Raw genomic sequence first — 57,671 nt, 5'->3', positions numbered from 1 at the left:
ACATTTCTATTATATTCAATATAACGATTTATTTTTTAGTAATAAAACAAATCTTTTTTTAATTAACCTCAATGAAAATAAAAAAAAATTTTAATATGTATTTAAATATTTCTACGTAAAGTTGCTCTTTTTTGTAAAATAGCAACTTTTCTAGATAGTGCATTTTTATTTTTACTTATACTTGGTAAAATATGTTAGAATTTATATTTTCTACTGTAATAAAGTGAACTTTAGCAACAAAATGACTGCCAAAAAGGCAGTCATTTTCGACTAATTCTACATATACAGTATACTTAGGATTCTTTTTGGCAACTGGCTGACATAGTTCGTATATACAAACCTTAGCCCCTATAGCTTTGCGTCACTAGATTTATCTAGTTTTGCCTATTTAGTTTTAATTTAAGTATACAATAAATAACAATTTTTTTAAATATTTTTTTTATGTATACTTAAACATTTTATTTTAAAAACTTAGTTATTATTAATTATACAGATTATAAATACTATATTCTACAATTTTATAATAAATTATCTGAAAATATTTTTATTTTAGAAAAATATAAGACAAATCTCATCTTTATTGTATATTTTTCCATATATTTCAATTTTATTTATATAATATATCAATATCTAAAAATATTAATTAACGAATCTTAAATAAACTATACACAAAAAATTTATTTATGGTATTATTACAATTCATTTAATATTCATTTATAATTTTAATTACATAGCTAACTTCTTCATCTTTCATACCAACAAATAAAGGTATACTAACAACTTTATTCGAATAATTCTCAGCTATATTAAAACTTCCCTTTTTATATCCCAAATAAGAATATGCTTCAGATAAATGAGGTGGTATAGGATAATGTATTATAGACTCTATACCATTTTTATTTAAGTATTTCATAAATGTCTCTCGTTTTTCAACTTGTAAAACAAATAAATGCCATACATGTGTACAGTTCTTTTCTATTTTTGGAAGTATAACTTTTGAATTGTTAATTTCATTAAGATATCTATGTACGATTTTTGACTTTTCATTTTCAATTTCATTAAGATATTTAAGTTTTACTCTTAACAAACCTGCCTGAATTTCATCCAATCTTGAATTATATCCAACAAATTTATTATGATATCTCTTTTCTGAACCATAATTTCTAAACACTTTCACTTTATCAGCTATTTCTTTATTGCTCGTTACAATAGCACCTGCATCTCCAAATGCACCTAAATTTTTACTTGGATAAAAGCTAAAACATCCTACATCTCCAAATGTCCCTGTCATTTTTCCATCATATTTAGCTCCATGAGATTGAGCACAATCTTCAATTAAATACAAATTATATTTTTCACATAATTCTTGTATCTCTTTCATTTTACTTGCCTGACCATATAAATGTACTACTAATATAGCTTTTGTCTTACTATTTATCTTTTTTTCTATCTTAGATGAGTCTATATTATAATACTCGTTAGGTTCTACAAATACTGGTTTAGCTCCATTTATACTTATTCCCATGACACTAGCAATATATGTATTTGATTGCACTATTACTTCATCGCCTTTACCTATCCCTAATGCTCTAAATGCAATTATCAGTGAATCTAAACCACTAGCTAAACCTACACAATATTTGCTACCTACATATCTAGCAAATTCTTCTTCAAAGTACTTTACTTCTTTTCCAAGGATATAATATCCACTTTCCATTACATCCATAACCTTCTTTTCATATTCTTCTTTATGGATTTTAAATTGTTCTAATAAATTATTAAACTTAACTAACATAAAGTTACATCCTTATCTATCTATTATCTATGTGGCTATGCTAAATTCATTTAATTAATAAGATATCTGTATGCATAGTAACTAGATAATATCTATGTATTTTAAAAACTCTTCATAATCTCTGATATAATCATCTTCATTATAGTATTCAGAAGCTATTGAAATTAAAACAGTTTTCTCATCAAAATCAAACATTTCACGCCATACCCCTGGTCCTATATACAGTCCCACATCATTTCTATTTAGAACAATGGTTGTATCTCTCACACCATCAAAACATCTTATCTTAACACTTCCATTTAGGCAAACTAACACTTGCTCTAAGGTTTTATGAGCATGAAAACCTCTCCTTACACGATGTGGTACATCATATATGTAATACACTCTCTTTATATCAAAAGGTATAGCCTTATTTGATTCTAATGCAATTAAACTTCCTACGTCCTCACTTCCAATAGATTCAAACTTAATTAAATTGTACTTTTCCATAAATGTCCCTACCCTGTTTATAATAACTTTTTAATAAGATATTACTTCATATTTTAATTTACAATAAATTCTCGTTAATAAAAAATATACTACATCCAATATTTGTCCTTTGGCTCTTTTAAGTCTATCTCCTCACAATTTAGAGTTTCACATAATTCATAGATTTTACTTGCAAATAATATATCATGTATTGATAGGCCTATATTGTAAGACACTATTCTCTCGTCATCAAGTTCTCTTCCTTGTGCTTGTTTACTTAGAACATCATGAAATTCACATGAATACTTGTATTTATCTATATTTTCCAGATGTTTCAAATGATTATAATCGTCTAAATATACTTTATCAAATAAATAATCTACATTTCCAAAGCCCATAACATGTACAGGTAATAGTAAAGCACCTTTTTTAAACCATTCAAATTCTGAAAGGTATTCATCTGTATACGTAACAGTTGAAATTACCACATCTGAATCCATAACGAGTTCTTTATGTGTATCACATATCTTAAAACTAAACTGGTCATTATCCTTATATTTTTGTACAAACGACTGTGCTTGGTCTTTATATCTAAGCAACTTTATATTTATATTTCTATTTTTAAGGGTATACAAAAGCATATTCATTATAGAAGAAGCAGTTACTCCTAACCCCATAATAGCAATAGTATTAAAGTCTTTTTTAGCAAAAGTATCAATCGCTAGAGCAGCCACGGCAGCAGTTCTAAATGCTGTAATATAATTACCATCTAAAATAGCCTTTAGCTTAGCATTCTTCATATCATATAGAAATATATCTGAATTTAAACTTGGATTTCTTCCTGGCAATCTTGTAACCATTTTTATTCCACCAATCATATGATTATGATTTAAAGATGGCATTACATTGTAAAATACATGCCCTTGTTCTACCATACTTATTTTTGGTGGTAATTGACAATCTTTTTTTGTTAAAAATGATTCTTTTATCCACTCATATCCTTGCTTCTGAGATATATTCAATGACATAATTTGTTCATGAGTTATTAACTTCATATCTACCATGCTCCCTTATTTAAAAATTTTCTATCATATTCTCATTATTCTCATCAAGTATTTCTATCATTTCATGAATATATTTCTTCTTTATATTTGCATCAAATATATTATTTGCTATTCCATAAATCCTTCCACAATCCTGTCTCTCATCCTCATATAATCCTATTGTATCTCCGTCTTTTACTAGTAATAGAAATTGAGTTACATAATCTAATTTTTCTATTTTATCTATATTATTTATCGTCTTTATTGTTCCAGGCCTTATGTATATTGGTAATGCGTATGCACACTTTGATAAATGCATATTATATTTTTTTATTTCATTAAAATCGATGTCATTATTCACACTAAAATTTGCAAATAGCCTTCCTATATCTAAATCTGTTATCTGTGAAATTGCTAAATAATCACATCCTCCAGGTAATCTTGGCATAACTTCAGATACCTTTATTCCATCTTCCCCCACTAACATCTGAACATAAAGAGGTCCATTCTTTATATTAAAAGCCTCTGTTATCTTTTGATATATCGATTTTATTTCTTCTTCATACTGAAAACAATACTTTGATGGATATAGTAATCTGTCTGGCTTTCCAGCTCTCCCTACATGTATATTTACAAGTTCTCTATCTCCGATATAAAATACATGTGACTCTCCATTATGGATCCAAGCTAGTCCTTGTATTTCCTCACTTTCATAAAATTCCTCAATTATTACTTTTCCATCTTGTGAAATTTTCCTAGAATATTTAAATTTTTCTATTAATTCCTCTATATTTGATACAAAATATACACCTCTTGAACCATAACCATCAACAGGTTTTATTACAAGCGGAAAATTTAACCCTTGTATTTTTTCTAAATCTTTTAAACTTTCAAGAATACAATAATCAGTTGTAGGTATTCCATTGTTTTTAAAATATTTTTTCATAACAGCCTTATTAGTTACAGACCCAAGTTGATTGCAAGAAATCACACATGGTAAATTTAATTCATTTGCAATATAAACATATGGCTTCATTAAAGAATCTGTAAATCCAGTCAAAATTCCATCTATCTTTTTATCTATGGCTATATTTTTTATTTTATCAAAATCAAATACATCAACATCTATTGCTTCATCACAAACTTTTTTTGCAGGAGTATCAATTCTATTATCACAAACAATTGTGTATATTCCTTCTTTTTTAGCTGACATAACAATATTCTCAAAATACTTAATTGAGCCTAAAATCATTAATCTTTTCATATACAAACCTTCTTTATAAGTTAATTATTTTTCTGTAAAAGTTAAAATACTATAGATTTACTACAATCAAGAAATTCTATAAAGTATAAGTATTACTTATTTATATTTTTATAATATGTCCTATTGCAAACAGCACTTGAACCAAAACCTTCTTTAAATATAGCCAAACCTTCATCTAAATATTTTCCTCTATTTAGAGTACTAATTCCAAATGAAAAATATTTAAAGTTTCTATCTGAGGCATTTTTAATCAGATTATAGTTTAAAAATATCATTGGATAATATTTATTATATGCTGAATTTGATGCTAAGTATTGAGTATGGTAAACTCTTCCTTGAAAGTTAAATACCATACTCCCACAAATCATAATATCACCAATATATACTGCATAAAATTCTACAATGTCTTTTAATCTATTATTTTTAAAGTCCAATAGTTCTTCTATTGAATGTATCAATTTAGCCCCTTTTCTATCTAAACAGTTAGATAATAATTCAAAAAAAGAGATTACATCTTTATCATCATACACTCTCTTAAAAATAAGATTGTTCTTTAAAGAATATTTAAAATCTCTTCTTTTACTATAACTAAAGTTACTTAATATATCTTCTTTATACTTATTTACTTCTAAAAACATACTTAATTCATCATAAAACATATAACCATTCTTAAATAGAAAATACTCTAACAATGAAGCATCCTCTTTCCAAAATATTCTCGATGCATTTTTTAGAAATACTTTATTAAAATTTTCTTCTTCTAAATATAATTCTACTGTACTTGTAATAGCTTTTACATGCTTTATATCATTGAAATCATGACCTATTAAAATACCACCAAAGGTGCTACCTAAATGAGAAAAAAATATTTTTTCATCATTTTCATAAACTTCACATGCAGGTACAACTGCTATTATCTCTTTACCTTTATATATCATTAGTGAATGGTCAGAAAATTTGTCTTCTTTATGATAATTAATGAAATTTCGAGTTTGAAGGAATGTCCCATTTATAGATTTATTTTCTACAAAATAATCCCAATCCTCCTGAAAAAAATTTTCAAATTGTTTGATACAGATATTGTACATTTTATCACCTATAACTCGTTTTATTTTCTACTATATGACCATATAAGGCTACAAATAATTGATAGTTTTCAATTTCATAATTTTTATGTAAATTATACTTAACCTTATGATAATTAGCTTCATTATATATTTTGTCTATATAACTTTTTATTTCAACACAGTGTTTATCTACAACAAAATGTTTTATTTCTGATTGTTTTTCTTTTAGCTCATTCCTATCAAATTCATTAGTGTTATATCTTTTTATCATATCTATAACCTCTTTGATATTATTATAATCAAACTTATCTATAAAATCCCACATATTTGTAAAAATTGGTGAAACTTCGTTTTTGAATTTAACAGGAATTAAATCATATAAAATTGCATCTAATTTTGAAATATGACTTCCCACCATAAAAGATTCTAGATATATATCTGAGATTTTATAAAAATCATCTATCTCTTTCATAGTTCCAAAGCATAAAACTCTATGATTTGTAACACTATTTAATGTTTTCCAATAGATATTGTTTGTATCAACTCCTACAACAATAATAATCGTGTCATCCGTATTTTCGATTATCATTTTAGCAATTTTAAAATAATTAATATCATTTACACTATTATACTTTCTTTCACTAGCAATAGTTAAAATTATTGTTACATCATCATCCAAATCATACTGCTTTCTAATTTCAGATTTTGAAAACAATTCTTTTTCTTTTAGTGGAATTGGTAATATTTCAGACTTCTCTATGCCTCTTTTATTCAATGTAACTAATTGACTAACTTCACTAAAATCAATAACAACATCTGCAATACTTGCACCTAGCCAAAAAGCACTATCATAATGGTTAACATATAAAATAGGTATTTTCCCATCAATTCCAAAAGCTAGAACAGGTATTGTGTCCCACATATGAATATATAAAATAACTATATCAGCCCAATCGTAAGCTATTGTTCTTAAAGCCACAGCCCTTTCTAAATAGTCATCTGAAATTGAATCCAAAGATATAATTTCACCACCACTATCATTTACTGATTTTAATAACCAATCTGGCAATGTCTTTGATTGCCATGTAGTTACAATTGAATGAACAGAATCTTTATCACTATTGATCCAATTTTTAACTACTTTTGTATGACCACCTGTTGAGTATACTTCACTTAAAACATGTAATACTCTCTTTCTTTTGAAATCTTTTTTCTTAAATAATTTTATATTATTTACTTTTGGTAAATTATTGGCACATTCTAATAATGCCTTTTCACATTTTTCACAAGAATACAAACCAGTATGATTAAAAACAGAAAAACGAGCAACTTTAGAAACAATGTCTAAAACAGTTCTATAATTCTTTAATTTTAATTCTCTCTCAAGTTCATCTTTCATACAATCCACTACATACTTATTATTCTTAAGTATGGTACTTGCTTTATTCTTATCAAATTCATAAAAATTTTCTCTATGCAAATCAATTTCTATGTACTCTTTTACAAATTCTATCCTATATTCATCATAGCCATTACTTATATTTGCTATCCCAGAGTCATGCATGCACCAAGGTTTATCTTGTTTTGGTATAATAACCTTGTAGTTATTTTGATTGAATTCCATACTTTGTGACAAATCATAAAAATGCCATCCATCAAATTTATCTTCTCTCCATAATATATCATACTGAGTAATCATAATTAATCCATCTATAGCCATGACTGTATCAAAATCTCCTTCAAAGCTATTAAATTCATAAATATCCATTCTACCTGTATGACTATCATATACTTTCCCCACTTTATTATTAGAATCCCACCAAACTCCACTTACAGGTATGTCTTTCACTCCAGCTACACCAATCATTCCTACATCAATATTTTTATTAAATATATCTAAAATATCATATATAAAGTTTTTATTAATTATAAATGTATCTTGATGTAAATATACCTTATATTTAGCATCTACTTCTCTCATAGCTTTATTATAAGCAGATGAAATTGAATTAGCTCCTCTCAAAGCAATTGTTTCTATACTAAAATCTTTTGGAATATCTAGACTATTTATATATACAAGACATTCCTCATAAAGTCTTTCATCATTTACACAGGTTATAAAACATATCTTTTCATTATTCATATTTCTTTCTTCCTTCAATAAAATAAAGTATATCTTGTATATCACTTTCACTCTGTACTTTCTCACTACTATTCTTAATTAAGTCATAAGCAATTTCAAATTCTTTTAAATCACACAATACAGTAGTTATATTGTATATTGTGTCAATGTTATCTCTATCTATATTTAAAGCCATCATAAACATACTTATGCTAAAATCACCCAGACCTCTATTAAATGCCTCAGCACCCAATCTATTTAGTATAGTTGTCTTATTTATTGAAAACATATCAACTAAATATTCAATATCATCAATAAAACATTGTTCAGTTATATTATAATTATCAAATATATAACTTAAATTATCATCCACATCTAACTCATTATCAATTCTCATTAAAGCATATTTTAAATTAACCATACTAACGCTAGAATATCTTCTAGTATCTACACAGTTAGAAGCTTTTACTATATATTGATAACACTCATATTGTTCTCTCATATCTTTATGGCTTTCTTTACACATTGTATCGATGAATCTATTGTCATCCTCTGAAAGCCTCATTCTAGTAGCACTAATACTATCTATTATGTAATTACTATCATTAAACATTCTTATTATCTCATTTAATGTAAAAAATCTTAAGTGAGTCCTATCCAAAATTCCTGAATCAGTATATGTAAAATTACCTTGCACAAGGTTTCTTAAAACGGACACATGCATAATATTTGGTATACTTGATATCAAATGACCATCCTTCTTTAGATATCTCTTTAGGTCATTGACTATCTTCCATGGATTAACTAAATGTTCAAGTACATCTCCCAATATTATATAATCGAAGAAATTTTTATTATAATCTAATTGTACTTTTTCTATGTCTGCTATCAGTACCTCTCCAGTGTTTTTTGCTAATTTACCTGCTGATTCACTTATTTCTATTCCATATATGGATGAATTTTTATATATATTTTTTATTTCTAAAAGAGTAGCTCCTACACCACAACCTATTTCTAAAACATTGATATTTTTCTCTACATTACAATCTATTTCAGAAATTAAGTCAGTTCGTATCATTCCACTGTATTCTGGATTAAAGCCCCATTTAGTCTCAAATTTTCTTCTATTAATATCCATTATATCTGTGTATTTATTACGATTTTCTTTAAAAGATACACTTCCAAAATGGTGTATAAAAGTATCCTGGCATAATAATAATTTGTATCCTTCTTCTAACATTCTAAAAGATAAATCATCATCTTCAAAATTTCCAGGTGTAAATAGCTCATCTAAAACACCTACATTATCTACTACAGATTTCTTTATTAACATACAGAAACCAACTAATTTAACTCTATATTTCCATGAATTGATGTTAGATTTATTTATTTTTTGTGCAAATATAAACATATCCTCAATTGATTTGTAATCCACATCAATTTGTTGATAATATGAGCATGCATTTGTTATTGGACCCACAGCTCCTATATTATCTTGTGACCATAAAGCTTTATTCAAATTATAAAGCCAATTAGGAGTAACTATTACATCATTATTTAATAATAATATGTTTTCACCCTTAGCTAACTCAATACCTTGGTTGCACCCTTTTGGAAACCCTAAGTTTTTATTATTATATACAGATTTTATATCTGATTGTTCCTTTAGCCAATCCACTGTTTCATCTGAAGAGTTATTATCAATTATTATTATTTCATATTTATTTTTTGGCGTAAATTTTCTAATACTTTCAATGCATAATTTGGTATATTCTATTTGATTATATGTCAATATTATTATACTGGTAAATTTTATATCTTCATTTGCAAACGTATATTGCCAATCTTTTATTATATTTTTAGATTCTTCATTAACGGTTATTGGTATGCTCATTCTCTAAGTCTCCTATTTTTAAATTTATTTTAAACTTTTTAGGTATTCTATATTATATATAGTATCCTCATTTTCTACATCTAATGATAACGCCTTTTTTAACATAAAATCAGCTTTCTCAAGTTTATTTTCAAACATATATAAAATCCCTTTTATATTTAAAATTTTGACATCATCTACAAATGTTTTTGAATAGTCTTCTACCAATAATTTTGCATCATTTATTTTGCCATTTTCAATCATATTTTCTATACTAATAATAAATCTATCTTTTAATTCTTTAAATTCTTGACTTTCTTTTATATTTTCTTCTAATTCATTTATAAGTATTTTTATTATTTTGTTATAAAAAGGATATTCATTTAGTAATTTACTCATATTATTTATATATTCTAATTTTTCATTAGTATCATTTATTTTGTTCTTAGTATCAAGTAGATTCTTAAATTCTATAGTAAATTTATCTAAATCATTACACACAAACTTTATTAATTCAAAATCACTTAGATTACTATATATGTATTTTATATATTTATAAGAGTACATTATATAAATATAAAAAATATCCTTATACTTTTCATCACTTAAACTAATATTTTCTAAAACTACTTTCGATATAACTTTATATACTCTTATCTTTTCTATTTCTGATGTGTTTGGACGACTAATTATGTACTTATATAATTCTAAATTAAAACTTCTTTCCAATGCTAAAAGATATTTTAGATATTTCTCTATCCAAACATATTCCATATCATAAAAAATATCTAGTAAATCAATTTTTTCTTCAAAAGCTATTTTTATAATACATGCATAAATTATTTCTTTCTCTTCATTTAGTATTTCTTTGCATGTATCTACAGATACATGTTTATTTATTCTTATCTGATTTAAAAGTCCATAATTACCTTCAATATCACAAAAGCTTTTATATACAGCCTCTTTTTCATCATCTTTTATATTATTTATAAATTCTTCTATATTTCTATAAAAACTATTTCTTTCAACTTTAGAATTTGGAATTTCCTTATAATAGTTTTTTATATCTTCAAATCTATTCAATTTATATAAGGACATAAATAAGCTAAAATACACATTTTTCTTTTTTTCTATATCTTCAATATTATCATATTCTGAAATCACTAAATCATATTTTTCAAGCTTATAATAGACCTTTATCAATGTAATAATAGCCTCATCTCTAAGCCCTACAGTATCAGTATCTGAAAATAAGCTATTTGCTTGTGTACTTATTTCATAATTATCTAACAGATAAATATATCTCTTGTACGAATCTATACTATTCTCGTATTTACCTAAATCAACTTGTGCTCGTGCAACATAATAATATATATCAATATTATTCATATCTTTCTTGATATACTTTAAACATAATTTTTCACATTTCTTATGTTTTCCTAAGTATAAATATGTTTTTACAAGGCTTGTTATCAAGTAACCAGGTGCCGATTCTAGTTTAGAGTATAATTCATAAGACTTCTCAAGATAATCTAAAGCCTCTTGATATTTTCCTAATATAATAAAATTTTTCCCTAATTGGTAATTTATATATGGAGATCTCTCATCCTCTTTTAACTCTTCAAACAATAATTTTTCATTTCTTTTTACTTTATTTAACCTTATTTCTTCATCTTCAAACAAATATCCATAATGTTCAAAGTCAGCAATATTATTAAATATAGGATTTTTGTACATTGGTTGTTCATGAACTTTCCCATGGTATTTAAAATCAACATTCTTGAAAAGTCTAAGTACTGAACAATATCCATATGATTTTTTATCATATGAATAAAGATTTTTTAATTGTATAGATGCAGAATTAAATTTTTTATCAAGTCCATCTTTAAAAAATCTTACAATAGTTGAAGAATCAATTAGTATTTCATCTGCATCTAATATAAGTAGCCATTCACCCTTGGCATATGATATTGATATGTTTCTCATACTAGAAAAATCATTATTCCAATTATGAACATATACCTTCTCTGTGTATTTTCTAGATATTTTTATAGTGTCATCTGTAGAACCTGTATCGACTATTATAAGTTCACTGTCTATAGAGTTTCTTAATGTGGTTAATGATTTTAAAGTTTTTTCAAGTATCTTCTCTTCATTTTTGACAATCATGACTATACTAAGTAACATATATATTTTCCTTTCAAAGCTATATTTTCTAAAAAAGAAAAGAGTAAAGCAAAGCCCTACTCTTCTTCTCTATCCAATATACAAAATTATTTTATCCTAATAATTGTAAAACTCCTTGTGGCTGTTGATTAGCTTGAGCAAGCATTGATTGTGATGCTTGAACTAATATATTCATTTTAGATAAGTTAACCATTTCTGAAGCTACATCTGTATCTCTTATTCTTGATTCAGCAGCTGTAACATTTTCTAAAGTATTACTCAAGTTAGTTTGAGTTGACTCTAGTCTATTTTGTTGTGCCCCTAATTTTGCTCTTGATGTATTTAATTCTTTAAGAGCTGCATCTAAGCTAGATACCATTTGTTTAGCTGCCTCAGTTCCTGAAGTTCCATCTACATTCATACTTGCTATTGTAGAACTAGTTATTCCAGCTGAACTCATTATACTTGCAGTGTTTACTAGTGCAACTTTTATTTCATTGTTATTATAAGATGTACCTGCAACATTTGTTCCATAGTTAGCTCCAACTTGTAATCTTACCTCTGTAGAACTTCCATCAAGTAGTTTCTTACCATTAAACTCTGTTGAACTTGATATTCTTTCAACTTCATCTTTTAGTTGTGATAACTCATTAGCTATTTTTTCTCTTTCTTCAGCATTATTAGTTTCATTTGAAGATTGTACTGATAAAGTTCTCATTCTTTGTAGTATGTTTCCAGTCTCTTCTAATGCACCCTCTGCTGTTTGTACAACAGATATACCATCTTGAACGTTTCTTCCTGCTTGGTCTAAACCTTTTATTTGAGCTCTCATTTTCTCAGATATTGCAAGTCCAGCAGCATCATCAGCAGCTCTCTTTATTCTAACCCCAGAAGATAACTTCTCCATAGACTTACTTTGCGCATTTACGTTTCTTCCCATTTGATTATTTGCTACCAAAGCACTTACATTTGTATTAACTCTCATTATTTTACCCTCCTTAGTATAGTTGACATCCTTGTCATTTCTACTTTTAACCTTTATATTAATTCTTCAATTATATCATCGGACAAGTTAACCTATAACTTTATACTTTTTTATTAAAAATATTTACTTTTTCTCTATTTAAGCTATAATACATTGTGTTTACTTGTTTAGTAAGCTTGTACTCATGTAACTCTTTTTTTACTTCTGACAATTGTTCTTGTAAAGAATTTCTTATTCTATCATCAATTTCAATTAATTCCATATCATTATAAAACTGTATAAAGTCATTTTTATCCACTTCACTTATACTATTTATAATATTTTGTCTCTCATTTAATCTATTACTTATATTTTTATACTCCTCTTTTTCAATCAAGGTTATAATTTGTAAAGATATATCTTTATATAAGTTTATTTTTTCTTCTAATTTATCCATAACTAATTACCTTGTGCTTGTGAGAAATAGTTCATTTGGGAAGAATATTGATTTAATAAAGACTCCAAAGCTGAATATTTAGCATAAAGTCTTTTCTCTTTATCATTCATTTTTTCAACTAGTCTGTTTATATTTTTTTCTTGCTCTGCAATTTGTTTTGAATACACATTTTCACTGGCAGAAGAAGTCTTTTCTATACCTGATTTTTTAACAAATTTAGAAAATGAACTTCCTGAATAATCATATACGATATCTTTCAGTTTTTCAAACATTCCCTTATCATCATAATTTGAAGAATATCCAGCTAAAGTTTTGTACACCTTGTCACTATCATCTATAAGTGCTTTTGAAAAAGCATCTGCATTAAATGATATTTGACCTTTTTTATTATAATTCTCATGTTCATTGATACCTAATTTACTTAATACAGAAATATTTTTCCCATCTCCAAAAAATGCAGATTGAATCTCTTCAACAAAAGCTCTTAATTCATCATCGTTTCTAAGTATACCTTCTTTAGCCTTTTTTTCCCATTTTTCTATTTCTTCAGTTGTCATATCTTCTTTTTGGTCATCTGTAAGAGGTGGATAATCTTTTGGCTTTTTAGTAGTAACTAGTCCATAAACCTTATCCATCAACTTATTATAGTCATCTACAAATGCCTTCATATTTTTAGTAGCTTCTTCAGTATCAGTAACAGAAACTAGTTTAGCATTTCCTTTTGAATTTACATTGTAATCAATATTATCTATTTTAAATGAGTTCTGTTCTTTACTTATATGTGTTACTCTTCCTTGTTCATCAGTTACATCAGCTTCTAGATTTTTTCCATGTACCACTGCAAATTTACTTCCACTAGTATCAGTTCCAAATGTAATACCATTATCAGTAGCAATTTGCTGAGCTAAATTATCATTTCCAGTTACTTTTAAATCAAGATCTGATGACGAACCAGTCTGTTTTCTCGAAATAATCAATTCACCTGTCATCTCGCTATAAGAAGCCTTTATATCGCTATCTGCACAAAGTGAATTTATCTTACTTACAATAGTACTTGTAGTATCTTGTTCAGATATTGGTACATTTACACCACCTATAGTTAAAGAACTAGCTCCACTAGCATTTGGTGGGAATTGTTGAACAATAGGGTCACTTGAGTTTAACTTAATAGTCACTTTTGCTGGTTCAGCCATTTGAGAAACTGCAAATTGATAATTTATTTTCTCTGCACCAGCTGACCCTTTTGCTACTATAATGCTTTCATCAGAGCTAGTTATTCTTGTAGCAGAGTATGCATTTTTACTTACTATACTGTTAGGAGATTCTATACTTAAATACTTATCATAAAGATCCTTTGATTCCTGTATAATATTTCTATATATTTCTTGTTTCCATTTAACTATTTGTTGATCCTGTTTCGCTTTATCAACTTTTTCCTTATCTCTTGTCATACTAGCTTCTATTATACCTTCCATATCAAAATTTCCTGAAAGGCCTGTAACTCTTATAGGACTTATACTTGACATATATTTATCCCCCCATCCATAATTATACTTCTAATTTACTATAAACTTCATGCCATGTATCTCTAATCTGTTCTACTATTGGCAATATCTCATCAATTATTTTAATCTCCTTATTTACATCAGCTCTTATTAATTCAGCTTTTATAAACTCATAAACCTTATACATATCTTTTGCCCATTGTCCTGCATTTTGGTCTAATGTAGTCATTAATTCTGTAAATATATTTTGAACTCTCACAAGTTCACTATGTGCTTTCAAATAATCCTTATTTAAAAGTGCTACTCTTGATATATTAGTATATTCTACTGTAGCATCTACAAGCATTAATAGTAGTTCTTCTTTTGATAACTCATTTAGTTTATCTAAATTTAAATTCATTATTTATACCTACTTCTTTCTTCTTTGCTTTTTTTATCAGCTTCATGCCATGTATCTTTAATTTGCTCTATTACAGGTAACACATTATCTATTATCTGAATGTCTTTTCTAATATTGGCTCTTGAAAGTTCATATCTTACAAAATCATAAACTTTGTACATATCTTTTGCCCATTGTCCTGCATTTTGGTCCAATGTAACCATTAATTCTGTAAATATATCCTGTACTCTTATAAGCTCTCTATGTGCTCTTTGTGTATTTTTATCTACAATAGCTCCTCTGGCTATTTTTGTATATTTTACTGCCCCATCAACAAGCATAAGCAACAATTGTTCCTTTGATGCCATAAAAACAGCATTTTGCTTATAAGAACTATAAGGGTTTTCTCCATACATATATTACTTCCTCCAAGAATTTTATTTTAATGATTTTAAAATTTTTATATTTTTATTTGTAGCCTTTATATTTTCACTCTTTACTTTCTCATATATTTCTTTTCTTAGTATATTTATATTGTTAGGAGCTGATATGGCTAGTTTGACATTATTTCCATCTACTCCTACAACTTTGACCTCTATGTTCTCTCCTATAAGTACTGCTTCATCTTTTTTCCTTGAAATGACTAGCATCCACCATCACCTCTCAGTAATGGATGCCTTATTGAATATTTCTCATCCTGTAAAATTATTTGCATTCCAAAATTATTTCTTACATTTATTACTATAGGAGCTTTCATGTTCACAGTTGATTCTTCAAGCGTCTGTCCAAGAGTGATTATGTTCAATAACATAATATCATTTGGAGATTTCACTTCTAGTTTTTCAATTGTATCCTGATTTAGGACTATCTCATATTCTTTAATAATTTCAAATGGGGATACAACAATAAATCCGATACAATCTTCCTTGGTAGAATTAAACTCTTTTAAAATATCATTATCTTCTATATCTAAAAGCTTGTATTCTCTTAAATTTTCAAATCCTAGTATCCCTTTTTTTAATGTAACCTTCATCATATCTGCGTTATTTTACTATATGTAATCTAATATAGATACATTAAATAACTTTCCTCCTGTTTGTAGTGAAGCTTGATAAGTTAATTCTGCTGCCTTTAATTGAACAAGTTTTTCTCCATAATCTATTTCTTCATTTTGTGACAGAATATCCTTTAACTGTATCAAACTATCATTATTTTTTTCCTTCATAGCCTCTACTGTATTTGCTTTTGTACCATATATAGACCTAACATTCACTGTATTTTCTATTAGTTGTTCCATGTCACCTAAACAAGTTGTTGTCAGCTCTTTTATAGCATCCGCATCTGGATTTGCTAATTTTTTTGATATATTATTTAACTCTTTAAAGGGGTCAGCCTGTGTTGGGTCAAATCCAAGACTACTCAATTTAACGTTATAATCTACACTTATCCCTTGAGCTATATCCATACTCAAAGAGTCATTTAATTTATTAAGATTTAGACTAGAATTAAACTTTAAACTCACTGAACCGTCAGCATTATCTATACATTCAACAGGTGGTACACCTGTATTTGAGCCTGAAAATATGTACTTTCCTTCATGTGTTGCATTTAAAGCATTTGCAATTTCTTTCATTTTTTCATTAGTTTCATTACTAAGAGTCTTTAGTTCATCATCTGAATATGCACCATCACCACTTGCCACCAAAGTTTTCTTTATATCTGATAATAGTTTTCCAAGCTGATCTAATGCGGTATCAGTAGTTTCTAACCAATCTCCTGTATCTTTACAATTCTCAACATAAGTCTCCATAGTTTTTATTTCACTTTTTGAGTTCAATATTTTTATTGCTTTATATGGATTATCGGATAGTTTGTTTATTTCTTTTGTTGTATTAACTTGTCTATTAACCTTATCTAATCTTTGTAGATTATCTTGTAGCGAGTTTAGATAACTGCTAGACATCATACCTGTACTAACTCTCATTATAAATTCCCCCTTCTATTAAATTATTCCATTTATTACAACATCCAATAGTTGCACAGCCGTGGACATAACTTTTGCACTGGCTTGATATGAACGTTGTACTTTTATAAGCTCTGTCATTTCTTCATCTAAGGATACTCCTGAAACACTCATTCGAGAGCTATCAATATTATTTATAATTTTACGTTGATTCACTTCATCTTGATTTACTTTTTTAGAATCTAAACCTACTGATTCTGCAAAAGCTTTATAGTGGTCACTTATTGTACTTACTTTTCCACCAACTACCCCAATATCTATTTTTTCATCCTTTAATTTAGCAATCTTTGAAGCCTCATCAGCAGTAAGCTTTAATTCATTTGGATTACTCTTTATAGCTGGATTTACCTTTATGATATCTTCACCAGCTACATTTGAAGTTACAAAAAAATCTCTTACTGTTATTCCAGCAGATGTATTATAAACATCATTTATCTGTTTAGCTAATCCATCAGATACATCTTTTAAATCGCTTTTATATGTATCAATCTTACCATGCATTTCAAACAGCCCTTGTAAAGTTCCTGATACACCTGTTTTCCAAGTTCCATCTGGATTTTTTAATTCATTAAGTTCTAATTTACCATCTGCAAGCATATTTTTAACATCACCATTTTCAAGGTCTAATTTAAAACTTAAGTCATCTAATATTCTATCTCTTTCATCAAGTAAATCATTTGGAGTAGAACCTGAGCCAGATATAACATCAATAGATTTATTCAAATCTTCAAGACTTTTTAACATATCATTTATCTGTTTTATTTCAGAGTTTATATTATCATCTATATCTCCTTTTAACTTATCAAGCTTCTTATAACTTTCACTTATTAAAGTTGCTAAATTTGATGCATTTTCTACCACGAGACTTTTTTTACTGTCACTATTTATATCTTTTGCTAATGATTCCCATCCTTTAAAAAAGTCATCTATACCTGCAGATATTCCATAATCCGATGGTTCATTTATTATAGTTTCTATAGTATTATAATAGTCATACTTTGAAACTGTCTTACCATATTTATGGGCTTCTGCTCTAAATTGATAATCATAAAAACTATTTCTAGCTCTTGTTACATCTGTTACATGTACACCTGTACCTAATTGACCTCTCCCAATTGCATTGTTCAAGCTAGGCATATACATAGGGCTATTTGTGGCAAATTCTGTTCTTTGCCTAGAATAACCTTCCGTATCTAGATTACTTATATTATGAGAAATCGTCTGTATTGCTTTTTGATGTGCATTCATTCCTGAATTGGCTGTATTTAAAATGGAAAATAATCCTGCCATATTTTTCCTCCTAATATCTATTTTCTAATATTTCCATAAGAATTATAAGTTGTAGTTTGTTTGTCCATTGGTTTTATAAAATTAATCATCTTTTTTGTAAAGATAAGTTCTTTCTTTATTAGAGAATCATTTGACTCTTGTTGATTTTTAGCCAAAGCAATAATGTTCTTTAAATCTGTATATATTTCTTTTAGATATTCATCATTACTATTTTCAACAACTTCACTCATTGAAATATCTTCATTAAAAAGTTGTCTTCTCTTTATCTCTATAGATGCAAGTTCCCTACTAATATCTTCTAATTTAGGATTTAACCTATTTAAATTTTCTATATCTTTTGCAACTATATAGTCAAATTGCTCTTTTAATAATTCCATCATATTACTAAGTATCTTTTTTTCTTCATATATTATAACTTTTAAGTCTGTAATCATGACTTTATCCTCGCATATCCTCTATCATTTTTTTCGCAATTTCTTCTGGTTTTATTTTGTAAGTTCCATTTTCCAATGCATTTTTTATTTCATCGATTTTTTTATTTCTAATAGTCTCATCACTCATATTTGATACACTTGCCATTTCCTTTGCAAATTTAGATAGCTCTATCTTGTCTGTTTTACTAGTTTTTTGAACTTCTTCCACTTTTTTTACACCTGATGTATTCTTTAAATAATTATTTATTACAATATTTGAACTTACATTTTTAATATCCATATTTTCACCTCCAAAATTACATACTTATAATTTAGTTATCGCTCAAAAAATAAAAACATTTATATGATTCAAACATATTTTAAATTTTTTATAAAAATATCCCCTTAGCTAAACTCATACAGAACAGCTTAAAGGGATACTATTTAAAATGCTAATTTATATCTGAATCTTCTATTTTAGATAATCTTACAGATAATTTCTCATTTGTAATAATGCTTTCTCCATAAGCAAACAATCTATCATTTGCATATATATCTAATTTTTCATCCACATTCTTATTTAGTTTTATTATAGAACCTTCTTTTAATTCTAATATATTTTTTATTGTTTCTGTTGTATTTCCTATAGAAACAGCTACATTTACTTTTGCATTAAAAACATTTTGATTTTCTTCTATAACGCCAGTCTTTTCTTCTATTAGTTGCCCAAAATTCAATTCATATATATCCTCTTTTTTGCTATTCATAAAACTTTTCTCCTTGTATAACCTTATCTATACATATCTATCAACAAGCCTTGTATCATATCAACAGTAGAAACAATATCTATGTTTTCTTTTTCTTCACTAAGTAATTTACTAGTCATATCCTCAAGTTTATCATCAACAATCTTTACATTCTTATAGTATTGATGCTCCCAAAAACTGCTATTTTTATCAAGTGAATACATATTATCTACAACAGATTTTAGGTATTCTTTTACTGCATTTTTGTATATACTAATATCACCATAGTTTTGAGTAAGTACAAGCCTTTCCCCCGCCTTTTTTACACTTTCCAGATTTCGTTTTATATCTTCCATTGAAGAAGATTGTTTTACAGAGTTTAAGTTATCAGAAAATTTATTATTCTCTTTTAGTTTTTTAACCTCTATATTTCTACTTGGACTTATGTTTAGCTTATCTATATTTATACCCATAATAAAGCCTACCCTCTATAATATTTCATAACCTTAGGAATATAATTTTGTGTTTCTTTTGGCATTTTATACAGGTCAGAAATTGATTCTACCCCTCTGCTTTTCATCCTTCCAGGACCACCATTATATGCCATCAATCCCATTTCTATGCTCCCTCCAAACATATCAATGTATTCCTTAATGTGTCTAGTTCCAGCATCTATATTCTGTTCTATATTAAAAGGGTCTGTAACACCCAAATCTTTGCAATTTTCCGGCATAAGTTGCATAAGACCCTTCGCACCAGCAGAAGATACAGTATTTGGATTAAAATCTGATTCAACTTTAATTATTGCTTTTATAAGGTTCGCATCCACATTATATTTTTTTGATGCTTGCTCTACAGCACTTTCAATTCTTGACTTTAAATTTTTATCTTTTGTATCAACATCTATAAACCTACTAGATGTATTATTTACTGCATTATCAAGCTCGTTAAATAAATTTTCAGAATTAGACAATAAATTATATCCATTAGAAGTCTGTTGATTATTTTGTGACAATGCTTTTAACAATGTCATCATAACCATGTCAAATCCAGATGAATTATTATATGTACAGTTACACTGATTTGTAGTGTTGCTACCAGATAATTGAGTTAATGCCAATATATTAATTAATGAACTTATCTCATTCAATATAAAACTCCCCTTTCTAAATTTTATAAACTTCAAAATTAAACTGATAGAACAGATTTCCACCAATATTCATGCTCTATATACCATTTAACTGTTTCTTTTATACCTGAATCAAAATCATATTTTGCCTTCCAACCTAACTCATTCTCTATTTTAGATGGGTCGATAGCATATCTTAAGTCATGACCAGGTCTATCATTTACATAGGATATTAAATCCTCAGATTTACCTAAAATATTTAATATAGTTTTTACTACTTCTATATTACTTCTTTCATTATGACCACCTATATTATAAACCTCACCAATTTTTCCTTTATGTATTATTAAATCTACAGCAGTACAATGGTCGTATACATGTAACCAGTCTCTTATATTTTCTCCATTTCCATACACTGGCAATTGTTTGTCTTCAAAAGCATTTAAAATCATAAGCGGTATCAATTTTTCAGGAAAATGATATGGCCCATAATTATTTGAACATCTAGATATAGTTGTTGGAAGTCCATATGTCCTATAGTAAGAGTTAACCAATAAATCTGCTGCTGTTTTAGACGCTGAATAAGGGGAACTTGGATTAATAGCTGATTTCTCTGTAAAGAATAAATCCCTTCTATCAATTGGTAAATCACCATAGACTTCATCTGTAGAAACCTGATGATATCTTTTTATCCCATATTTTCTACATGCATCTAAAAGTACTTGTGTTCCTATAATATTTGTTTGTATAAATAATTGTGGATTTTCAACTGACCTATCTACATGAGATTCTGCCGCAAAGTTAACAACTATATCAAACTTTTCCTCTTCAAATAATTTATAGACATGCTCTCTATCTGAAATATCTCCTCTAACAAATTTATAATTGGGCTTATCTTGTACTTCTTTTAATGTTTCCAAATTACCAGCATAAGTCAATAAATCTAGATTAACAATAGAATAATTTAGATACTTATTAAGCATATAATGTACAAAATTACTTCCAATAAATCCTGCTCCTCCAGTTATCAGTATTTTTTTCATATTTTTCTCCTAAATATTAATTCTAATAAATTTTATTAACGTTCTATACAGATATCTTTAAAACTTTTTTGTTTTTTGTCCTTTACTGATAAGAATATTTCTTCAATTCCTTCTAAAGGCCAATCAATCGATACTTGCTTATCATTCCACATAAAACCACTCTCAAATTCTGGATAATAATAATTTGTACACTTATAACTAAATACAGCTTTTTCTGATAAAACTAAAAATCCATGTGCAAATCCTTCTGGAATATAAAATTGCTTTTTATTTTTATCAGACAGTATTACTCCTTCCCACTCTCCAAATGTTTGTGAATCTTTCCTTAAGTCAACTGCAACATCGAAAACTTCTCCCTCTGTAACTCTAACTAATTTTCCTTGAGGATATCTATTTTGAAAATGCATTCCCCTTAATACGCCTTTCCTTGAGCTAGATTCATTATCTTGAACAAAACACATATCAAGTCCAAACTCCATAAAATCTTTTTTATTATAACTCTCAAAAAAATATCCTCTATTATCATAAAACACATTTGGTTCGACTATATATAGCCCTTCTATTTTTGTCTTTATAAAATTGAATTTTACCATTACAATAAACTCCTTTATTGAAATAAAATTTATGATAAATTTTATTTCATATTACATATCTTCATTGGCTAGTTTTAATAGATACTGGCCATACTCAGTTTTTATCAGTGGTCTAGCTAGTTCAATTAACTTCTCTCTACTTATATATCCCTTTGTATATGCAATCTCTTCTAAACATGCTATATACAATCCCTGTCTTGTCTGAACTACTTCAACATAATTAGAAGCATCTAATAGCCCCTTATGTGTACCAGTATCCAACCAAGCCATACCTCTTCCTAAAAGTTCTACTTTTAGTTTTCCTCGTTTTAGATATTCATTATTTATTGAAGTTATTTCTAGTTCCCCTCTATCTGATGGTTCAACAATCTTTGCTATTTCTACAACATCATTGTCATAAAAGTATAACCCTGGTATAGCATAATTAGATTTAGGTATTTTAGGTTTTTCTTCTATTGATAAAACATTAAACTCTTCATCAAATTCCACAACACCAAAAGCATTTGGATTACTAACATGATATCCGAATATGGTTGCTCCAGTTCTTTTAACTGCATTCTCTAATCTTTCGCTAAATCCATACCCATAAAATATGTTATCACCTAATACAAGAGAAACACTATCACTTCCTATAAATTCTTCTCCTATTATAAATGCTTCTGCAATCCCATTTGGTTTTTCCTGAATTGCATATGCTATTTTAAGTCCCAATGAACTTCCATCTCCAAATAGTTCCTCAAAAGCTATTATATCTCTTGGTGTAGATATTATAAGTATTTCTTGTATCCCTGCCAACATAAGAACTGACATTGGATAATATATCATTGGCTTATCATATATTGGAAGTGTTTGTTTTGATATACATTTTGTTATAGGATATAGTCTTGTTCCAGACCCTCCTGCTAAAATAATTCCTTTCATATTTATTCCATCCTTAAATTTACTTTGTCATATAATGATTATCGGATAAATAAAAGAAATATTTATATTTTACGTAATATCTTATTTTATTTTTTATAAATAGAATATTTACCTTCTAATGATATCATATTCTTTTAAATACTCTTCTATAGACTCTTCCCATTTTCTAAATGAATTTAATCCAATTAATTTCAGCATAAAATTATCAAGTACAGAATATTGTGGTCTTTGAGTTTTACTCTTAAAATCTTTACTTTTAATTGGATTTACTTTTATATCTATATTTTTTAACTCAAATATCTTTTTAGCAAAATCATACCAACTACACTCACCTTCACATGTGGCATGATAAACTCCATAATTCTCTGTTTCCATAATATTTATTATAACCTTTGCTAAGTCTACTGTACTTGTTGGACTCCCAAACTGGTCATCAACGACATTAACTTCTTTATTTTGTTTAGAAAATTTTATCATAGTCTTTACAAAATTATTTCCATCACCATATAGCCATGCTGTTCTCAATATAAAGTACTTATGTGAGAATTGTTCCACAAATTTTTCTCCCATAAGTTTACTTTTTCCATAAATAGAATTAGGTTCAGTTTTATTATCTTCTTTATATGGATATTTAGAAATACCATTAAATACATAATCAGTTGATATGTGGACAAGTTTAGCATTCACTTTTTTTGATGCTATTGCTAAATTCCTAGCTCCTAAAGAATTTATTTTATATGAAGTTTCTATATTGTCTTCACATGCATCGACCTTTGTATATGCTGCACAGTTTATAATTACATCAGGTTTATTATATGTTATAAAGCTATCTACATTAGCTTGATTAGATATATCTAAATCATCTCTTGTTGTAGGTAATATATCATATTTTACTTGTTTTATACTTTGATTAATTGATTCTAATTGATTGACCAATTCTCTCCCTAATTGACCATTAGATCCTGTTATTAATATTTTCATTGATTGTTTTTACCCTCCAATAAATATTCAATTCCTCTTAATAATTAATTATAACATAGCTTATATTTTGACTTAGGTAGAATATATATTATTTTTATATAAATAAAAAAAGAGATGTAACATTAAATGATTATCATCACATTATTACATCCCTTTAAATCTAAATATATAAAATATATTGTAATTACCAATTAATTACCAGAATCCTATCTAAAATACTTAACTCCAGATTCAAATATCTTTTGATCTTTCTCACCTATGATATTCTTAAATACTTCCTCACCAATTCTCTCAGAATGTCCCATTTTACCAAACACTCTACCATCAGCACTAGTTATACCTTCAACAGCATAGAATGAACCATTTGGATTAAATTCAATATCATAAGTAGCTTCATTATTAAAATTAACATATTGAGTTGCTACTTGTCCATTAGCAATTAATTCTCTCATAACATCTTCACTAGCAACAAATTTACCTTCTCCATGAGAAATAGCTATATTGTGAATATCTTCAACATTAGTTTGAGCTAGCCAAGGAGATTTATTAGATGAAATTCTAGTTCTAGCAATCTTAGCTTGATGACGTCCAATATTATTGTAAGTAAGTGTTGGTGCACTTTCACTTGGAACTCTTATTTCTCCATATGGAACTAAACCTAACTTAATTAATACTTGGAATCCATTACAGATACCTAACATCAAACCATCTTTTTGAGTTAAAAACTCATTTATAGCTTCTTGAACTCTAGGGTTTCTAAATACAGTAGCTATAAATTTACCAGAACCATCTGGCTCATCACCAGCACTAAATCCTCCTGGTAACATTATTATTTGAGAAGATTTTATTTCATTCACTATTGTATCTATAGAATCTTCTATGTCTTTATAAGTTAAATTCTTAAATACTCTTATATTTGCATTAGCCCCTGCTCTTTCAAATGCTCTTGCAGAGTCATATTCACAGTTTGTTCCAGGGAATGCTGGTATAAATACTCTTGGAGTAGCTATACTTAATGATGATTTTTTAGCCTCTCCTTGTGATATATAGCTTATAGTCTCTATTTTTGACTTTACTTCTTCTGTTTTAGTTGGGAATATAGGCTCTAAAGTACTACAATGTGCTTTATATAATTCATCTAATGAAAGTTCTTCACCTTTAATGAATATACTAGCATCTTTAACTGTACTTCCAAGCACTATGTAATTATATCCATCTAACATGCTTAAATCATCATTTGCTAATTCAAGTACTATATCTCCATAACTAGCTTCAAATAATTTATCATCTGTATATACTTTTTCAGCTTCTTCATTAAACTTAAATCCTATTTTGTTACCAAAAGCCATTTTACTTATTGCTTCACCTACACCTGCAAATCCCAATGCATATGTTGATAAAACTTTATTTTCATGTATAAGTTCTCTTACTTTATCTAAGTTTTTCTTTAGTTCTTCAAAGTCTATAACATTATTTTCTGCTTTATTTACACATAACATTACTACTTTTGAATCTGCTTTTTTAAATTCTGGAGATACTACTTTTCTAGCATCTACTGTATCAACAGCAAATGAAACTAATGTTGGTGGAACTTCAATATCTTTAAATGTACCAGACATACTGTCTTTTCCACCTATAGCAGGTATTTCAAACTTACTTTGTGCATAAAATGCTCCTAAAAGTGCTGAGAATGGTTTGCCCCATTTTTCTGGATTGTTACCAAGTTTTTCAAAGTACTCTTGGAATGTAAGTCTTGTTGTACTGTAATTTCCTCCAATAGCAACTAATTTACATACAGATTCTACTACTGCATATAAAGCTCCATGGAATGGACTCCATTTCCCTACTTTTGGATTATATCCATAAGTCATTATTGTAGAAGTATTAGTTTCTCCACCAAGAACTGGTATCTTAGCAACCATACCTTGAGTTGGAGTAGCTTGATACTTTCCACCAAATGGCATAAGTACTGTATTTCCACCAATTGTATTATCAAACATCTCTACTAATCCTTTTTGAGAACAAACATTAAGGTCAGATAATACTTTTGTAAATTTGTCTTTCATACTTGCACACTTAACATCTTTTACTATTTCATTAGAGCTAAAGAATGTGTTTTCTTCATCTACTTTAGTAACATGGACATCAGTAGTTTGTTTCACTCCATTTGTATCTAAAAACTCTCTATTTATATCTACAATTGCTTTTCCATTCCAGAACATTCTTAAATATCCTGTGTCAGTTACTGTAGCTACATGTGTAGCTTCTAAGTTTTCTTCTACTGCTAATTGTATAAATTTATCTTTATTTTCTTTTTTTATAGCTACTGCCATACGCTCTTGTGATTCTGAAATTGAAAGTTCAGTTCCATCAAGCCCATCGTATTTTTTAGGCACTAAATCTAAGTTTATATCTAAACTATCAGCAATCTCACCTATAGCAACACAAACTCCTCCTGCTCCAAAGTCATTACATCTTTTTATCATTTGAGCAACTTCTTTATTTCTAAAGAATCTTTGTATTTTTCTTTCGTTAGGAGCATCACCTTTTTGGACTTCTGCACTACAAGTTAATATTGATTCTTCACTATGTTCTTTAGATGAACCAGTTGCACCTCCACAGCCATCTCTTCCTGTTTTTCCGCCAAGAAGAACTATTACATCTCCTGCTTCAGGTCTTTCTCTTACTACATTTTCTTTTGGTGCTGCTGCTATAACTGCACCTATTTCCATTCTTTTTGCAACAAAGTTTTCGTCATATACTTCTGCAACTTGTCCAGTTGTAAGACCTATTTGGTTCCCATATGAACTATATCCATGAGCTGCTTCTGTAGTTATTTTTCTTTGCATAAGCTTTCCAGGTAAAGTGTCCTCTAAAGTTGTTCTTGGGTCAGCACTTCCTGTAACACGCATTGCTTGATAAACATAACTTCTTCCTGATAATGGGTCTCTTATAGCTCCACCTAAACAAGTAGCTGCTCCACCAAACGGCTCTATTTCAGTTGGATGGTTATGAGTTTCATTTTTAAACATTACTAAATATTTTTCCATCTTTCCATCAACTTCAACATCCACATTTATACTACATGCATTTATTTCTTCACTTTCATCTAGGTCATTTAACTTACCATTTTTCTTTAATTCTTTTACTGCAACTGTAGCTATATCCATTAAGCATATATCTTTATGTCTATTAACATATACATTGTCTCTTGAGTTAAGATACATTTGATACGCTTCTTTTACTATATCATTAAATTTACCATCTTCTATTTTCACATTTTCTATTTCAGTCATAAAAGTAGTGTGTCTACAATGATCAGACCAATAAGTATCTAGAACTTTTATTTCTGTTATAGTTGGGTTTCTCTTTTCTGTATCTTTGAAATATTTTTGAACATGTTGTAAGTCTCCTAAAGTCATTGCTAATCCTTTGTCACTTACAAATGATTTTAATCCGTCTTCATTTAAATCTATAAATCCATCTAATATTTCAACTGCTGTTGGTATCTCAGTTTCCATTTTTAATGTTTCTGGTTTTTCTAAAGATGCTTCTCTACTATCCACTGGATTTATGCAGTAATCCTTTATTTTGCTAAATTCTTCATCAGTTATTTTACCTGATAATATATAAACCTTTGCTGTATTAATAGCAGGTCTTATACCTTGATTTACTATTTGGACACATTGAGCTGCCCAGTCACCCCTTTGGTCATATTGACCAGGTAGGAACTCTATTGCAAATACTCTTTCTCCATTTAATTCTGGTATTTCCTCATAGTATACTACATCTAGATTTGGCTCAGAAAAGATTGTCTTTGCTGCATTTTCATAAACATCTTCTGATATTCCTTCTACATCATATCTATTTAATATTCTTAAATCTTCTATACTACTTATGTGCAAGCTTTCCACTAAATCCTTTTTTAAAGCTTTAGCCTCAAGGTCAAAACCTTCTCTTTTTTCAACTAGTACTCTTCTAACCATTGAGTCTTTATTTCCAGTATTCAACATACCTTATCCTCCATTTTAGAAAAATTATCTACCTATGTCTGTTCTATAGTGCATTCCTTCAAAGTTTATTTTTTTTATATTTTCATAAACTTTTTCTGCTGCATCTTTAACTGTAGCTGATTTTGTAGTTATACCAATTACTCTTCCCCCATTAGTAACTAAATTGCCGTCAAGCATCTTAGTACCACTGTGGAATACTACTATATCATCATCTAAATTTTCAAGACCAGTTATAACTTTTCCTTTTTCATAACTGTCTGGATACCCACCTGATGTAAGCATAACACATACAGCTTCATCATCACTATAATTTATTTCTATGTCTTTTAACTTATTATCAAGTATAGCTTCCATTATTTCATGTAAATCTGTTTCTAATCTAAATAAAACAGATTGTGTTTCAGGGTCTCCAAATCTTACATTATATTCAAGTACTTTCTCTCCATCATCAGTTATCATAAGACCAACAAATAAAATACCTTTAAAGTTAAGTCCATCTTTTTTGAATCCTTCTAATGTTTTTTCTAGTACTGTTTCTTTTACTTTATTTGCTAATTCTTCTGTATAGATTTCACTAGGTGAAAAAGTTCCCATTCCACCTGTATTCGGTCCTTGTTCATAATTGTTTACCTTTTTATGGTCTTTTGCACTTGCCATAGGAACTATTGTATTATTGTCTACAAATGCCAAGATAGAAGTTTCTATACCTTTTAAAAATTCTTCAATTACTATTTTATCTCCAGCAGTTCCAAATTTCTTATCTGACATCATTTCTTTTAAAGTTGCTATAGCATCTTCTCTATTTTCAGGTATTACAACACCTTTTCCAGCAGCTAATCCGTCCGCTTTTATTACTACTGGATACCCAAAGCTATCTATTTCTGATATAGCTTCTTCTAAGTTTGTATATTCTTTATATTTTGCAGTAGGTATGTTATGCTTTATCATAAAATCTTTTGAAAAAGCTTTACTTCCTTCAAGTTGAGCACATTTTTTATTAGGTCCAAATACTCTTAAACCTTCTTTTTCAAATTCATCTACTATTCCCATAACTAGTGGTACTTCTGGACCTACTATTGTTAGACCTATTTTGTTATTCTTGGCAAATTTTAAAAGCCCTTCTACATCAGTATCACCTATATTTACACATTCTGCTACATTTGCGATTCCTGCATTACCTGGCGCACAATAAACTTTTTCTACATTTTTTTCATTGCTTAATTTCCAGCATATAGCATGTTCTCTTCCGCCACCGCCTACAACCAATATCTTCATAATATCCTCCTTAGTGTTTGAAGTGTCTTATTCCTGTAAATACCATAACCATATCATACTTATCACAAGCTTCTATTGAATCTTTATCTTTTATAGAACCACCTGGCTGAACTACTGCTGATATTCCATATTCATGAGCTAATGTTACACAATCATCAAATGGGAAAAATGCATCTGATGCTAAAACAGCTCCTGTAAAATCTTTATCTTTATTATTTTCAAGAGCATTTTTTAATGCCCAAATTCTTGATGTTTGTCCACAACCTAGAGCTAGAGTTTGACCATTTTTTACTATTGCAATTGCATTTGACTTCATATTTTTTACCACTCTCATACCAAATTCCATGTCTTTAAGTTGCTCATCTGTTGGTTTTGCTTTTGTTACATTTTCACTTTTTTCTGCTAATGTATTGTTTCTATCTTGTATCAATAATTTTCCATCTAAGTATTTCATTTCATATGGTTGTAAACTATTTTCTATCTTAGCTAATTTTAAGATTCTTAGATTTTTCTTTTGTTTAAGTATCTCTAATGCTTCTGGTTCAAAATCGTATGCTACTACTATTTCTAAGAATATTTCATTTAATTTCTCTGCTGTAGCTTTGTCTACAGTAGAAGTTATTCCTACTATTCCACCAAAGATTGATACTTTATCTGCTTCATAACATTTTGTATATGCTTCAAAAGCATCTTTTCCTAATCCTACACCACATGAATTAGCATGTTTTATAGCTACTGAAACTACTTCTTCACTGTCTTTAAATTCTCTCATAACTTCTAAGCAACCATGTAAATCATTTAAGTTGTTGAAAGAAAGTTCTTTACCACCTAGTTGTTCATAATTTAAGATTGGATTTTTTGCATTTGATTGTGAATATAAGAAACCATTTTGATGTGGATTTTCTCCATATCTTAAAGTTTGTTCTTTTTGGAAAGTTAAATTTAATATGTCAGGATATGTATCTCCTACTTCTCCAGCAAAATAGCTAGATATTAAAGCATCATATCTTCCTGTAGTTGAGAAAGCTTTATATGATAATTTTTTTCTATCTTCTAATGTCATTGTCTCTGTTTTTAATTTTTCTATTATAGAATCATAATCTTTTATATCTACTACTACTATTACATCTTTATAGTTTTTAGCAGCAGAACGTATCATAGATGGTCCACCGATATCTATATTTTCTATCATTTCATCGTGGCTTTTTCCAGCTTTTAAAGTTCCTTCAAAATCATATAGATTTACAGCTACTAAATCTATTGAATGTATTTTATGTTCATTCACAGTTTCTACATGAGATTCTTTGTCTCTTTTATAAAGTATTCCACCATGTATATATGGATTTAATGTTTTTACTCTTCCATCCAATATTTCTGGGAAGTTTGTAACATCTTCAACTTGCATTACATTAACTCCATTTTCTTTTAATGTCTTAAAAGTATTTCCTGTAGATATAATTTCATAGTCTAACTTATTTAATTCTTTAGCAAATTCAACTACACCTGTTTTGTCAGTTACACTTATTAAAGCTCTCTTACTCATTTATAAACACTCTCCTACCTTGAAGTTTTAATTTATTTTCACAAAAAAGACTTAAACTCTCTTCCAAAATCCTATGTTCAACTTCTAACACTCTTTTTGCAAGTGTTTTTGCATCATCATCTTGATTTACCTTAACTACATCTTGCATTATTATTGGTCCAGTATCAGCACCTTCATCCACAAAATGAACTGTAGCACCAGTTACTTTAGCCCCATAATCTATTACTCCCTGATGGACTCTTTCTCCATAGAATCCAGCCCCACAAAATGAAGGAATTAATGATGGATGTATGTTTATCATTTTGTTTCTAAACTCATTAACCAGCTTTGGGCTGATTATTTTTAAATAACCAGCCAAAACTACTAAATCTATTTTATTTTCTTTAAGAATTTCTATTATCTTGTCTTCATTAGTTTCACAAATTGCCTTTATGTTATGATTTTTAGCTCTCTCTAAACCATAAGCATCTTGCTTACTTGAGATAACTACTTTAACCTGACCTTTTATTTTTCCAGACTCAGTACCATCTATAACTGCTTGTAAATTTGTTCCTCCACCAGATATCAAAACTCCTATATTTAGCATAATTCTACACCTTCATGACTATCTACTACTTCACCAATTATATATGCTTTATCTTCTAATAATTCACTATACTTTTTATCTACATAAGCAGCATTGTCATTTTCTCTATTATTTATAAAGTTTACAACATCGTTGGCATTTTCTTTATCTACTATTAAAACTAGTCCAATACCCATATTAAAACTCTTATGAAGTTCTCTCTCATCTACAGCATTAAAACCTTCTATCATTTTGAATATAGGAGGTTTCTCCCAAGATTTCTTATTGATATCTAATCCTAATCCTTTAGGTATAACTCTTGTTATATTTTCTATAAGCCCTCCACCAGTTATGTGAGCTATAGCTTTTATATCATGTTTAGCTAATACATCTAAAGCTAACTTAACATATATTTTAGTTGGTGTTAAAAGTGCTTCCCCAACTGTCATTCCTAGTTCTTCTACATATTGTTCCATCTTATAATCATAAGTTTCTAAGAATATCTTTCTTATAAAAGAAAATCCATTACTGTGTACTCCACTTGAAGATATACCAACTAATACATCTCCTGATTTAACATCATTTCCAGAAACAATCTTTTCTTTGTCAGCTATACCTACAGAGAATCCTGCTAAATCATAATCATCATCTCCATACATTCCAGGCATTTCAGCAGTTTCTCCACCAATTAGTGCACAACCAGACATCTTACAGCCATCTGCTATTCCACCAACTACTTTTTCTATATGCTCAGGAACTAATTTTCCAAGAGCTATATAATCAAGGAAGAATAATGGCTTAGCACCTTGACATATTAAATCATTTACACACATTGCAACTAAATCTATTCCAACAGTATCATGCTTGTCCATCATTTGAGCTATTTTTAACTTAGTCCCAACACCATCTGTAGATGCAAGCAAAACTGGCTCTTTCATTCCCACAAAATCTTTTAAACTGTATAATCCACTAAAGTTTCCTAAATCTCCAACTACATTTCCATCATAAGTTCCTTTAATTTTACCTTTTATAAGGTCTACTGCTCTATTTCCTTCATCTATATCTACACCTGATTCTTTATATGTTAACATGAAAGTAGTTCCTCCTTATCAATTTTTTTAACTGGGTATTCTCCATCAAAACAAGCTTTACAGAAAGTAGACTTATGTTCTGCTGCATCTAACATTCCTTCTATATCTAGGAATTTTAAACTATCACATCCAATATATTCTCTCATTTCTTCTACGTTGTTACTTGATGCAATTAACTTAGAGCGATTTGGAGTATCTATTCCATAATAACAAGAGTAAGCTACTGGAGGAGATGTTATTCTAAGATGAATTTCTTTTGCTCCTGCTTCTCTTAAAGATTTTACTAACTGTTTAGATGTAGTTCCTCTTACTATTGAATCATCTACTAAAATTATAGATTTTCCTTTTATTACTGTTGAAAGAGGATTTAATTTTATTTTTACAGCTATTTCTCTTTCCTCTTGTGTAGGTTTTATAAATGTTCTTCCTACATATCTATTTTTAACTAGACCTTCACTTATTTTTAATCCACTAGCATTTGCATAACCAATAGCTCCTGGCCAACCTGAATCAGGAACTGGAACTACTACATCTGCTTTTACATTTTCATCTTGAGCTAATCTTTCCCCACATTTAATTCTGAACTCATATGCATTTACATTATCTATAGTTGCATCATTTCTTGCAAAGTATATGTGTTCAAATATACAACTTTTCTTAACTGGTTTATAATTTTCTGAATAAAAATATGATTTTAATTCACCATCTTTAACTACTATTATTTCTCCTGGCTCTACATCTCTTATAACTTCTCCGCCAAGTATGTCTATTGCACAATTTTCTGATGCAAATATATATTCATCGCCCTTTTTACCAAGTACAAGAGGTCTGAATCCATGTGGATCTCTAACTGCAACCAATTCATCTTGACTCATTATTACAAGGGCATATGCACCTTTGATATAGTCCATTGTTACTTTTAAACTTTCTACTATATCACCTTTGTAATATCTTGCAAGTATATATAAAATTACTTCTGTATCTGAATTAGTTTGGAACATATATCCATCTTCTTCTAGCATATCTTTTAAATAATTTGCATTTACTAGATTTCCATTATGAGCTATAGCTAATTGTCTTTTTCTGCAACTTCCAACTAAAGGCTGACAGTTAGAAACATGACTTCCTCCAGCTGTTGAATATCTAACATGTCCAATACCTATATTTCCTTTTAACTTAGATAATTCACTTTCCTTAAAAACATCTCCAACTAATCCCATATCTTTTTTGTACTTAATTTCTCCATCATCTAAAAGAGCTAAACCACAGCTTTCCTGCCCTCTGTGTTGCATAGAATATAAAGAATAATATAGTTCTTTAGTTACATCTTTATTAGAGTAAATCCCTAAAACTCCACACATACATTTGCCTCCTATTTATTATTCATTCTCGAAAGTACTTCCATATAACCTTCTACAAGGTCTCCAAGATCTCTTCTAAATCTGTCTTTGTCTAATTTTTCATTTGTGTTTACATCCCAAAGTCTACAAGTGTCTGGTGATACTTCATCTGCCAATATTATGTTTCCTTCTGAATCTTTACCAAATTCTATTTTAAAGTCAACTAACTTTAGGTTTAATTTTAAGAAGAATGTTTTTAGCAATTCATTTATTTTTAGAGTTTCTTCTCTTAAGAATTTCAATTCTTCTCTAGTTGCTAATTTCATTGCCACTGCATAATCGTCATTTAGCATTGGGTCACCATAATCATCGTTTTTATAGCTTATTTCAAAGATTGGCTCATCGAAAACTACACCTTCTTCAAGACCAACTCTTTTGCAGATAGAACCAGCAGCAATATTTCTTACTATCACTTCTAATGGTAAAATTTCTACTTTCTTAACTAGCATTTCTCTGTCTGATAAACTTTTTATAAAGTGTGTATTTATATTATTTTCTTTTAACATTTCAAAGATTATTGTTGATATTTTATTATTTAGTATACCTTTTGAAGATATTTCTGCTTTTTTTTCTCCATTAAATGCTGTTGCATCATCTTTATAATAAACAACATATTCGTTTTCATTATCTGTAGAATATACTTGTTTTGCTTTTCCTTCATATAATAACATTTCTGTTACCCCCTTAAGTTCTTGTCGTCTTCTAGCACCTTTTGTGCCATTTCTTCTCTATATGATTTCAAATCTTCTTTTAATTTTGGGTATTTTAGAGTCATTATTTGTAATGCCAATAAAGCTGCATTTAAACCTAAATCTATTGTAACTGTTGCAACTGGTATTCCTTTTGGCATTTGAACTATTGATAAAAGTGAGTCTAATCCATCCATAGTTGATGATTTAATAGGCAATCCTATTACTGGAATTAGAGTTTGTGAAGCTATTACACCTGGTAGATGTGCTGCTTTTCCTGCTGCTGCTATTATTACATCTGTATCATCTTCTATTTCTTTTAGGAATGTTGAAAGTTGTTCTGGTGTTCTATGAGCAGATAATGCTCTTGCTACAACTTCTATTCCATATTTTTCAAGCAGTTTTATCCCTTCTTCTAATTTTGGATAATCTGATTTTGAACCCATAACTACTGCTACTTTCATTAGACTTCCCCTCTCCGTTTATAAGTTATTTTACATTTTAAATCATTCGTATCATTATACGAATGATACACCTTAAATTTTATATTAATATACATATATTATCAACTCTTTTTTGAAATTTTTTAAAAAAAATATTACTTGTATTTTTTTTATTCGCCCCATATCGAACTTTATTCGCTTTTTTTGATACCTAATAAAATTACTTTTCATTTATTTATTATTTTTTGATAAATAAATATATTTTATATAATTTTAAAGTAAACTTGCATAGTATTTTTTAAATTATAAGATTTATAATTCAGTAAGATACTCATTTCTATACATACTTGTATCAGAGTCTATACTAAAAAAGGAAGTTAATTATCATAAATCATCTTCCTTTTCATTAGTGTATAATTTTATAGTTGTTAATTTAAAAATATAAAGTGCCGTTTTTAATTCTGTATTTTATCAATAAATTCATATCTTGCCAATAGTTAATCATCCTTAAATAATCTTTTATATAACAATTTCATTTCTTGATAATCTAAAATTACAAAATCAGGCTCATAAATCAAATCTTCTAAACTATTCCCCCTATGATTCATCCAGATACTCTTCCATCCAGCTTTTTTAGCACCTACTACATCATTTTTATAAGAGTCACCTATATAATATGTATTTGCCCTATCTAAACCCATAAATTTCTCAGCTAATCTAAAAATATTAATGTCTGGCTTAGAAAAGCCAACTTCACTAGAAATAAAAATATTCTCTTCATCAACCCACTTTTCAATATTTAATTGCTTTAATTTCATTCTTTGATGAGAAGATGGTCCATTAGTTATAATTCCAATATTAATATTTTTTTCTTTAGCAAAATTCAAAACTTGCTCCATCTCTGGTATTAGAGTTATTTGTGATTGTTGATATATATACTCATCTTGAAAATTTTGAGCATCTTTTTCTGTAATGGGGTTTCCTAACTCTTCAAAAGCTTTCATTATTCTATACACATGCATTTTTTCAATTGGCATCTCTCCACTCTCAGTCAAATGAAATACCTCATCACTATACTTTCTGCTACTGATATATAAATCTTTAACAGAAATATTCTTTATTGAAGAAAATACTTTATCATATGCGATATAAAAAGGTGTTAACTGATTGTATAAAGTATCATCTACATCAAAAATTAAATTAATCAAAATATTAGTCCTCCAAAATTTAATAGTGGTAAATATAATTATAACTATAAATACCTAGTATAACAATACCTACCACTATAAGTCCTATTATTTATTTAAAATTCTAGTAGTTACACCTTTTAGATTATAACATTCTGCATAATCACGTAAAGGACGCTTAATATGGTCTACAACAAATCTTTGACCATTGATGTTATTTTTTCTTAAATTACTATAAAGCATTTCTATCTCTCTTTTAACATCATCATTATTGAATGTATAGTGACCTGCAATATCTAATATTTCATTAGATAAAACTTCATCCTTAAAGATTTCTTCAGTAGTTATATTTTTCTGTTCTCCTATCACCCATTTTCTCCAACGTCCACATTCAATAGCATCTACAAGAAGAACATGTCTAATATTTGAAGTCTTTTCAATTAATCCTTCTTCCTTTAGTTTTCTTTCAACTTCTGCTAGCTTTAAGTATGCTCTAGTCTCTTCAGTACCATATTGAGGAGCAACATTTGTCGCAATAATTTGAGATGGTATATGTTCTAATAAAGTCACATCATCCAAATAATCTCCATTATGTTCCTTTAACCCAACTCCATACTTTTTAGCCATTTGAGCTAAATCATAAGCATTCTTAAAGTTAAAAGTGCCTACCTGTTCTGTTTTTCTAGTTAGAGTACCTGTCTGACCAACTATAAATGTCGGCATTGGCAAATCTCTCTTTTCAAGTTCAACTTTTAATCTAGTTATAAATGTTTCATATGTCTCAGTTGAAGTTAAGCCTCCATTTGTTTCCTCTGTCCCAACTTCATATCCTATCTCTGGCAAATTAAGTCTTTTTCTTTCTTTTTCGCAATATTCAATTAATTCTACAGTTCGTTCTAACACTATATCCAATGGAATCACTTTTCCCATTTCAAATGGGTCTTTTGTAGGGTCAATCATTAATAAATCAAAACCTGCCTCAATATCAGCTAAATAAGATTTTTTTCCTAATTCCATAGCTTTGTCAACAGGTAAATGGTCATTTCTCTCTTTATCTCTTTGCCATGGTCCTCCATGGTCTCTGCATAAGTAATATAAACCATCAAATCCCACTTCATCAGCTATTTTCTTAATATCTCTTGTAAATGTTTCTTGATTCCAACCATTTACATAACCTCCTCCTAGCTCATCTGCATCTACTTGATTTCTACTTGCAATAAACATTAAAGGAAAATCATCATCCTTTGCTAATTCAAAACTCGCTTGTAACAAATTAGGTGACATAGGACCAATCCCTAAAAGTGTTGCACTTTTCCCCTCTTTTTGTAAGTCTAGTAATCGTTGTACGACAGTTTTTATTGGTAATTTTTTCATTACTATATCTCCTTTTATTCTATTTTTTAAGATGTTTTCAAAGATGCTTTTAATAAAATCTTCAATAAAAACATCTTTATGTTATATGTAAAATAAATCAAACTTTATTGAAAAGTATCTTTTATTTTCTTAATTAATGCATCAGATTTTTTAATAATATCAGACACACTCATTCTTACTACTTTCTTGCCTTTAAAACGCTCCATATTTCTAATCTCAACATCATTAGTTAATATTACACAAGTTGCTTCTTCAATTTCTTTAATTGACAACTCATTATCTATTCCAGAGCTTCCTTGAGTTTCAACCTTTATTTCTATACCAAATTTTTTTGCTGATAATTCAAGTGATTCAGCTGACATATAAGTATGGGCCACTCCACTAGGACAAGATGTTACTGCTACAATTTTCATATCTTTATCTCCTTTAAATTTATAGTTCTATATAATTTTCTTACAATTTTATATAAATTAATTTATTATTTTATATATCTATAATTCTTCAAATATTAGTTCAATAGAATCATCTATATCTTCTTCAATTTCTTCATCTTCTTTTACATCTTTCTTTACTAATTTCATCAATATTGCGACAACAACTGCTCCAGTTAGTACAGATGCTATATAACCCAACCTGTTATCAACAACTGGAAGTACTATCAATCCTCCCCAAGGAGCATGATTTAAACATCCCAGTAAAAAAGCCATAATATTTCCAATAATTGAACCAGCCATAATACAAGGAATTACTCTAACAGGGTCCGCTGTTGCAAATGGAATAGCTCCTTCCGTAATTCCAACACATCCCATTAGAAGTGATGCTTTTCCTGAATCTCTTTCTTCTTTACTAAATTTTTTTGGGAATAATAATGTTGCTAACCCTAATCCAATTGGAGGTATACAAATCGCAACTCCAACTCCTCCCATTAAGTATGGAAGTGTATCAACTTGTGTTTGAGCAAAAGTCGCAGCAACTTTATTTATAGGACCACCCATATCAGAAGCTATCATTCCTCCCAAAATACCCCCTAAAGGAATCTTTGAAACACCAGACATTCCATTTAACCAGTTCGTCATCCATGCCATAAAAGAAGCTATAGGTTCTCCAATTAAAAATACAATTATACCACCTGTAATCAATGTACCAAGCAAAGGATAAATAAATATGGAACCTAGAGTTCTCATTGTAGGAGCTAATTTTATTTTCTTCAGTTGTAATACAACAAATCCTGCTATGAACCCTGCTATAATACCACCTATAAAACCAGCATTTACTTCTTTTGCTAAGTATGCACCTATCATACCTGGTGCTAGCCCTGGCTTATCTGCCATACTAAATGCTATATATCCGCCTAATATTGGAATGAATAAAGCTAGACCTGCAGCACCAATTTGATTTAGTTTAGCTAACCATCCAGTTTCAGGAACAGCAGCTTGTCCACTTAATGTTACTGATAAAGCAAATAATATTCCCCCAGCAACTACAAATGGAATCATATATGATGTTGCTGTCATAAGATGTTTTTGTAAAAACTTTAAAATCCTCATTTTAATCTTCCTCCCCTATCTTTTCTTTTATAAGATTATAAACCGTTTGTTCATCTGCCCCTCTAATTTGATTTCTAAAACTCTCATGCATCAATAAACGTGCCAGTTTTGATAAAATCTTTAAATGAAGATTATTTTCATTATCTTTTGTTACTGATATTAAAAATATCAAGTCTACTTTTTCACCTTCTTCTGTCCATTCAATAGGAACATCAAGCTTTCCAATTGTAATACAAGAATCTTTGACCCCTATACTTTGACTATGAGGTAGACCTATACCATGCCCAATATATGTTGATAATGTTTCCTCTCTCTTTAAAACATCTTCTAAAAATTGATTTTTATCTCTTAAATACCCCTCTTTTGATACTACATCCACTAATGATGTAATAGCTTCTTCTTTTGAATCTGCTTTCATTTTGAATGAGCATTTTACATTGACTAATTTACTCATACAGTGACCTCCTCCTCATATTTATGAATTAAACCTTCTGCTTCTTCTTTTGTCCTTGCACTTTCTAACATACTAATAAAATTAGTCTTATAAACCATTTTAGTTAAATTAATTATTGCTGGAATTTGCTCTTTCTTATCTCTACTTGCTAAACAAAATATAACTTTAACCTTTTTATCACCAAAACTAATTGGCTCTTTACATATTAGTAAACTTATTGAACTTACTTTAACTAATGAACTGTCATTTCCATGCAATAAAGCAAACTCTTCATCTTTTACAGCATAGAAACCTACATTATTTAAAATATCTATAATATTCTCAGCATATTGTGTTGATACAAAATCACAATTAGCAAGTATATTTGAACTAATTTTAACAGCATCTTCCCACTTAACTTCTCTATCAATTATACTGATAGTATCAGCACCTATTAAATCACTTAATTTAAGCTGTCTAGATAATATTCTCTCATCACTATATCCAAGCTCCTGCCATATGATACTCAATACTCTTTTTTGAGCATCTTCTTCTAAGAAATCCAGCCTTTTTTTGATTGATATATAGTTAGTCAAGACATTCTTTCTTTTTATTCCTTTTTCTTCGAGTTTTAAATAATCGTTTTCCTGCAAAAATGGATTAATCTCAATAACTACTTTAGGCAAAGTTACAACTATCTTTGATGTTGTTATAATAAAATCGATATTTTCCCATTCCTTATAATCTTGTAATTTATATGCTGGAATACTATCCACTATATTTATTTGATAATCATTTATTAGAGTATCTTTTAACATAGCAATTACACCATATCCAAATCCACAAACTAATAATATGTTTTTATAATTGTTTCTCTCATTTCTTTGTACACTTCCTAAAAAGTGTATTGCTAAAAGTATTATTTCATTTTCATTTTTTATTTGATTTAACATCCTATTTTTTTGTATAGAAACCTTAGTAGCTTCAAGTACATATTGATACTTATCTGGTATTACATGAAATAGTTCTTCATAAATCTGTATGTTTTGCTTGATTCTTTCTATTAATGGGGCAATATGATTAAGCAATCCTTTATAAAGAATCATATCTTCTTTAAAATCAACACTCAATATTTCTGACATATTGTAAATTAAATCTTGAACTATTATTTCTGTACTAATCAAATCCATATCTTCATTTAAACTTGCATATTTATTTGTAAAAAACACAAAACTTTTTAGCAATAAAATTTGTTCTTTAGTCAATTTTTTTTGAATGATTTGTTCAAATTCTTGGTCAAATTTATTTTCAAAATATGGTTCACTTAATGAGGAAGATTCCAAAGGATGTTTTTCATCTGAATGTATGTACCATGTAAAAAGAAAAATATTTGAAACATACCATGTGAAAGATTCATCATTTAAAATCCAATCCATTTTGGAAAGTAAATCTATTGACCAATTATATATATTATTCAAGGAAATCCCCTTGAATATTTGTTCAATAATTTTCACTAAGTACTGCTCAAACACACTTAAATCAGACTTTTCTTTACCAAATAGGTAAGAATATAATTTTAATATACTTAGTCTTTGTTTATATATAGTGTTTTCATCTCCACTTATTTTGAAAGTCTTATCATATGTAATAGTTATTTGGTTTCTTTCTAATTCACTTGATAGAACATTAAGGTCGTTTTTAATTGAACTTCTAGAAACCTGGAATTCTTTGCTCAACTTTTCTAAATTTAGCTTATCTATTTTAAACATTGATATAATCTTCATAATAGATACTCTCTCAGTTAAAGAAAATACATATTCATTATTATCTATATATACTACTTGGAAATTCTTAGGAATAATTAGTACACCTTTATTTATTTTTTGTATTAATGGTTTATTTAATGACTGTAAAACTATATTTAAATTATTTATGTCATATCTAACTTTTCTTTCTTCTATACTTAATTGTTGGCTAATTTCCTTATAACTTGTCTTCTCTTTTCCTTTTAGAAAATTCATAATGAGTAACATTCTTCCACTTATCATATTTTCCCTCCTTTCAAAATAATTAGAGTTATTAATACTGCAAATTTTATGTTATTCTGTATATTTAAGTTTTTTTATGTCTAAAAATAGTAACTATCTTTCTATATTCAGAATAATACAATAAAGCTTTAACTACAACTTACAATATTTGAAAATTGTTTTTACAAAATCTGTAGACGTATTTTTATTAAAAAATATAATATTTATATTTAAAACTTTATATCACCTACTAATTACAATATATTTTAACATTACATAGTATTTTCAACGCTTTACTAATAACTGCTATATATCTGTAACTATATGGGTAACAACAAAATAGTTAAAAGTTTTACTTAAAAGTAAAACTATATCTGTAGATTTAAACATACAAATAAAAAAAGCAAGCTATATATTTAAATTATATAACTTGCCTAAATATTTAATTTTATAAACCTAATCATTAGGTATTGTTAAATTTTTTACTTTATCACCATTATATGCGAATTCTTCAAATTCATGTATTGATAATGGTTTAGAAAAAACATAACCTTGAATATAATCACATCCAATACTTTTTAAGAAATATACTTGTTCAACTTCTTCAATACCTTCAGCAATTACTTTCATACCAAGTCTCCTGCTAAGTTCAATAATAGATTCCACAACAACTTTACCACGTTCTATATTATTTTTACTAACAAAAAATGAACGATCTAATTTAATTATATCGACTTTAAACTCCTTTAATATCCCTAATGATGAATATCCAAATCCAAAATCATCTATAGAACATTTAAAGCCTTTACTGTGGATATCATCTATTACACAAATTGCTTCTGGATTTTCTAAAAAAATAGATTCTGTAAGTTCTAAGTCTATTAAAGATGTAGGTACATTATATTTAATACATATCATCTCATATTTTTCTAAGAATGATTTATCCTTTAAATGTTGTCTTGATACATTAACAGAAATTATTAATAATTCCTTACATTCTTTTATCCATTTAGAAATCAATTTACATGTTTCTTCAAGAACATATAGGTCTAACTCACATATAAATCCACTTTTTTCAAAAATGGGAACAAAATCACTAGGATAAATTATCCCCTTCTCTGGGCTATTCCAACGAACAAGAGATTCTGCACCACTAACCTTTCCAGTTTTTATATCAATCTTTGGTTGTAAGCATATAAAAAATTCTTTATCATCAAGAGCTTTTTCCATTAAATTTGACAATTCCTTTTCAAATATCAATCGTTTTTTTTCTATATCACTATAAAAATTAAAATCACTTTTATGTGCTTTATTAAAACTTTTTCTTGCTGTATTCACATGGTCTTGTATTGTAATTAAATCTTCGTCATGATTTTCAATTGCGTAAATACCTACTGATATTCTTAAAAAGTATGGGTTTTCTTTTCCTTTGTTAAAATAATTAATCTCATCTTCTATTTTATACAGTAATTCTAAAACTTCTAATACTGGTCTATTCTTCATAAATAGATAGAACAGGTCTGCATCATGCCGACATACAAACTCCTCATCATTAGCAATATTTTTTTCTAAAACATTATAAATATATTTAAGTGTATTATTTCCTTTTTCACTACCAAAACAGTCATTTATTAGCTTAAAATCCTTTATATTTATTGCTATCATCATATAAGTATTATCAGGAGATTTTGAAATTAAAGGTTTTATTAACATACTAAATTTTGTTGAATTAATACCATTTGTTATATTATCTAAATAAGCAATATCTTCAATTTGTTTTATGTATTTTCTTCTAATAGTATATAAAATCCATGTTATAATTCCAATAATAAAAATAATTATAAAGGTCATTATTATTGTAAAAATGTTTAATTTATTCAATTCACCTAAAACAGCTTCTTCAGGCACTATAAGAATGAAATACCAATCATTTAAATCTTTTGTTACTGGATGATACGTTAGCAGACACTTTACATTTTTTGACGAAGTTATTGTAATTTCTCCTGATTCTTCATTCTTAAAGTCATCCATTATTTTGGGAACCCAATGCTCATTTGTAGCACCTTTATATTTATGACTAAGGTCCTTTATCAACTCACTATTTTTACCTATAAAGAGAGGTTTCCCCTTAGTATTAACAATTTCAATAGTTCCTTCTCCGTTAAAACTGTCAATACCAAGAATATTATTCACACTTTCTTTTTGAGAAACACCTACTAAAATACTAGATACCTCATGTTTATAATCAAATATAGGTACACTGTAGAGTACAACATCTATTGACTCTATAAGTTCTGTGTATTCCTTTCCCTCTATCCCCTTTTTATATGAAATAGTATTCTTTAAATCCGCTTCTTTTCCACTTAAAAACTTTGTTTTACCTTTTAAATCTATTATTCCAATATCAGAATATTTATAACTAGTTTTTCTTTTTGCTAAGTAATCATATCGACTATCACCTTCATATTGTTTAATAAAATCTGCCATTAGCCTTAAATCAGATAAAATAAACTTAATTTGATTATCAACATTTGTTACAACTTGTGTAGATACATCATTTAGATAGTTTTTAGTTTGCTTATTAGATATGTTGTACAGTTTTACAGTAGTAAAAACAGTAATTACAAGAATTGAAATAATAAGTGCACATAAAACCACAGACAAAACCATATTATTTTTTTCGTACCTTGATAATTTCATTTTTTGTCCTCCAAACTATAAGTCCATTTTTAGCATAAATACTAACTCTACAAATTTCATTACCAAAAAACTATTCACACTATATTATAATATTCTACTTATCAATATTCAACAAAACTCCTTTATATTTCAATAATAATTCATTAATAAGCATTTTATTGATTTTATTTATGTAATATTTTTCCTTAAACTGCTGTAGAATATTGTTTAAAAACAAATTCCATAATCTAAGTTTATGTTTCTATTTATTCAAGACTAACAAATTCTATATACTTATATCAAAAAAGCTATCCCATATTTTAAGATAGCTCTTTATTTTAATGAGACACTTAATATCTCTAATATCTCATAACTAAATATATTATTAAACCTTCACTTATTTTCTTTAATAACACAACAAGGATTCCCATAAGCTATAGTATTAGATGGAATTGACTTTGTTACAACACTACCTGCACCAATAGTTACATTGTCTCCTATTGTTACTCCTGGTAAAATAATACTCCCTCCACCAATCCAAACATCATTACCAATTTTCACTGGTGCAGTTATAGTTTTGCAAAAACTAAATCCATCCTCAGTTCTTTCCTCAAATCTATCTTTAGCATTAGTTGGATGAAATGCTGTATATATTTGTACATTAGGAGCAATCAATGCATTGTCACCTATTATGATTTCATTATCATCTAAAAATGTACAATTCATATTTACTTAGCAATTATTACCAAAATAAATATTATTTCCATAATCAGCATAAAAAGGTGCAGTAATCCATATATTTTTTCCCTTTCCACCTAAGAGTTCTGTTAAGATACGTTCCTTGTTAATACTATCATCTGATTTCAAACTATTATACTCTTTTGTTAAATCCTTGGCTTTGTGCCATTGACATAATAATTCTTTATCTCCACAGTCATACAATTCTCCTGCCAACATCTTTTCACGTTCTGTCATCCCAACCTCCTAAAATATATTAGTATATTAACTAAAAATAATATTTGTTATTAATATTGTTCCATATTTATATTGTAATATAAAAAATTAAATACTCAATGAAACTATCTTATTGAATATTTAATTTACTTACATCTTGCAAATACAAAGTTAGTATATAATTATAGGTTCTACTTAAATCAAATCTATACTATAGATATTTTCATTATTCATTGAATCAAAAATGCTAAATTTAAAATCTACTTTTTTCAATAAATTATTTGAAGCCAGATTATCTGATAAAGCACTTGCTAATACTTGTATAAACTTTTGTTCATTATTTCGGTAAGACATAAAAGAATCAATATAGCTTTCTTGAAATCTTCTGATTTTATATCTTTCAGTTGGCATATGCAGTCTCTTTTTATAATGATTTTTTTTAACAAGTGTGTAGTTACTATATCTTCAATACACCAAGCATAACACAAACCATATTTGTATGACAATTCATAATTATATTATTTATTTAGTCATTTTTAAATAATTGATATGAATTTGTATCATATGAATTTAAAAATCATTATTTGATAGAATCGCTGTAACTCTTTTTTTATTTAACTTATCAAAATAAATAGAGATTATAGCAAGTGTACTACCTAAATAATGAATGTAATACATCTGGTAACCATCCAATAATATTTGAAGCACCTGCTAATATCAAAAATACTAATTCTATCTTTCTTAAATAGAAAGAACAGTTATAGCAAAATGATATTACATAAAGCTCTAGCAGTAAAGTAAATAGGGTGAAAAATGAAATTGAAGTTAACAAAATATATACTAGTTGTAATTGATTATGTGCAACTCCAAATGAAATACTAAAAGCATAATACAAAATGATACCTAGAATTGTTAGAAAATTTGTTTTTTGTTCTACTGTATCTATATCACGAAATATGTATGAACCAATGACTGGAACGATAATTAAAAGCATTGTTAAGTCTGAACCTATCAATATAGGTGCCTTGAAATATGAGTCATATTGATAAATACCTGTACCATACATCTCAATAACCTGCCCATATAGGTTTATTGCTTCATATTTATTATCTATAGAAAATGAAAATATTCCACAAACTGTAATGATTAGCAATAATATGAATATAATGGTTGGTGAAATATTTAGCCAGGTCATTTGTTTTTTCTTTATCATTTAATTTCCTCCCTAAGGTAAAGTGTTTAAAGACTCTAAATGTTATTAGTTAGTATAACTGATAAATCTCTTGTATAAATCTATAGTAATAAGTTACCATTTACACTATAGCAACTTATTACTATAATATAAATAGTAGATTTCACATGAAAGGAGTATCTTATGCAAATTAAAAACATGATTAGAAATTTTAGTGGTGAAAGAAATAATGAAGTTCGTGGTATTTTTGCAAGCATATTTATTTTACAAAACCGATTACAAACTATTTTTGATAAAGCTGATGAACATCTTACTTTAAAACAATTTATGCTTCTTACAATGGTAAAGCATGCTGATGAAAAAACTACTTTTACTTATCTTGGGAAACTCTTAGGGTCTTCACGTCAAAATATAAAAAAACTAGCTGTTTCTCTTGAAAACAAAGGTTTTATAACTATTGAACATGAACCCAATAATAAAAGAAATACTTCTATTGTACTAACAAAAAAAGCAGATGAATATTCACAAAAAGTACAGGAACTCCATACTGAGAAATTAAACAATATATTTCAGGATTATTCAAATGAAGAAATCAGCCTGTTTTATCAAATGATTACAAAACTATATACAGGAGTTGAAAGAGAAGAAAAATACTATGAGTAAAATAATTATTTATAGCACAAAATTTAACTCAACTAATATGTATTATGACTTTGAATTTTAGGCATTCCATTGAAAACATAAATATAGTCCAAAAGAATATTTACACAGCACGATATGTATTAAAACAAGTAAAAAATAGACCGAAAAAGAGCTAGAAATACCCTATTTAAAGGCTTTCTAGCTCATTATTAATTATTCCCATTCTATTGTTCCAGGTGGTTTAGAAGTTATATCATAAACTACTCTATTTACTCCATCAACTTCATTAATTATTCTATTAGAAATTTTTTCTAACACATCATAAGGCATCTTATACCAGTCAGAAGTCATTCCATCAGAAGAAGTAACTGCTCTTAAACCAACTAAATAAGCATATGTTCTTTCATCTCCCATAACTCCAACAGTCTTAACATCTGGTAATGTTGCAAAAGCTTGCCATATTTCTCTATATAAACCAGCTTTTCTAAGCTCGTCCATATAAACAGCATCTGCTTCTCTTAATATATCACATTTTTCTTTAGTTACATCACCTATAACTCTTATTCCAAGACCTGGCCCTGGGAAAGGATGTCTAAATATTAATCCTTCTTCTATACCAAGTTCTAATCCTATTTTTCTAACTTCATCCTTAAATAGTTCTCTTAATGGCTCAACTATTTCTTGGAAATCCACATCTTCAGGAATTCCACCAACATTATGGTGAGATTTTATAGTAGCAGCACCATTTCCATGTCCACTTTCTATAACATCTGGATAAATTGTTCCTTGAACTAAGAAATCCATTTTTCCTAATTTATTTGATTCTTCTTCAAATACTCTTATAAATTCTTCACCAATTATCTTTCTCTTAGCTTCTGGCTCAGAAATTCCTTTTAGTTTAGATAAGAATCTATCTTCTGCATTAACTCTTATTAAATTTATATCGAATTTCTCTCTAAATATTCTTTCTACATCGTCACCTTCATTTTTTCTAAGTAAACCATGGTCAACAAATATACAAGTCAAGTTATCTCCAATTGCTCTATGAATAAGAACTGCAGCAACAGAAGAGTCAACACCTCCACTTAAAGCACATAAAGCTTTTTTGTCACCTATTTTTTCTTTTAATTCTTTTATTTTATCTTCTATGAATGAATCTGTAGTCCAGTCACCTTTTACTTCACATACATTGTATAAGAAATTTTTAAGTATCTTATCTCCCTCTAAACAATGTTCTACTTCTGGATGGAATTGAACTCCATATAGTTTTTGTTCTACATTTTCCATAGCCGCTACTGGACAATCTTTAGTATTTGCAACTATAGTAAATCCTTCTGGAGCCTTTTCTATTAAATCAGTATGACTCATCCAAACACTATTTGTAGTAATCCCTTCAAATAATGATGATTTTCCATAAGTTATAGATGTTTTTCCATATTCTTTTTCTTGTTTATTGCCTTTTCTTACAACTCCACCTAATACATGAGACATTATTTGAACTCCATAACATATACCAAGTATTGGTACTCCTAGTTCAAATATTTCTTTTGATATTGTTGGAGAATCTTCTAAGTATGCACTATTTGGCCCACCTGTAAATATTATCCCTTTAGGATTTTTTGCTTTTATTCTTTCTATGCTTGCAGTACATGGAAGTATTTCACAATATACGTTGTTTTCTCTAACTCTTCTAGCTATTAACTGATTATATTGACCTCCAAAATCTATTACAAGTACTAATTCATGTTTCATAAATTTCCATCTCTCCTTGTATAATATAGTTTTTATATATATTTATTTTAACACAATACAGTCTAAATTATATTAAATCTTTTTACACAAAAAACCTGTATAGTAACTTCCATAATTTCTAGCAAAAGTGAAATTACTATACAGGCTTCCAAAATGCCCCTTATCTTATAGCCAACATATAGGGAGTATAACTCAGCCTACACATTTACTTAACTAGGTCTTTTGGTATAATAATTTCACTCATAGTCAAGATATTTACGGTATCTTGGTAGAGACTCTCAGACCATATCTCTGAGCATATACGAGTGAGTTTATATTTTATATATTTTTTTCTGTTTGCTTTTATTTATTAAAGCTGAGTATTAATTTATCAAAATTTATTACTTATGTCAATAAGTTTTCACTAAATTCTTCTTTTATTCTAAAATTTATATCAGCAAACACTTTTTTTATAGGAATATCTTCATTTTTTGCTATAGTTTTACATTCATCATATTCTGGAGTAGCTTTAACTAATTTATCTTTGTAATACCCTAGTTTTATTGTAACTAATCCATATTTTGTGTCTAATTTTACAAACTTTCTATCTAAAATTTCTCTGTTGTAAGCATTATATCGTACTCCAAAAGTGCTAGTTTCTAAAAGCAATATTTCAATAAATTTTTCTAAATCTACTTTATTGCATAAAATCGATATTTTTGTTGCAGGTCTATTCTTTTTCATATAAATGCTTTCTGTATAAATATCTAACGCTTTCTCGTCTAATATTTTTTCATACAAATAAGAATATACTTCTGAAGACATATCATCAATATTTGCACTAATTTCATAAATTAATTCTTCTTTTTTTTTTCTCCTAATACTGTTCTTAACATATTAGGTACTTCAAATTTCTTATGACCTATTCCATATCCAATTTTTATTGGAGAAAACTCAAAATCCTCTACAAATTCATCACACAGAACTTTTATTATTGCAGCTCCTGTTGGAGTCGTACATTCTCCTTTTACATTATTTAATTTGATTGGTACACCTTTTAATATTTCCATAGTTGCAGGTGCAGGTACAGGCATGACTCCATGGTCACATTTTACAAATCCTGAACCAACAGATACTGTACTAGAATAAATCTTATCTATACAAAGTAAATCAACTAATATAGATGCTCCTACGATATCTACAATTGAATCTATAGCTCCTACCTCATGGAAGTGTATCTTATCTATTGTAGTTCCATGAACCTTTGCTTCTGCTTCTCCAATTACCATAAATATTTTTTTAGCATTAGCTTTTACATTTTCATTTAAATCACTTTCATCTATAATTTCAAATATATCCACTAAATTCCTGTGCATATGTGTTTCTTTCGTAATTACTTTTACTGTTATACCTGATATTCCACTTTCATTTTTTGAGCTTATATTTATATTAAATTCATCGCTCATTTTTAGTTTATGAATTTCCTCCAAAAAAATTTCCTCAGGTACACCTAAATTTAATAAGCTTGCAAGGGTCATATCCCCTGATATACCACTTACTATATCAAAATAAAGTATTTTTTCACTCATATATTTCTCCTCAGTTTTAATAATGAAAAATCTAATAAACATTAGATTAACATCGTATAATTTATGTTTAATTTATATCAATATACCTATTATAATTTATTTATCATAGCTGCCAAATATCCTGCTCCAAAACCATTATCAATATTTACAACAGATATTCCAGATGCACAACTATTTAACATAGCCAATAATGCTGCTAATCCTCCAAAATTGGCTCCATATCCAACAGATGTTGGTACAGCTATTACTGGAACATCAACTAGACCTCCAATTACACTTGCAAGTGCACCTTCCATTCCTGCAACAGCTACTACTACTCTAGCACTATCTATTTTGTGTCTCTTATTTAAAAGCCTATGTATACCAGCCACTCCAACATCATATATTCTATCAACATCATTACCTAAAAATTTAGCTGTATAATATGCTTCATCTGCTACTGGTATATCAGAAGTTCCTCCTGTTGCAATTACAATTTTGCCTTTTCCAAGATTCTCTATAGCATGATTTTGAATTTTAAGAATTTTAGATAATTCTTCGTATTCAGCATGACTATAAATTTCTTTAACTTTTAAAAATGTTTCTTTTCTACATCTTGTCCCCAATATATTAGAACCTTTTTGATTCATTTTATCAATAATTCCTAAAATATGTTCATCACTTTTACCTTCACAATAAATTACTTCTGGATATCCATTTCTTAATTCTCTATGATGGTCTATATTGGCATATCCAAGGTCTTCATAGGGTAAATCTTTTAATTGTTCTAATGCAACATCTATATCAATGTTTTCATTTTTAACCTGTTCAAGCAATTTTCTTAAGTCCATATTATCGCATCCTTTTAAACTTTGATTTATTCTCTATCAACAATTATACCTTAATTAATATATATCTAACATCATAACCTAAAAAATAACAATACAACTTCAAAGATATTATTATAATCCAGATACTAATTATCCAGATATATATATTAAAATTGTAAATACACAAAAAAATTAAATATATACAAAAGAACTATTTCAACTTAGATACTAAAATCTAAGTCAAAATAGTTCTATATCTTAAAATTTATATTTTTAAATATTTTAAGATTACATCATTCCTGGCATACCGCCACCCATTCCTGGCATTCCTACATCTTCTTTTTCAGGAAGGTCAGCAACAGCAGCTTCAGTAGTTAAGAAAGTACTTGCTATTGATGCAGCATTTTGTAGAGCACTTCTACTAACTTTAGTTGGGTCAACTATACCAGCTTCTATCATATTTACATATTTTTCATTTAAAGCATCAAATCCAGTTTCTGCTTCAGCGTTAACAACATTTTGTACAATTACAGCACCTTCAAGACCAGCATTTATAGCTATTTGTCTTAATGGTTCTTCTAATGCTTTTTTAACTATTTGAGCACCTAGTTTAACTTCTCCAGTTAAACTCTCAACTAGTGTTCCTATTGCTGGTATAACACTAACAAAAGCAGTTCCTCCACCAGCTACTATTCCTTCTTCTACAGCAGCTCTAGTTGCATTAAGAGCATCTTCTATTCTTAATTTTCTTTCTTTTAACTCAACCTCTGTAGCAGCACCAACTTTTACAACAGCTACTCCACCAGCAAGTTTAGCTAATCTTTCCATTAATTTTTCTCTATCAAAATCTGAAGTAGTTTGCTCTACTTGATGTTTGATTTGATTTACTCTATCTTCTATAGCTTTTTTATCTCCAGAACCATCTACTATTGTAGTATTTTCTTTAGTTACTTTAACAGATGAAGCTCTACCTAACATAGATAAATCAGCTTCTTTTAAATCATATCCTAATTCTTCTGATATTACTTGACCACCTGTAAGTATAGCTATATCTTGAAGCATTTCTTTTCTTCTATCTCCAAATCCTGGAGCTTTAACTGCTACTACATCAAATGTTCCTCTTAATTTATTAACAACTAATGTAGATAATGCTTCACCTTCTACATCTTCAGCAATTATTAGTAGCTTTTTACCTTGTTGAACTATTTGTTCAAGAACTGGTAATAGCTCTTGTATGTTAGATATTTTTTTATCAGTAATTAATATATATGGGTCATTTAAAACTGCTTCCATCTTGTCTACATCTGTAACCATATATGCAGAAACAAATCCTCTGTCAAATTGCATACCTTCAACAGCATCCAATTCAGTATTCATAGTTTGAGATTCTTCAACAGTTATAACTCCATCTTTACCTACTATTTCCATAGCTTCTGCTATTAATTTTCCAACTTCTTCATCACCAGCAGATATAGAAGCAACTTGAGATATAGCTTCTTGTGTTTCTACTATTCTTGATTGATTTTTTAATTCTTCTACTGCTACTGTTACTGCTTTTTGTATTCCTTTTCTTAAAAGTATTGGGTTAGCACCTGCTGTTACATTTTTTAAACCTTCTCTGATTATAGCTTGTGCTAAAACTGTAGCAGTTGTAGTACCATCTCCAGCTACATCATTAGTTTTAGTTGCTACTTCTTTAACCAACTGAGCACCCATATTTTCAAATCTATCTTCTAATTCTATTTCTTTTGCTATAGTTACACCATCATTAGTTATAAGTGGAGAACCAAATTTTTTATCTAATATAACATTTCTTCCTTTAGGTCCTAATGTTACTTTTACTGTATCTGCTAATTTATTTACACCAGCTTCTAAAGCTCTTCTTGTTTCCTCTGAAAATTTAATTTCTTTAGCCATTTTAAACCCCTCCTAATAAATTTATTCTATATTTATTCAATAACAGCTAATACATCACTTTGTCTTAGTATTGTATACTCTTGTCCTTCTATTTTAACTTCTGTTCCAGAATATTTTTGGAATATAACCTTGTCTCCAACTGCTAATTCCATTTTTACTTCTTTTCCTTCAACTATCCCACCTGGTCCAACTTCTACAACTTCAGCTATTTGAGGTTGCTCTTTAGCTGCTCCTGGTAAAACTATTCCACTTGCAGTTTTTTCTTCTGCTTCCACTTTTTTAATTACTACTCTGTCAGCTAATGGTCTTATTTTCATTATTCACGCCTCCTAAAATATTAAGTATAGACTAGTTTGCCTATGTTTTTAGTTATTTTTAAATTAATACTACTTTTATATGTAGATTTATATATATACTTTTTATTTATTATCACTCTATCTACTAGAGTGCTAACAATTATTATAATATACCAATCACACATAATTTTCAATACCTTTTTTAATAATTTTTTATAATATTGGTGAAAACAATCTGGCTACAGATTCTTTAATTTTTTGTACAATATTTCTGTTCTTAAATACCTCTAAATTAAGTTCTTCACAATGACTTAAATCTTCATAGAAATCATCTGTCATTACTTTAATAACATCTTCATCATAGATAAAAGCATTTACTTCAAAATTAAGCATGAAACTTCTTAGGTCCATATTTGCTGTACCTGCAGAAGCAATTTTATCATCTATTATTACGACTTTGGAATGTATAAATCCTTTTTTATACAAATAAACTTTACCACCTGCTCTTAATATTTCTTCAAAATATGAATAAGATGCTATATTAACTATTTTGTGGTCTGCAATTTTAGGAAATATTATTCTTACATCTACACCACTAAGCGCAGCACTTTTTATAGCTTTCAGCAGACTCTCATCTGGAATAAAATATGGAGTCTCTATATAAACACTTTGTTTAGCTTGACATATAGCAGAAAAATAAGCATAATGAATGTCTTCCCAATCACTATCTGGTCCACTAGCTACAACTTGTATCATACTCTCACCTATATTTCCGACACTTGGAAAGTAATTTTTAGTAACTAAAACCTCTTTTGTTGTATAGTACCAATCAATCAAAAATGTCATTTGAAGCATATATACAGAAATTCCTTTAATTCTAATATGAGTATCTCTCCAATACCCAAACTTCTCATTTTTTCCTAAATATTCATCTCCTATATTTATTCCACCTGTATATCCAATTATTCCATCAATAACAACAATTTTTCTATGATTCCTATAGTTTAACTTTCCTCCTATTATAGGGAATTTTGTAGGTAAAAAAGCTGCTATTTCTATACCTACTTCTCTCATTTCTCGGAAAAATTTTCTATTAAACCAAAATCTCCAACACCCTACATCATCATATAAAATTCTTATTTTAATACCTTCCTTAGCTTTTTTTATAAGCTCTTCTTTTAACACCCTACCTATTTCACTGTCTTTGATTATAAAGTACTCTAAATGAATATGGTCTTTAGCTTCTCTTATATCTTCTATAAGTCTCTTGAATTTTTCATTTCCATCTACAAAAACATCTACTTTATTGTTCTTAGTAAATGGAAACATCCCAGTCTTTAGTAGCATACTTATGACTCTTTTTCTATAGCTACCATCTTCCTCATCTCTTAAAAGCTTATTTTGCCTTATAGATTCTTTTTCTAGTTCAACAATTTCTGTTATCTTTTCTAATGTATCAAAAAGTTTCTTTTCTTTTATATTATTAGCTAGTTTTTGAGTTTTAAATAATTTTCGTTTTCTAATATTTCTACCCGAAATAGCATATATAATTAACCCTATCCCAGGAAATATGATAAACATCAATAACCAAGACATGGTTTTTGCAGGATCTCTATTTTCAAGTAATATAATTACAGAAATTATGGCTCCAGCTAGATATGATATAATTAAATAGAACAGAAATATTGTGCCTATCACTCCCATAATTCCTTCCCCCTTAAGTCTATTTTCCTATACCCAACTCTCTTGCATAGTAAAATAGATATTGTTGTGCAAACCCAGACATTTCTCCAAATTTATCAATCCCATAAGTTCTCATTTTAGGTAAACTCATATCTTCATTTATGTAGAACTCTTGCATAACTCTCTTAACCCACACATCAACTGGAAAAGAATCATATTTTTGCATACCAAATAACGCAATACAATCACATACCTTTGGACCTACTCCATTAAATTTTAAAAGCTCTTTTCTACAATCATCTGTACTTAAATTTACATATTCAGATACCTTATAATTATTTTCTATAACTGCCTGTGTAGTACTCTTTATGTACTTGTCTCTAAAACCTGTTTGACATGCTCTTATTTCCTCTTGTGAGGCTTTATTTAACTCTTCTGGTGTTGGAAATGCATAGTATTCTTTACCTTCATACTCACCTATGTATTTACCAAAACTTTTTGATAAGTTTTCTATAGCTCTTTGTATCATAGGAATTCTATTATTAGAAGAAATTATGAATGATATAAGCATTTCCCATCCATCTTGTCTCAAAATTCTTATTCCCCATCCAAATTCAGTAGCTTTATTTAAATATTCATCCATACTTTTTAGATTGTTTTTTATTTCTGTATAATCAGTCCCTAAATCAAAGTAATTATACCAAATGCTATTAAACTCCTCTAAATTTGTATTATTTAAATATACTTTATCATCTTCTTTTTTTACATTTAATATTCTACCTTTTGCAACTCCTGTGTATGAGCCATCTTCTTGCTTATGCCATCTAAAACATTGACCACACTCAAATATATGTTTTGGATCAAAATCTGTTACTCCTTCTAGTATAACTACATTATTCTTTTCATAAACATTCATATAAAAAATCTCCTTAATATTTATATTTTTATTTTATTTATCTACTTAAATACTTAACTGTGATATGTGCATTTTTCTTATTTTAACACAAAGATAAGTAATTTCAAAATTTATAATGTTATTATTATGTAAAATAATATTTTACTTTAAATTTTCACTATAAATAAAAAATGAACTCCAATAAGCTTATACCCATCTACACTTATTAGAATTCATTTTTTATTTATATTATCAGTTATTAATAACATATTATTTTGATTAAGTAAATTGATATTATAATCAATACTTCTATTCTATATAAATATTTTTATCAAAACTATCGCTGATATAACTTGTATTGTTCCTACAAATAGACCATATAAAGAAACTGCTTTACCTTGTCTTACTAAGTCTTTTACATTAACTTTTAATCCAATTGCTGCTAGTGCTATTATTTCAAATTTATTACTTATTTCTTTGCACAATACAGATACTTCTTTTGGTATAATATTAATTGAAAAAAGTGCACAAGTTATGAAAAAACCAATTACATACCATGGTATATTTATTTTTTTCTTTTTTATTTCATCTTTTTCTTCTTCAATAATTTCACTGTTAGACTTATTTTTCAAATGTCCAAATACTAAAACAACTACAACTAAGAATATTACTCTAACTATTTTGAAAATAGTTGCTAAATCCTTTACATTTTCCCCAACTATAGCTCCACTTGCCACAACTTGACCAATTGATTGTAATGTTCCACCTATCATTGCTGATGTTTTTACAAGCTCATGACTATATAAGAATTGAGATATTATTGGAAGTAAAAACATAAGAAATATACCAGTAACATTGACAATAGTTATTGCTATTCCTTTTTCTTTGTCTGTAGCATTAACTACTGGAACTGTTGCTGCTATAGCAGAAGAACCACATACTGCATTCCCACTTGCCATAAGAAATCTAAAGTTTTCACCAAAACCTAGCTTTTTACCTATATAAAGTGCTGATACTATTGTTATTGTCATTTGTAATATTATAAACAATATGCCTGAAATTTTTAAATCTATTAGAGTAGATATACTAAGGGTTGCTCCTAATAATACTATTGAATATGATAGCAAATCTGTTTCTGAAAATTTATAGCCCCTTTGAAAGACTTTCTGATTTAAAAATAAATTTCCTACAAACATACCTAAAAATATAGAAATTGATGCTGCTCCTACTTTAGGTATTAATGTTGAAATAAATATACTAATATAACCTACTAATACAGATACAACCAACCCAGGTAATATTTCTTTTATATTCTTTAATGTAAAACTGCTTTTATTCTTTAACATAATATACCTACCTTCTAATTAATATAGTTTTCTTTACAATAATAGTATATAATTGTAATAACCATAAGTAAAATAAATATATAATATCGTAATGATTAATAATTTTAAT

The 57,671-nt window shown here is 28.2% G+C and carries 51 protein-coding genes, 2 pseudogenes and 2 riboswitches; of the genes and pseudogenes, 1 reads left to right on the top strand and 52 read right to left on the bottom strand.

Features of this window, described 5'->3' with window-relative positions:
• Positions 1 to 304 precede the first annotated feature (304 nt).
• Positions 305 to 395, bottom strand: a riboswitch (cyclic di-GMP riboswitch).
• Positions 396 to 703: 308 nt separating this feature from the next.
• The 44 genes and pseudogenes from IC213_RS12055 to IC213_RS11840 form a co-directional block, all read right to left on the bottom strand.
• Positions 704 to 1,795: a DegT/DnrJ/EryC1/StrS family aminotransferase gene (locus IC213_RS12055; protein ID WP_227855504.1), complete on the bottom strand. Its 1,092-nt coding sequence runs from the start codon at positions 1,793 to 1,795 to the stop codon at positions 704 to 706.
• 81 nt (positions 1,796 to 1,876) lie between these two features.
• Complete coding sequence (locus IC213_RS12050) at positions 1,877 to 2,284, bottom strand: sugar 3,4-ketoisomerase (protein ID WP_227483447.1); 408 nt, start codon at positions 2,282 to 2,284, stop codon at positions 1,877 to 1,879.
• Positions 2,285 to 2,373: 89 nt separating this feature from the next.
• Positions 2,374 to 3,318, bottom strand: coding sequence for an ornithine cyclodeaminase (locus tag IC213_RS12045; protein WP_227863108.1), 945 nt, complete (start codon positions 3,316 to 3,318; stop codon positions 2,374 to 2,376).
• A 19-nt stretch (positions 3,319 to 3,337) separates the two neighbouring features.
• A complete protein-coding gene (locus tag IC213_RS12040; RefSeq protein WP_227863107.1) occupies positions 3,338 to 4,570 on the bottom strand; it encodes an ATP-grasp domain-containing protein in 1,233 nt (410 codons plus the stop codon).
• A 92-nt stretch (positions 4,571 to 4,662) separates the two neighbouring features.
• A complete protein-coding gene (locus IC213_RS12035; RefSeq protein ID WP_227483450.1) occupies positions 4,663 to 5,658 on the bottom strand; it encodes a peptidoglycan bridge formation glycyltransferase FemA/FemB family protein in 996 nt (331 codons plus the stop codon).
• Between the two features lie 4 nt (positions 5,659 to 5,662).
• Positions 5,663 to 7,780 carry a glycosyltransferase family protein gene (locus tag IC213_RS12030; protein ID WP_227863106.1) on the bottom strand — a complete coding sequence of 706 codons (2,118 nt, stop codon included), beginning with the start codon at positions 7,778 to 7,780 and terminating at the stop codon, positions 5,663 to 5,665.
• Positions 7,773 to 9,653 carry a bifunctional glycosyltransferase family 2 protein/class I SAM-dependent methyltransferase gene (locus tag IC213_RS12025; protein WP_227863105.1) on the bottom strand — a complete coding sequence of 627 codons (1,881 nt, stop codon included), beginning with the start codon at positions 9,651 to 9,653 and terminating at the stop codon, positions 7,773 to 7,775. The genes IC213_RS12030 and IC213_RS12025 overlap by 8 nt, the downstream gene beginning before the upstream one ends.
• A gap of 24 nt (positions 9,654 to 9,677) precedes the next feature.
• Positions 9,678 to 11,819 carry a glycosyltransferase gene (locus IC213_RS12020; protein WP_227434657.1) on the bottom strand — a complete coding sequence of 714 codons (2,142 nt, stop codon included), beginning with the start codon at positions 11,817 to 11,819 and terminating at the stop codon, positions 9,678 to 9,680.
• Positions 11,820 to 11,910: 91 nt separating this feature from the next.
• On the bottom strand, positions 11,911 to 12,783 hold the full coding sequence (locus IC213_RS12015; RefSeq protein ID WP_227434656.1) for a flagellin: 873 nt from the start codon (positions 12,781 to 12,783) through the stop codon (positions 11,911 to 11,913).
• A gap of 100 nt (positions 12,784 to 12,883) precedes the next feature.
• Complete coding sequence (locus IC213_RS12010) at positions 12,884 to 13,219, bottom strand: flagellar protein FliT (RefSeq protein ID WP_227434655.1); 336 nt, start codon at positions 13,217 to 13,219, stop codon at positions 12,884 to 12,886.
• Between the two features lie 2 nt (positions 13,220 to 13,221).
• Entirely contained in the window at positions 13,222 to 14,745 is a 1,524-nt protein-coding gene (fliD, locus tag IC213_RS12005; RefSeq protein WP_227434654.1) for a flagellar filament capping protein FliD, read from the bottom strand.
• A gap of 22 nt (positions 14,746 to 14,767) precedes the next feature.
• Positions 14,768 to 15,124, bottom strand: coding sequence for a flagellar export chaperone FliS (fliS, locus tag IC213_RS12000; protein ID WP_227434653.1), 357 nt, complete (start codon positions 15,122 to 15,124; stop codon positions 14,768 to 14,770).
• A complete protein-coding gene (fliS, locus tag IC213_RS11995) occupies positions 15,124 to 15,519 on the bottom strand; it encodes a flagellar export chaperone FliS (protein WP_227434652.1) in 396 nt (131 codons plus the stop codon). Before fliS (IC213_RS11995) ends, fliS (IC213_RS12000) begins: the two co-directional genes overlap by 1 nt.
• Before the next feature lie 21 nt (positions 15,520 to 15,540).
• On the bottom strand, positions 15,541 to 15,753 hold the full coding sequence (gene csrA, locus IC213_RS11990) for a carbon storage regulator CsrA (protein ID WP_095892764.1): 213 nt from the start codon (positions 15,751 to 15,753) through the stop codon (positions 15,541 to 15,543).
• The gene (gene fliW / locus IC213_RS11985) at positions 15,747 to 16,139 is read right to left on the bottom strand and encodes a flagellar assembly protein FliW (RefSeq protein WP_227434651.1); all 393 of its coding nucleotides are present in this window, start codon (positions 16,137 to 16,139) and stop codon (positions 15,747 to 15,749) included. The genes csrA and fliW overlap by 7 nt, the downstream gene beginning before the upstream one ends.
• A gap of 15 nt (positions 16,140 to 16,154) precedes the next feature.
• Positions 16,155 to 17,087 carry a flagellar hook-associated protein FlgL gene (gene flgL, locus IC213_RS11980; RefSeq protein ID WP_227434650.1) on the bottom strand — a complete coding sequence of 311 codons (933 nt, stop codon included), beginning with the start codon at positions 17,085 to 17,087 and terminating at the stop codon, positions 16,155 to 16,157.
• An 18-nt stretch (positions 17,088 to 17,105) separates the two neighbouring features.
• Positions 17,106 to 18,416: a flagellar hook-associated protein FlgK gene (flgK, locus tag IC213_RS11975; RefSeq protein ID WP_227434649.1), complete on the bottom strand. Its 1,311-nt coding sequence runs from the start codon at positions 18,414 to 18,416 to the stop codon at positions 17,106 to 17,108.
• Between the two features lie 17 nt (positions 18,417 to 18,433).
• Positions 18,434 to 18,850: a flagellar protein FlgN gene (locus IC213_RS11970; protein ID WP_227434648.1), complete on the bottom strand. Its 417-nt coding sequence runs from the start codon at positions 18,848 to 18,850 to the stop codon at positions 18,434 to 18,436.
• Positions 18,851 to 18,854: 4 nt separating this feature from the next.
• Entirely contained in the window at positions 18,855 to 19,130 is a 276-nt protein-coding gene (flgM, locus tag IC213_RS11965) for a flagellar biosynthesis anti-sigma factor FlgM (RefSeq protein WP_227434647.1), read from the bottom strand.
• Between the two features lie 151 nt (positions 19,131 to 19,281).
• The gene (locus IC213_RS11960) at positions 19,282 to 19,596 is read right to left on the bottom strand and encodes a FliM/FliN family flagellar motor switch protein (protein ID WP_227434646.1); all 315 of its coding nucleotides are present in this window, start codon (positions 19,594 to 19,596) and stop codon (positions 19,282 to 19,284) included.
• A gap of 23 nt (positions 19,597 to 19,619) precedes the next feature.
• A complete protein-coding gene (locus tag IC213_RS11955; RefSeq protein WP_227434645.1) occupies positions 19,620 to 20,048 on the bottom strand; it encodes a YaaR family protein in 429 nt (142 codons plus the stop codon).
• A gap of 8 nt (positions 20,049 to 20,056) precedes the next feature.
• Positions 20,057 to 20,725, bottom strand: a complete 669-nt coding sequence (locus IC213_RS11950; RefSeq protein WP_227434644.1) for a lytic transglycosylase domain-containing protein — start codon at positions 20,723 to 20,725, stop codon at positions 20,057 to 20,059.
• Positions 20,726 to 20,763: 38 nt separating this feature from the next.
• On the bottom strand, positions 20,764 to 21,747 hold the full coding sequence (gene rfbB / locus IC213_RS11945) for a dTDP-glucose 4,6-dehydratase (protein ID WP_227824845.1): 984 nt from the start codon (positions 21,745 to 21,747) through the stop codon (positions 20,764 to 20,766).
• 35 nt (positions 21,748 to 21,782) lie between these two features.
• The gene (rfbC, locus tag IC213_RS11940; protein ID WP_227434642.1) at positions 21,783 to 22,340 is read right to left on the bottom strand and encodes a dTDP-4-dehydrorhamnose 3,5-epimerase; all 558 of its coding nucleotides are present in this window, start codon (positions 22,338 to 22,340) and stop codon (positions 21,783 to 21,785) included.
• Positions 22,341 to 22,391: 51 nt separating this feature from the next.
• Positions 22,392 to 23,261 carry a glucose-1-phosphate thymidylyltransferase RfbA gene (gene rfbA, locus IC213_RS11935; protein WP_227434641.1) on the bottom strand — a complete coding sequence of 290 codons (870 nt, stop codon included), beginning with the start codon at positions 23,259 to 23,261 and terminating at the stop codon, positions 22,392 to 22,394.
• Between the two features lie 108 nt (positions 23,262 to 23,369).
• Positions 23,370 to 24,242 (bottom strand): dTDP-4-dehydrorhamnose reductase, encoded by an 873-nt coding sequence (gene rfbD, locus IC213_RS11930; protein WP_227434640.1) that lies wholly within the window; start codon positions 24,240 to 24,242, stop codon positions 23,370 to 23,372.
• A gap of 206 nt (positions 24,243 to 24,448) precedes the next feature.
• Entirely contained in the window at positions 24,449 to 28,255 is a 3,807-nt protein-coding gene (locus IC213_RS11925; RefSeq protein WP_227863104.1) for a phosphoribosylformylglycinamidine synthase, read from the bottom strand.
• A 24-nt stretch (positions 28,256 to 28,279) separates the two neighbouring features.
• Positions 28,280 to 29,530, bottom strand: coding sequence for a phosphoribosylamine--glycine ligase (gene purD, locus IC213_RS11920; RefSeq protein ID WP_227831429.1), 1,251 nt, complete (start codon positions 29,528 to 29,530; stop codon positions 28,280 to 28,282).
• Between the two features lie 10 nt (positions 29,531 to 29,540).
• On the bottom strand, positions 29,541 to 31,073 hold the full coding sequence (purH, locus tag IC213_RS11915; protein ID WP_227863103.1) for a bifunctional phosphoribosylaminoimidazolecarboxamide formyltransferase/IMP cyclohydrolase: 1,533 nt from the start codon (positions 31,071 to 31,073) through the stop codon (positions 29,541 to 29,543).
• Complete coding sequence (gene purN / locus IC213_RS11910) at positions 31,066 to 31,659, bottom strand: phosphoribosylglycinamide formyltransferase (RefSeq protein WP_227434636.1); 594 nt, start codon at positions 31,657 to 31,659, stop codon at positions 31,066 to 31,068. Before purN ends, purH begins: the two co-directional genes overlap by 8 nt.
• The gene (gene purM, locus IC213_RS11905; protein WP_227434635.1) at positions 31,653 to 32,729 is read right to left on the bottom strand and encodes a phosphoribosylformylglycinamidine cyclo-ligase; all 1,077 of its coding nucleotides are present in this window, start codon (positions 32,727 to 32,729) and stop codon (positions 31,653 to 31,655) included. Before purM ends, purN begins: the two co-directional genes overlap by 7 nt.
• On the bottom strand, positions 32,723 to 34,090 hold the full coding sequence (gene purF / locus IC213_RS11900) for an amidophosphoribosyltransferase (protein ID WP_227434634.1): 1,368 nt from the start codon (positions 34,088 to 34,090) through the stop codon (positions 32,723 to 32,725). The genes purM and purF overlap by 7 nt, the downstream gene beginning before the upstream one ends.
• 11 nt (positions 34,091 to 34,101) lie before the next feature.
• A complete protein-coding gene (gene purC / locus IC213_RS11895; protein ID WP_227483465.1) occupies positions 34,102 to 34,800 on the bottom strand; it encodes a phosphoribosylaminoimidazolesuccinocarboxamide synthase in 699 nt (232 codons plus the stop codon).
• Between the two features lie 5 nt (positions 34,801 to 34,805).
• Positions 34,806 to 35,282, bottom strand: a complete 477-nt coding sequence (purE, locus tag IC213_RS11890; RefSeq protein WP_003420964.1) for a 5-(carboxyamino)imidazole ribonucleotide mutase — start codon at positions 35,280 to 35,282, stop codon at positions 34,806 to 34,808.
• A 476-nt stretch (positions 35,283 to 35,758) separates the two neighbouring features.
• Positions 35,759 to 36,469 carry an HAD family hydrolase gene (locus tag IC213_RS11885; RefSeq protein WP_227434632.1) on the bottom strand — a complete coding sequence of 237 codons (711 nt, stop codon included), beginning with the start codon at positions 36,467 to 36,469 and terminating at the stop codon, positions 35,759 to 35,761.
• Positions 36,470 to 36,556: 87 nt separating this feature from the next.
• A complete protein-coding gene (locus IC213_RS11880) occupies positions 36,557 to 37,822 on the bottom strand; it encodes a class II D-tagatose-bisphosphate aldolase non-catalytic subunit (protein ID WP_227863102.1) in 1,266 nt (421 codons plus the stop codon).
• A gap of 104 nt (positions 37,823 to 37,926) precedes the next feature.
• A complete protein-coding gene (locus tag IC213_RS11875) occupies positions 37,927 to 38,235 on the bottom strand; it encodes a PTS fructose-like transporter subunit IIB (RefSeq protein ID WP_227434630.1) in 309 nt (102 codons plus the stop codon).
• A gap of 78 nt (positions 38,236 to 38,313) precedes the next feature.
• The gene (locus tag IC213_RS11870; RefSeq protein WP_227434629.1) at positions 38,314 to 39,369 is read right to left on the bottom strand and encodes a PTS fructose transporter subunit EIIC; all 1,056 of its coding nucleotides are present in this window, start codon (positions 39,367 to 39,369) and stop codon (positions 38,314 to 38,316) included.
• 1 nt (position 39,370) lies between these two features.
• Positions 39,371 to 39,823, bottom strand: a complete 453-nt coding sequence (locus IC213_RS11865) for a PTS sugar transporter subunit IIA (protein ID WP_227863101.1) — start codon at positions 39,821 to 39,823, stop codon at positions 39,371 to 39,373.
• Complete coding sequence (locus tag IC213_RS11860; RefSeq protein ID WP_227824849.1) at positions 39,820 to 41,850, bottom strand: BglG family transcription antiterminator; 2,031 nt, start codon at positions 41,848 to 41,850, stop codon at positions 39,820 to 39,822. Before IC213_RS11860 ends, IC213_RS11865 begins: the two co-directional genes overlap by 4 nt.
• Positions 41,851 to 42,285: 435 nt before the next feature.
• The gene (locus IC213_RS11855; RefSeq protein ID WP_227863100.1) at positions 42,286 to 44,529 is read right to left on the bottom strand and encodes an EAL domain-containing protein; all 2,244 of its coding nucleotides are present in this window, start codon (positions 44,527 to 44,529) and stop codon (positions 42,286 to 42,288) included.
• A 372-nt stretch (positions 44,530 to 44,901) separates the two neighbouring features.
• A pseudogene (locus IC213_RS11850) lies at positions 44,902 to 45,483 on the bottom strand (sugar O-acetyltransferase).
• 174 nt (positions 45,484 to 45,657) lie between these two features.
• Positions 45,658 to 45,873 (bottom strand): hypothetical protein, encoded by a 216-nt coding sequence (locus IC213_RS11845; RefSeq protein ID WP_227434624.1) that lies wholly within the window; start codon positions 45,871 to 45,873, stop codon positions 45,658 to 45,660.
• A 241-nt stretch (positions 45,874 to 46,114) separates the two neighbouring features.
• Positions 46,115 to 46,675 (bottom strand): hypothetical protein, encoded by a 561-nt coding sequence (locus tag IC213_RS11840; RefSeq protein ID WP_227434623.1) that lies wholly within the window; start codon positions 46,673 to 46,675, stop codon positions 46,115 to 46,117.
• Between the two features lie 162 nt (positions 46,676 to 46,837).
• Between IC213_RS11840 and IC213_RS11835 the strand changes: the two genes are divergently transcribed.
• Positions 46,838 to 47,317, top strand: a complete 480-nt coding sequence (locus tag IC213_RS11835) for a MarR family winged helix-turn-helix transcriptional regulator (RefSeq protein ID WP_227434622.1) — start codon at positions 46,838 to 46,840, stop codon at positions 47,315 to 47,317.
• 192 nt (positions 47,318 to 47,509) lie between these two features.
• Here the strand turns inward: IC213_RS11835 and guaA are convergent, their stop codons facing one another.
• From guaA to IC213_RS11795, 8 genes and pseudogenes are all read right to left on the bottom strand, one after another.
• Complete coding sequence (guaA, locus tag IC213_RS11830) at positions 47,510 to 49,048, bottom strand: glutamine-hydrolyzing GMP synthase (protein ID WP_227434621.1); 1,539 nt, start codon at positions 49,046 to 49,048, stop codon at positions 47,510 to 47,512.
• Between the two features lie 223 nt (positions 49,049 to 49,271).
• Positions 49,272 to 49,373: riboswitch (purine riboswitch) on the bottom strand.
• Between the two features lie 59 nt (positions 49,374 to 49,432).
• Positions 49,433 to 50,565 (bottom strand): annotated as a pseudogene (larC, locus tag IC213_RS11825) (nickel pincer cofactor biosynthesis protein LarC).
• A 140-nt stretch (positions 50,566 to 50,705) separates the two neighbouring features.
• Complete coding sequence (larB, locus tag IC213_RS11820) at positions 50,706 to 51,446, bottom strand: nickel pincer cofactor biosynthesis protein LarB (protein ID WP_227824852.1); 741 nt, start codon at positions 51,444 to 51,446, stop codon at positions 50,706 to 50,708.
• A gap of 267 nt (positions 51,447 to 51,713) precedes the next feature.
• Positions 51,714 to 53,342 carry a chaperonin GroEL gene (gene groL, locus IC213_RS11815; RefSeq protein WP_227434619.1) on the bottom strand — a complete coding sequence of 543 codons (1,629 nt, stop codon included), beginning with the start codon at positions 53,340 to 53,342 and terminating at the stop codon, positions 51,714 to 51,716.
• 32 nt (positions 53,343 to 53,374) lie between these two features.
• The gene (groES, locus tag IC213_RS11810) at positions 53,375 to 53,659 is read right to left on the bottom strand and encodes a co-chaperone GroES (RefSeq protein WP_227434618.1); all 285 of its coding nucleotides are present in this window, start codon (positions 53,657 to 53,659) and stop codon (positions 53,375 to 53,377) included.
• Between the two features lie 192 nt (positions 53,660 to 53,851).
• Positions 53,852 to 55,342 (bottom strand): cardiolipin synthase, encoded by a 1,491-nt coding sequence (gene cls / locus IC213_RS11805; protein WP_227434617.1) that lies wholly within the window; start codon positions 55,340 to 55,342, stop codon positions 53,852 to 53,854.
• A 19-nt stretch (positions 55,343 to 55,361) separates the two neighbouring features.
• A complete protein-coding gene (locus IC213_RS11800; protein ID WP_227834951.1) occupies positions 55,362 to 56,237 on the bottom strand; it encodes a DNA-3-methyladenine glycosylase family protein in 876 nt (291 codons plus the stop codon).
• 293 nt (positions 56,238 to 56,530) lie between these two features.
• Positions 56,531 to 57,562 carry a YeiH family protein gene (locus IC213_RS11795; protein WP_227434615.1) on the bottom strand — a complete coding sequence of 344 codons (1,032 nt, stop codon included), beginning with the start codon at positions 57,560 to 57,562 and terminating at the stop codon, positions 56,531 to 56,533.
• Positions 57,563 to 57,671: the final 109 nt, after the last annotated feature.

This window comes from Clostridioides sp. ES-S-0049-02 (assembly GCF_020658465.1).
Taxonomy (GTDB): domain Bacteria; phylum Bacillota; class Clostridia; order Peptostreptococcales; family Peptostreptococcaceae; genus Clostridioides.
The sequence above is the reverse complement of the archived record's forward strand: the minus strand, read 5'-3'. Positions and strand labels throughout refer to the sequence as shown.

Excerpts from the sequence above, each read along its gene's own strand:
- IC213_RS12025 (WP_227863105.1), bottom strand. The coding sequence starts at position 9,653 with ATGAGCATACCAATAACCGTTAATGAAGAATCTAAAAATATAATAAAA.
- IC213_RS12055 (WP_227855504.1), bottom strand. The coding sequence starts at position 1,795 with ATGTTAGTTAAGTTTAATAATTTATTAGAACAATTTAAAATCCATAAA.
- purE (WP_003420964.1), bottom strand. The coding sequence starts at position 35,282 with ATGAAAGTAGCAGTAGTTATGGGTTCAAAATCAGATTATCCAAAATTA.
- IC213_RS11875 (WP_227434630.1), bottom strand. The coding sequence starts at position 38,235 with ATGAAAATTGTAGCAGTAACATCTTGTCCTAGTGGAGTGGCCCATACT.
- IC213_RS11800 (WP_227834951.1), bottom strand. The coding sequence starts at position 56,237 with ATGAATGTTTATGAAAAGAATAATGTAGTTATACTAGAAGGAGTAACA.
- IC213_RS12020 (WP_227434657.1), bottom strand. The coding sequence starts at position 11,819 with ATGTTACTTAGTATAGTCATGATTGTCAAAAATGAAGAGAAGATACTT.
- IC213_RS11865 (WP_227863101.1), bottom strand. The coding sequence starts at position 39,823 with ATGAGTAAATTAGTCAATGTAAAATGCTCATTCAAAATGAAAGCAGAT.
- IC213_RS11795 (WP_227434615.1), bottom strand. The coding sequence starts at position 57,562 with ATGTTAAAGAATAAAAGCAGTTTTACATTAAAGAATATAAAAGAAATA.
- groES (WP_227434618.1), bottom strand. The coding sequence starts at position 53,659 with ATGAAAATAAGACCATTAGCTGACAGAGTAGTAATTAAAAAAGTGGAA.
- IC213_RS12045 (WP_227863108.1), bottom strand. The coding sequence starts at position 3,318 with ATGAAGTTAATAACTCATGAACAAATTATGTCATTGAATATATCTCAG.
- fliW (WP_227434651.1), bottom strand. The coding sequence starts at position 16,139 with ATGATGAAGGTTACATTAAAAAAAGGGATACTAGGATTTGAAAATTTA.
- IC213_RS11880 (WP_227863102.1), bottom strand. The coding sequence starts at position 37,822 with ATGAAAAAATTACCAATAAAAACTGTCGTACAACGATTACTAGACTTA.
- IC213_RS11870 (WP_227434629.1), bottom strand. The coding sequence starts at position 39,369 with ATGAGGATTTTAAAGTTTTTACAAAAACATCTTATGACAGCAACATCA.
- fliD (WP_227434654.1), bottom strand. The coding sequence starts at position 14,745 with ATGTCAAGTATAAGTCCTATAAGAGTTACAGGCCTTTCAGGAAATTTT.
- purC (WP_227483465.1), bottom strand. The coding sequence starts at position 34,800 with ATGTTATTATATGAAGGAAAAGCAAAACAAGTATATTCTACAGATAAT.
- purN (WP_227434636.1), bottom strand. The coding sequence starts at position 31,659 with ATGCTAAATATAGGAGTTTTGATATCTGGTGGAGGAACAAATTTACAA.
- IC213_RS12010 (WP_227434655.1), bottom strand. The coding sequence starts at position 13,219 with ATGGATAAATTAGAAGAAAAAATAAACTTATATAAAGATATATCTTTA.
- IC213_RS12035 (WP_227483450.1), bottom strand. The coding sequence starts at position 5,658 with ATGTACAATATCTGTATCAAACAATTTGAAAATTTTTTTCAGGAGGAT.
- IC213_RS11855 (WP_227863100.1), bottom strand. The coding sequence starts at position 44,529 with ATGAAATTATCAAGGTACGAAAAAAATAATATGGTTTTGTCTGTGGTT.
- purF (WP_227434634.1), bottom strand. The coding sequence starts at position 34,090 with ATGTGTGGAGTTTTAGGGATTTACTCTAATAAAGATGTAACTAAAGAA.
- IC213_RS11845 (WP_227434624.1), bottom strand. The coding sequence starts at position 45,873 with ATGCCAACTGAAAGATATAAAATCAGAAGATTTCAAGAAAGCTATATT.
- rfbA (WP_227434641.1), bottom strand. The coding sequence starts at position 23,261 with ATGAAAGGAATTATTTTAGCAGGAGGGTCTGGAACAAGACTATATCCT.
- IC213_RS11925 (WP_227863104.1), bottom strand. The coding sequence starts at position 28,255 with ATGTTGAATACTGGAAATAAAGACTCAATGGTTAGAAGAGTACTAGTT.
- larB (WP_227824852.1), bottom strand. The coding sequence starts at position 51,446 with ATGGACTTAAGAAAATTGCTTGAACAGGTTAAAAATGAAAACATTGAT.
- fliS (WP_227434652.1), bottom strand. The coding sequence starts at position 15,519 with ATGTATGGAGAAAACCCTTATAGTTCTTATAAGCAAAATGCTGTTTTT.
- IC213_RS11955 (WP_227434645.1), bottom strand. The coding sequence starts at position 20,048 with ATGGGTATAAATATAGATAAGCTAAACATAAGTCCAAGTAGAAATATA.
- IC213_RS11860 (WP_227824849.1), bottom strand. The coding sequence starts at position 41,850 with ATGATAAGTGGAAGAATGTTACTCATTATGAATTTTCTAAAAGGAAAA.
- purD (WP_227831429.1), bottom strand. The coding sequence starts at position 29,530 with ATGAAGATATTGGTTGTAGGCGGTGGCGGAAGAGAACATGCTATATGC.
- flgM (WP_227434647.1), bottom strand. The coding sequence starts at position 19,130 with ATGGATATTAAAAATGTAAGTTCAAATATTGTAATAAATAATTATTTA.
- purM (WP_227434635.1), bottom strand. The coding sequence starts at position 32,729 with ATGTTAACATATAAAGAATCAGGTGTAGATATAGATGAAGGAAATAGA.
- IC213_RS11960 (WP_227434646.1), bottom strand. The coding sequence starts at position 19,596 with ATGAATAGCAAAAAAGAGGATATATATGAATTGAATTTTGGGCAACTA.
- IC213_RS11840 (WP_227434623.1), bottom strand. The coding sequence starts at position 46,675 with ATGATAAAGAAAAAACAAATGACCTGGCTAAATATTTCACCAACCATT.
- fliS (WP_227434653.1), bottom strand. The coding sequence starts at position 15,124 with ATGAATTTAAATTTAGATAAACTAAATGAGTTATCAAAAGAAGAACTA.
- groL (WP_227434619.1), bottom strand. The coding sequence starts at position 53,342 with ATGGCTAAAGAAATTAAATTTTCAGAGGAAACAAGAAGAGCTTTAGAA.
- flgK (WP_227434649.1), bottom strand. The coding sequence starts at position 18,416 with ATGGCAGGATTATTTTCCATTTTAAATACAGCCAATTCAGGAATGAAT.
- cls (WP_227434617.1), bottom strand. The coding sequence starts at position 55,342 with ATGGGAGTGATAGGCACAATATTTCTGTTCTATTTAATTATATCATAT.
- rfbD (WP_227434640.1), bottom strand. The coding sequence starts at position 24,242 with ATGAAAATATTAATAACAGGATCTAATGGTCAATTAGGGAGAGAATTG.
- IC213_RS11970 (WP_227434648.1), bottom strand. The coding sequence starts at position 18,850 with ATGATTACAGACTTAAAAGTTATAATATATGAAGAAAAAAAGATACTT.
- IC213_RS12040 (WP_227863107.1), bottom strand. The coding sequence starts at position 4,570 with ATGAAAAGATTAATGATTTTAGGCTCAATTAAGTATTTTGAGAATATT.
- IC213_RS12015 (WP_227434656.1), bottom strand. The coding sequence starts at position 12,783 with ATGAGAGTTAATACAAATGTAAGTGCTTTGGTAGCAAATAATCAAATG.
- IC213_RS11835 (WP_227434622.1), top strand. The coding sequence starts at position 46,838 with ATGCAAATTAAAAACATGATTAGAAATTTTAGTGGTGAAAGAAATAAT.
- purH (WP_227863103.1), bottom strand. The coding sequence starts at position 31,073 with ATGAGTAAGAGAGCTTTAATAAGTGTAACTGACAAAACAGGTGTAGTT.
- rfbB (WP_227824845.1), bottom strand. The coding sequence starts at position 21,747 with ATGAAAAAAATACTGATAACTGGAGGAGCAGGATTTATTGGAAGTAAT.
- csrA (WP_095892764.1), bottom strand. The coding sequence starts at position 15,753 with ATGCTAGTCATTTCAAGGAAAAAAGATGAAGCAGTACTTATAGGAGAG.
- guaA (WP_227434621.1), bottom strand. The coding sequence starts at position 49,048 with ATGAAACATGAATTAGTACTTGTAATAGATTTTGGAGGTCAATATAAT.
- rfbC (WP_227434642.1), bottom strand. The coding sequence starts at position 22,340 with ATGGTAAAATTCAATTTTATAAAGACAAAAATAGAAGGGCTATATATA.
- IC213_RS12050 (WP_227483447.1), bottom strand. The coding sequence starts at position 2,284 with ATGGAAAAGTACAATTTAATTAAGTTTGAATCTATTGGAAGTGAGGAC.
- IC213_RS12030 (WP_227863106.1), bottom strand. The coding sequence starts at position 7,780 with ATGAATAATGAAAAGATATGTTTTATAACCTGTGTAAATGATGAAAGA.
- flgL (WP_227434650.1), bottom strand. The coding sequence starts at position 17,087 with ATGAGAGTTAGTACAGGTATGATGTCTAGCAGTTATCTAAACTCGCTA.